Source organism: Lentzea pudingi, assembly GCF_014646255.1.
GTDB classification, from domain to species: Bacteria; Actinomycetota; Actinomycetes; order Mycobacteriales; family Pseudonocardiaceae; genus Lentzea; species Lentzea pudingi.
The window spans coordinates 57672-115047 of sequence record NZ_BMNC01000021.1; the positions used below are offsets into that span (position 1 = coordinate 57672).

General features: G+C 70.1%; 51 protein-coding genes, 1 tRNA gene and 1 other RNA gene (2 of these 53 only partly in view). 31 read left to right on the forward strand and 22 right to left on the reverse strand.

The genetic code is table 11. From position 1 onward, the window contains the following. Positions 1 to 160, forward strand: the 3' portion of a protein-coding gene (locus IEY88_RS39455; RefSeq protein WP_189160037.1) for a maleylpyruvate isomerase family mycothiol-dependent enzyme. It extends 581 nt beyond the left edge of the window; 160 of the gene's 741 nt are visible here — the last part of the coding sequence; the start codon falls outside the window, past its left edge; it ends in the stop codon at positions 158 to 160. Here IEY88_RS39455 and IEY88_RS39460 read toward each other — a convergent pair. From IEY88_RS39460 to IEY88_RS39470, 3 genes are read right to left on the reverse strand one after another with little or no spacing between them, the layout of a single operon-like run. Then, positions 157 to 4230 (reverse strand): TIGR02680 family protein, encoded by a 4074-nt coding sequence (locus IEY88_RS39460; protein ID WP_189160038.1) that lies wholly within the window; start codon positions 4228 to 4230, stop codon positions 157 to 159. The genes IEY88_RS39455 and IEY88_RS39460 overlap by 4 nt on opposite strands. Beyond that, a complete protein-coding gene (locus IEY88_RS39465; RefSeq protein ID WP_189160039.1) occupies positions 4227 to 5423 on the reverse strand; it encodes a TIGR02678 family protein in 1197 nt (398 codons plus the stop codon). The genes IEY88_RS39460 and IEY88_RS39465 overlap by 4 nt, the downstream gene beginning before the upstream one ends. Next, positions 5420 to 6892: a DUF2397 domain-containing protein gene (locus IEY88_RS39470; RefSeq protein WP_189160040.1), complete on the reverse strand. Its 1473-nt coding sequence runs from the start codon at positions 6890 to 6892 to the stop codon at positions 5420 to 5422. Before IEY88_RS39470 ends, IEY88_RS39465 begins: the two co-directional genes overlap by 4 nt. 71 nt (positions 6893 to 6963) lie before the next feature. Between IEY88_RS39470 and IEY88_RS39475 the strand changes: the two genes are divergently transcribed. Beyond that, positions 6964 to 7896, forward strand: coding sequence for a cobalamin biosynthesis protein (locus IEY88_RS39475; protein WP_189160041.1), 933 nt, complete (start codon positions 6964 to 6966; stop codon positions 7894 to 7896). Here the strand turns inward: IEY88_RS39475 and IEY88_RS39480 are convergent. Genes IEY88_RS39480 through IEY88_RS44675 form a run of 6 tightly spaced genes read right to left on the reverse strand, consistent with a single transcriptional unit; the run spans position 7804 to position 11421 of the window. Continuing rightward, the gene (locus IEY88_RS39480; protein WP_189160042.1) at positions 7804 to 8622 is read right to left on the reverse strand and encodes an SURF1 family cytochrome oxidase biogenesis protein; all 819 of its coding nucleotides are present in this window, start codon (positions 8620 to 8622) and stop codon (positions 7804 to 7806) included. The genes IEY88_RS39475 and IEY88_RS39480 overlap by 93 nt on opposite strands. 21 nt (positions 8623 to 8643) lie before the next feature. Further along, a complete protein-coding gene (locus IEY88_RS39485) occupies positions 8644 to 9198 on the reverse strand; it encodes a PIN domain-containing protein (RefSeq protein WP_189160043.1) in 555 nt (184 codons plus the stop codon). After that, positions 9199 to 9654, reverse strand: a complete 456-nt coding sequence (locus tag IEY88_RS39490; protein ID WP_189160044.1) for a helix-turn-helix domain-containing protein — start codon at positions 9652 to 9654, stop codon at positions 9199 to 9201. 56 nt (positions 9655 to 9710) lie between these two features. Further along, positions 9711 to 10253, reverse strand: coding sequence for a DUF1349 domain-containing protein (locus IEY88_RS39495; RefSeq protein ID WP_229694184.1), 543 nt, complete (start codon positions 10251 to 10253; stop codon positions 9711 to 9713). A gap of 5 nt (positions 10254 to 10258) precedes the next feature. Further along, entirely contained in the window at positions 10259 to 10990 is a 732-nt protein-coding gene (locus IEY88_RS39500; RefSeq protein WP_229694185.1) for a fructosamine kinase family protein, read from the reverse strand. Further along, the gene (locus IEY88_RS44675; protein ID WP_308426051.1) at positions 10969 to 11421 is read right to left on the reverse strand and encodes a low molecular weight protein-tyrosine-phosphatase; all 453 of its coding nucleotides are present in this window, start codon (positions 11419 to 11421) and stop codon (positions 10969 to 10971) included. Before IEY88_RS44675 ends, IEY88_RS39500 begins: the two co-directional genes overlap by 22 nt. Before the next feature lie 84 nt (positions 11422 to 11505). Here IEY88_RS44675 and IEY88_RS39505 point away from each other — a divergent pair, with 84 nt between their 5' ends. From IEY88_RS39505 to IEY88_RS39520, 4 genes are read left to right on the forward strand one after another with little or no spacing between them, the layout of a single operon-like run. Beyond that, positions 11506 to 11712, forward strand: a complete 207-nt coding sequence (locus IEY88_RS39505) for a hypothetical protein (protein ID WP_030472678.1) — start codon at positions 11506 to 11508, stop codon at positions 11710 to 11712. 36 nt (positions 11713 to 11748) lie between these two features. Next, a complete protein-coding gene (cobC, locus tag IEY88_RS39510) occupies positions 11749 to 12744 on the forward strand; it encodes an Rv2231c family histidinol phosphate aminotransferase CobC (RefSeq protein WP_189160047.1) in 996 nt (331 codons plus the stop codon). Then, on the forward strand, positions 12741 to 13772 hold the full coding sequence (locus IEY88_RS39515) for a Nif3-like dinuclear metal center hexameric protein (protein WP_189160048.1): 1032 nt from the start codon (positions 12741 to 12743) through the stop codon (positions 13770 to 13772). The genes cobC and IEY88_RS39515 overlap by 4 nt, the downstream gene beginning before the upstream one ends. Next, complete coding sequence (locus IEY88_RS39520; protein ID WP_189160049.1) at positions 13769 to 14506, forward strand: zinc ribbon domain-containing protein; 738 nt, start codon at positions 13769 to 13771, stop codon at positions 14504 to 14506. The genes IEY88_RS39515 and IEY88_RS39520 overlap by 4 nt, the downstream gene beginning before the upstream one ends. 60 nt (positions 14507 to 14566) lie before the next feature. Here the strand turns inward: IEY88_RS39520 and IEY88_RS39525 are convergent, their stop codons facing one another. After that, positions 14567 to 15115 carry a hypothetical protein gene (locus IEY88_RS39525; protein WP_229694186.1) on the reverse strand — a complete coding sequence of 183 codons (549 nt, stop codon included), beginning with the start codon at positions 15113 to 15115 and terminating at the stop codon, positions 14567 to 14569. A 103-nt stretch (positions 15116 to 15218) separates the two neighbouring features. Here IEY88_RS39525 and IEY88_RS39530 point away from each other — a divergent pair, with 103 nt between their 5' ends. From IEY88_RS39530 to IEY88_RS39540, 3 genes are all read left to right on the forward strand, one after another. Continuing rightward, positions 15219 to 15791 (forward strand): TetR/AcrR family transcriptional regulator, encoded by a 573-nt coding sequence (locus IEY88_RS39530; RefSeq protein ID WP_229694187.1) that lies wholly within the window; start codon positions 15219 to 15221, stop codon positions 15789 to 15791. 177 nt (positions 15792 to 15968) lie between these two features. Next, positions 15969 to 19025 (forward strand): AfsR/SARP family transcriptional regulator, encoded by a 3057-nt coding sequence (locus IEY88_RS39535; RefSeq protein WP_189160051.1) that lies wholly within the window; start codon positions 15969 to 15971, stop codon positions 19023 to 19025. 366 nt (positions 19026 to 19391) lie between these two features. After that, complete coding sequence (locus IEY88_RS39540; protein ID WP_189160052.1) at positions 19392 to 19805, forward strand: NlpC/P60 family protein; 414 nt, start codon at positions 19392 to 19394, stop codon at positions 19803 to 19805. On the opposite strand, the gene IEY88_RS39545 is transcribed toward IEY88_RS39540, so the two are convergent. Further along, positions 19787 to 20623 (reverse strand): aminoglycoside phosphotransferase family protein, encoded by an 837-nt coding sequence (locus IEY88_RS39545; RefSeq protein WP_189160053.1) that lies wholly within the window; start codon positions 20621 to 20623, stop codon positions 19787 to 19789. The genes IEY88_RS39540 and IEY88_RS39545 overlap by 19 nt on opposite strands. A 107-nt stretch (positions 20624 to 20730) precedes the next feature. Between IEY88_RS39545 and IEY88_RS39550 the strand changes: the two genes are divergently transcribed. Next, positions 20731 to 22995 (forward strand): RCC1 domain-containing protein, encoded by a 2265-nt coding sequence (locus IEY88_RS39550; protein ID WP_189160054.1) that lies wholly within the window; start codon positions 20731 to 20733, stop codon positions 22993 to 22995. Between the two features lie 138 nt (positions 22996 to 23133). Here IEY88_RS39550 and IEY88_RS39555 read toward each other — a convergent pair. Next, a tRNA-Leu gene (locus IEY88_RS39555) sits at positions 23134 to 23216 on the reverse strand. A gap of 65 nt (positions 23217 to 23281) precedes the next feature. Here IEY88_RS39555 and IEY88_RS39560 point away from each other — a divergent pair. Then, entirely contained in the window at positions 23282 to 24349 is a 1068-nt protein-coding gene (locus tag IEY88_RS39560) for a bifunctional RNase H/acid phosphatase (protein WP_189160089.1), read from the forward strand. A gap of 39 nt (positions 24350 to 24388) precedes the next feature. Here the strand turns inward: IEY88_RS39560 and IEY88_RS39565 are convergent, their stop codons facing one another. Beyond that, complete coding sequence (locus IEY88_RS39565; RefSeq protein ID WP_189160055.1) at positions 24389 to 24910, reverse strand: NAD(P)H-dependent oxidoreductase; 522 nt, start codon at positions 24908 to 24910, stop codon at positions 24389 to 24391. 174 nt (positions 24911 to 25084) lie between these two features. Here IEY88_RS39565 and rnpB point away from each other — a divergent pair. The 3 genes from rnpB to IEY88_RS39580 all read left to right on the forward strand — a co-directional run bounded on the left by rnpB (position 25085) and on the right by IEY88_RS39580 (position 28361). Next, positions 25085 to 25477, forward strand: an RNA gene (gene rnpB, locus IEY88_RS39570) — RNase P RNA component class A. Between the two features lie 17 nt (positions 25478 to 25494). Then, the gene (locus IEY88_RS39575; RefSeq protein WP_229694188.1) at positions 25495 to 26619 is read left to right on the forward strand and encodes a threonine synthase; all 1125 of its coding nucleotides are present in this window, start codon (positions 25495 to 25497) and stop codon (positions 26617 to 26619) included. A 155-nt stretch (positions 26620 to 26774) separates the two neighbouring features. Then, a complete protein-coding gene (locus tag IEY88_RS39580; RefSeq protein ID WP_189160057.1) occupies positions 26775 to 28361 on the forward strand; it encodes a DUF6345 domain-containing protein in 1587 nt (528 codons plus the stop codon). 42 nt (positions 28362 to 28403) lie between these two features. On the opposite strand, the gene IEY88_RS39585 is transcribed toward IEY88_RS39580, so the two are convergent. Next, complete coding sequence (locus IEY88_RS39585; protein WP_229694189.1) at positions 28404 to 28667, reverse strand: ParB family protein; 264 nt, start codon at positions 28665 to 28667, stop codon at positions 28404 to 28406. A gap of 425 nt (positions 28668 to 29092) precedes the next feature. Here IEY88_RS39585 and IEY88_RS39590 point away from each other — a divergent pair, with 425 nt between their 5' ends. The 12 genes from IEY88_RS39590 to IEY88_RS39645 are packed head-to-tail and all read left to right on the forward strand — an operon-like array spanning position 29093 to position 40211. Beyond that, on the forward strand, positions 29093 to 29371 hold the full coding sequence (locus tag IEY88_RS39590) for a hypothetical protein (protein WP_166055575.1): 279 nt from the start codon (positions 29093 to 29095) through the stop codon (positions 29369 to 29371). 3 nt (positions 29372 to 29374) lie between these two features. Beyond that, the gene (locus IEY88_RS39595; protein ID WP_189160059.1) at positions 29375 to 29845 is read left to right on the forward strand and encodes a hypothetical protein; all 471 of its coding nucleotides are present in this window, start codon (positions 29375 to 29377) and stop codon (positions 29843 to 29845) included. Then, entirely contained in the window at positions 29820 to 32678 is a 2859-nt protein-coding gene (locus IEY88_RS39600) for an ATP-binding protein (RefSeq protein WP_189160060.1), read from the forward strand. The genes IEY88_RS39595 and IEY88_RS39600 overlap by 26 nt, the downstream gene beginning before the upstream one ends. After that, entirely contained in the window at positions 32675 to 34537 is a 1863-nt protein-coding gene (locus IEY88_RS39605; protein WP_189160061.1) for a hypothetical protein, read from the forward strand. The genes IEY88_RS39600 and IEY88_RS39605 overlap by 4 nt, the downstream gene beginning before the upstream one ends. Before the next feature lie 12 nt (positions 34538 to 34549). Further along, positions 34550 to 35143, forward strand: a complete 594-nt coding sequence (locus IEY88_RS39610) for a hypothetical protein (protein WP_189160062.1) — start codon at positions 34550 to 34552, stop codon at positions 35141 to 35143. A 4-nt stretch (positions 35144 to 35147) separates the two neighbouring features. Continuing rightward, complete coding sequence (locus IEY88_RS39615) at positions 35148 to 36149, forward strand: C40 family peptidase (RefSeq protein ID WP_189160063.1); 1002 nt, start codon at positions 35148 to 35150, stop codon at positions 36147 to 36149. A gap of 18 nt (positions 36150 to 36167) precedes the next feature. After that, positions 36168 to 36641: a hypothetical protein gene (locus tag IEY88_RS39620; protein ID WP_189160064.1), complete on the forward strand. Its 474-nt coding sequence runs from the start codon at positions 36168 to 36170 to the stop codon at positions 36639 to 36641. Further along, on the forward strand, positions 36638 to 36832 hold the full coding sequence (locus tag IEY88_RS39625) for a hypothetical protein (protein WP_189160065.1): 195 nt from the start codon (positions 36638 to 36640) through the stop codon (positions 36830 to 36832). The genes IEY88_RS39620 and IEY88_RS39625 overlap by 4 nt, the downstream gene beginning before the upstream one ends. Before the next feature lie 18 nt (positions 36833 to 36850). Further along, on the forward strand, positions 36851 to 38257 hold the full coding sequence (locus IEY88_RS39630; protein WP_189160066.1) for an RNB domain-containing ribonuclease: 1407 nt from the start codon (positions 36851 to 36853) through the stop codon (positions 38255 to 38257). 48 nt (positions 38258 to 38305) lie between these two features. After that, positions 38306 to 38974: an NADPH-dependent F420 reductase gene (gene npdG / locus IEY88_RS39635; RefSeq protein WP_189160067.1), complete on the forward strand. Its 669-nt coding sequence runs from the start codon at positions 38306 to 38308 to the stop codon at positions 38972 to 38974. Then, entirely contained in the window at positions 38974 to 39735 is a 762-nt protein-coding gene (locus IEY88_RS39640) for a helical backbone metal receptor (RefSeq protein ID WP_189160068.1), read from the forward strand. The genes npdG and IEY88_RS39640 overlap by 1 nt, the downstream gene beginning before the upstream one ends. Positions 39736 to 39785: 50 nt before the next feature. After that, positions 39786 to 40211: an RICIN domain-containing protein gene (locus IEY88_RS39645; RefSeq protein ID WP_189160069.1), complete on the forward strand. Its 426-nt coding sequence runs from the start codon at positions 39786 to 39788 to the stop codon at positions 40209 to 40211. A 10-nt stretch (positions 40212 to 40221) separates the two neighbouring features. On the opposite strand, the gene pip is transcribed toward IEY88_RS39645, so the two are convergent. Next, positions 40222 to 41163 carry a prolyl aminopeptidase gene (pip, locus tag IEY88_RS39650; RefSeq protein ID WP_189160070.1) on the reverse strand — a complete coding sequence of 314 codons (942 nt, stop codon included), beginning with the start codon at positions 41161 to 41163 and terminating at the stop codon, positions 40222 to 40224. A gap of 18 nt (positions 41164 to 41181) precedes the next feature. Here pip and IEY88_RS39655 point away from each other — a divergent pair, with 18 nt between their 5' ends. Then, positions 41182 to 42039 (forward strand): glutathione S-transferase family protein, encoded by an 858-nt coding sequence (locus IEY88_RS39655; RefSeq protein ID WP_189160071.1) that lies wholly within the window; start codon positions 41182 to 41184, stop codon positions 42037 to 42039. Positions 42040 to 42048: 9 nt separating this feature from the next. Here the strand turns inward: IEY88_RS39655 and panB are convergent, their stop codons facing one another. Together panB and IEY88_RS39665 are read right to left on the reverse strand one after the other, a co-directional pair. Then, positions 42049 to 42903, reverse strand: coding sequence for a 3-methyl-2-oxobutanoate hydroxymethyltransferase (panB, locus tag IEY88_RS39660; RefSeq protein ID WP_189160072.1), 855 nt, complete (start codon positions 42901 to 42903; stop codon positions 42049 to 42051). Positions 42904 to 43020: 117 nt separating this feature from the next. Next, entirely contained in the window at positions 43021 to 43881 is an 861-nt protein-coding gene (locus IEY88_RS39665) for an alpha/beta hydrolase (protein ID WP_189160073.1), read from the reverse strand. Between IEY88_RS39665 and lysX the strand changes: the two genes are divergently transcribed. Next, a complete protein-coding gene (gene lysX / locus IEY88_RS39670; RefSeq protein ID WP_189160074.1) occupies positions 43843 to 47145 on the forward strand; it encodes a bifunctional lysylphosphatidylglycerol synthetase/lysine--tRNA ligase LysX in 3303 nt (1100 codons plus the stop codon). The two genes, IEY88_RS39665 and lysX, sit on opposite strands and share 39 nt — an antisense overlap. Positions 47146 to 47151: 6 nt before the next feature. Here the strand turns inward: lysX and IEY88_RS39675 are convergent, their stop codons facing one another. From IEY88_RS39675 to IEY88_RS39685, 3 genes are all read right to left on the reverse strand, one after another. Then, positions 47152 to 47799, reverse strand: coding sequence for a response regulator (locus IEY88_RS39675; protein WP_189160075.1), 648 nt, complete (start codon positions 47797 to 47799; stop codon positions 47152 to 47154). A gap of 2 nt (positions 47800 to 47801) precedes the next feature. After that, positions 47802 to 48992 carry a sensor histidine kinase gene (locus tag IEY88_RS39680; RefSeq protein WP_189160076.1) on the reverse strand — a complete coding sequence of 397 codons (1191 nt, stop codon included), beginning with the start codon at positions 48990 to 48992 and terminating at the stop codon, positions 47802 to 47804. Positions 48993 to 49609: 617 nt separating this feature from the next. Continuing rightward, positions 49610 to 51322 (reverse strand): NAD+ synthase, encoded by a 1713-nt coding sequence (locus IEY88_RS39685; protein ID WP_189160077.1) that lies wholly within the window; start codon positions 51320 to 51322, stop codon positions 49610 to 49612. A 29-nt stretch (positions 51323 to 51351) separates the two neighbouring features. Here IEY88_RS39685 and IEY88_RS39690 point away from each other — a divergent pair, with 29 nt between their 5' ends. After that, positions 51352 to 52914: an alpha/beta hydrolase gene (locus tag IEY88_RS39690; protein ID WP_189160078.1), complete on the forward strand. Its 1563-nt coding sequence runs from the start codon at positions 51352 to 51354 to the stop codon at positions 52912 to 52914. Continuing rightward, positions 52915 to 54438, forward strand: a complete 1524-nt coding sequence (locus tag IEY88_RS39695; protein ID WP_189160079.1) for an alpha/beta hydrolase — start codon at positions 52915 to 52917, stop codon at positions 54436 to 54438. On the opposite strand, the gene IEY88_RS39700 is transcribed toward IEY88_RS39695, so the two are convergent. Then, positions 54393 to 55907, reverse strand: a complete 1515-nt coding sequence (locus tag IEY88_RS39700; protein ID WP_189160080.1) for an MFS transporter — start codon at positions 55905 to 55907, stop codon at positions 54393 to 54395. The two genes, IEY88_RS39695 and IEY88_RS39700, sit on opposite strands and share 46 nt — an antisense overlap. After that, positions 55907 to 56542: an LppX_LprAFG lipoprotein gene (locus IEY88_RS39705; protein ID WP_189160081.1), complete on the reverse strand. Its 636-nt coding sequence runs from the start codon at positions 56540 to 56542 to the stop codon at positions 55907 to 55909. The genes IEY88_RS39700 and IEY88_RS39705 overlap by 1 nt, the downstream gene beginning before the upstream one ends. A 41-nt stretch (positions 56543 to 56583) precedes the next feature. On the opposite strand from IEY88_RS39705, the gene glnA reads away from it, so the two are divergent. Then, positions 56584 to 57376, forward strand: partial view of a type I glutamate--ammonia ligase gene (gene glnA, locus IEY88_RS39710; RefSeq protein WP_189160082.1) — the 5' portion only. Its footprint extends 551 nt past the window's final position; the window shows 793 of its 1344 coding nt (coding positions 1-793); its start codon is at positions 56584 to 56586; its stop codon lies beyond the right edge, outside the window.

Genomic DNA, 57376 nt, shown 5'->3' on the forward strand with positions numbered 1-57376 from the left:
GTTCGAACGGCTGGGCAGCCCGGTCCGGTTGCGGCTGACCGGGCCCGCGGGCGGCAGTTGGGGCGAGAGCGGTCCGGAACTGGAGTTCGACGCGGTCGAGTTCTGCCGCGCGCTCTCCGGGCGTGGGACCGCCCCGCTCGACACCGAAGTGCCTTTCTAGGGGTCGATCCGGTCCAGCGCCGCGCCGTCCCACGTGGTCTGCGTGCACGCGACGCCCCGGCCGTTCTTGGGGCGCAGCACGTCGAAGATGTGCATGCGCGGGATCTTGTCCGACACGCCCCAGCCGGACGGCCAGGTGATCACCCAGTCCATGTCGAGGTCGACCAGCAGCCCCAGCATGCGCGCGATGGTCGGGTCGTCGAGCCGTTCGAAGGCCTCGTCCAGCAGCACCAGGCGCAGCGGGTCGAACTCGTCGCTCACGGCGTCGTAGAAGCTCGCCGCCGCCGCGAACAGCGTCACGTACGAGATCAGCCGGGTCTCGCCGGACGACAGCTGCTTGAGCCGCCGTTCGCGCGGGTTGCCGTCCGGGCCCGTGTCCGCGACGGTCACCGTGAACTGGTGCCACGTCCGGTAGTCGAGCGCGCGCGACAGGATCTCGGCGTAGCCACCGGAGTGAGTGTCCCGCTCGTTCTCGATCCGTTCGGTGAAGACGCGCCGCAACGTCGCGTCCTGCTCCGGCGTGCGTTCGCCGAACGGCAGCCGCACCAGCGCAAGCGCTTGCCGCGTCGCGTCGTCCAGCGCGCTCGACGACTTCCACGACAGCTTGACGTGCACGCCCTGGCTCGACCGGGCCTGGCCGAGCACCTCGTTCATGCGCTTGGTCAGGTCCTCGGCGACGGTGATCTGACCGCGCAGCCACTCGGCCAGGTCGCGGATCAGGTAGTCGGCGAAGATGCCCTGGTACTGCTCGTCGAGGAACCCGCGCTGCTCGGCCAGCCTCGTCGTCACCTGGCGGGCGGCGACGGCGACGGGCTTCGCGCCCTCCTCGCCGGTCACGGTCACGGTGAGCAGGCCCGCGTGCTGTTCGGCGGCGATGTCGTGGCTGCCGGCCAGTGACGTCTGGAGGGCCTGGAGTCTCGCGATCACGGTCGCCTCGGTGCCGCCACGGCGGTCGGGGGTGTCGGCGACGGCCTGGCGGACCGTGGCTTCCAGGGTGGTACCGGTGGGCTGCGCACCCTCCTGGCTCGCGGTGCCGTCGGCCATCTCCGGGAACGCGGCCACCACCAGCCCCGGCGCCCGCACCGTCGCCCCGAAGTTCGCGGACGCCCGCGCGAGCCCTTCCTCGGACTCGGTGACCTGCGTGGAGTTGGTTTCCAGCAACGCTTCCAGCTTCGCCGCCTGCTCACGTGCGGTCGTGATGCTCTCGCGCACGCCCTTGAGGTCCACACGCATCTTCTTACGCGACTTCTCCAGCGACGTGAGCTGCTCGCTGATCTCCTTGGCCTCACCGCCGACGGCGTCCGTCAGCTCGGCCAGCGTCCCGGCCTGCGCCGCGTGGTCGACGCAGCGGGTGTCGGCGTCGGCCTCCGCGGTCTGCCGGTCGGCGACGGCCTCGTGGTAGCGGTGCGAGGCGTCGGTGAGGTCGGAGATCGTGCCCTGGCAACGCCTCCTCACCGCGTCACCGAGCAGGTCGGCGGTCCTGCGGGCCTCCGCCGCCGCGGACTGGGCCTGGCGCAGCGCCTCGGTGTCGGACGACAGGTCGGCGTCGCCCGCCTGCCTGGTCAGCTCGCTGCGAGCCGCCTCCAGCCGGGACTGGGCGTCCTCCAGGGCGTCCCGCAGCTCGAACGTGCGCTGCTGCGCCCGCGCGGCCGACTCCTCGGCGGCCTGGACGCGGCTGTGCTTCGCGATCAGCTCGCCGTCGCCGGGGAACGCCGCGAGGTGCGCCTCCCAGGTGGCAACGTGTTCGTGGGCGCGGGCCAGTTCGTCCTCGGCGGTGCCGAGCTGGGCGCGCAGATCGGCGAGTTCCTCTTCCAGGGCACCGATTCGACGGCTGCGGGCGGCCTCCCGCGCGCCCGCGCCGATGAACTCGGCCTCGGGCTTGGTCCAGCGGCCGGTCAGCACGCCCGTGCGCCAGTCGCCGGTGGTGGTCATGTCGTCCAGCGACACGGCCCGCAGCAGGTCGGCGACGAACGCCTCCGGCACCGGTGAGCCCTCGACGGCCGGCACCAGGTAGTCGGCCAGCGTCCTGCCCTCGGCCGCGGGCCTCGGCACGGCCAGGACGTCGCTCAGGTCGGCGTCGGCCGGGGTCACCCAGGCGTCCAGCAGACCGCTGGCCTGCAGCGCGGCTTCGAGCCCCGCGCGTTCGTCGTCGGTCAGCGCCGGCACGAAGTCGACCAGGCGGTAAAAGGGCGCGCCGACCGCGGTGTCGCGGTCCGCCGACGTGTACTGGCCCGGCACCGGCACGCGCTCGTTGCCCGAACGCAGGCCGACGAGCTCCTCGTCCAGCGTGTCGAGCCTCGTGCGCAGGTCGGTGCGCTGCTGGGTGAACGCGTGGGCGGCGTCGCGAGCCGTCTGCACGAGCGGGCCGGCCCATTCGCGGGCGCGGGCGCTCAACGCCTTCGCGGCGGCCGGATCCGCGGTCCGCGGCAGCGTCAACGCCGCGGCGGGACGTTCGTCGAGCAGCGGGCCGCTCGACGTCCACACCTCGACCTGCTCCAGCCAGGTCTGCACGACCTCGGCCAGCTCCTGCACCTCCTGGTTGCGCATCGACGTCGACTCGGTCGCGCCGAGCTGGGCGTCGCGGGCCTTCTGCCGCAACGACTCGACCTCGCGCTGCTGCGCGTCCAGGGCGAGCGCCTGCTCGTGCAGGGCCAGCGCGAGCGCACCCCGTTGGCGGGCAAGGGAAGCGATGCCGGACGCCTGGTCGACGACCGACGTCAGCGCGGTTAGCACGTCCTCGGTGGCGGCAGCGGGCGGCACGCGGCGTTCGATCGGCAGCGGCCCGGCCTCGGGATCCGGCTTGGCGCGCACGGCCGCCGTGGTCACCGTGGCCTCGGCGGCCGGGACCTGCGGGACGTCCGGTGCGAGGTCGGGGTCCATGCCCGCGAGGCGCAGGTTCTCGCGCAACGGTTCGCTCAGCGCGTCGGCGGCCTGGAGGTCCTCCGCGAGGCGCTGGAGCAGCCGCAGCACGGTGTCGACGGCCGCGTCCTCCTGCGCGCGCTGGCGGTGGGCGGTCTCGAGAGCGGCGACGGCGGAGGAACGCTTCTCCGCCACCAGGTTCTCGCGCGTCTTCAGGTCCTGCAGGTCGCGGAACGCCGGCAGTTCCTTCAGCGCCGCGATGGTCTCCTCGGCCTGCTGCTCGCCGGTCTCCATGTCGGTCAGCGCCTGCTCGGACGCCGCGCGCTCCATCCGCGTGAGGTCGAGCTCCTGCGTGAGCTTCGACTGCTCGCGCTGCAGCCTCGCCACGGACTTCTCGGCGGCCTCCAGCCGTTCGGAGGCGCTGCGGAGGCCGCCGAACGCGTAGTCGCGGTAGGTCTTGAGGAACGTGCTCAACGCACTGTCCGCAGAGGACAGTCGCACGATGTTCTCGCGGATCGACTCCAGGTCGTCGAACGACGTCGCGAGCTGCTCGACCATCGCCTGGTCCAGCGGCGGCAGCGCGTCGCTGAGGATCTGTTCGAGCTGCCCCTCCAGCACCTTCAGGCCGACGTCCGGGTTGCGCAGCGTCCGCTGGAGGTGCAGCAGGTCGCCGTACCGCGCCGCGGGCACGCCGTAGACGGTCTCGGCGATCTTCGCGCGGAACGCCGGCTCCTCGAACATGCAGTCCGCGCCGATGAGGTCCCGCAGCTGCGCCGGGCCGTGTGGAACGCGCTCGGCGCCCGCGAGCTGCAGTTCCGTGCCGACGCGCAGGGGCGTGACGAACCGCCACGAGTCCGTGATGGCCTGCGAGGTCTTCGACGCCTTCACGCCCAGCCCGCACGTCAGGTACTCGTTGCCGCTGTGGTCGGCGGCCTCCCGAACCAGCTCGACCCACGTGTAGCCGATGCGGTTCGGGCCGCCGTCGTAGTCGTCCAGCATGAGGCGCCGCAGGCTGACCGTGTCGAAACCCTTGGAGCCGACCTGGCGCAGGTCGCCGTCGAGGCACAGCGGGAGCAGCAGCTCCAGCGTGCGGGACTTGCCGGAACCGTTGGTGCCCTGGAAGATCGCGCGGCCACCGGAGAAGTCGAACGTCTGCTCGGTGTACTGCCAGATGTTGACCACGCCGCCGCGGTGCAGCCGCCACCTGCTCATGAAACGTTCTCCTCGTCGAACAGGGACCAGCTCGGTACCTCTTGCACCACAACGGGTTCCGGTTGTTGCTCTCGTTCCGGGTCGCCGTCGGGGGACGGCAGCCAGCGGTGCGCGGCCGCGCTGACCGACCACGAGCCGTCGTCCGTCCGCGCGGCCAGTCCCATGCGGCGCAACAGCTCTGTCACCTCGGCGACCAGCCGGTCGAGGTCGTCGGTGAACTGCTTCGACCACGCCGCGGGGTAGTCCTCGACCAGCCCGGCGCAGACCTCGCGCAGGCGTTCCGCGGTGACGACGTACCGTGCCGGCGCGTCCTCGTCCTCGCTGTCGAGCAGGTCCGGCAAGGCTAGCAGCGTGATGCGCGCGACCGTCGAGACGCCGGGGAACGACAGGTCGGTCAGGAAGTCCTCGGGGTCGGCGGCGAGCACGCCCTCGACCCGGCACTCGGTGTGCAGGCCGAAAGCCTGCTCCAGCAACGCCGTTTCCTTGCGCTGGTTGCGGCGCAGCCACTCCGCCTGCTCGTCCGGCAGGTCCGCGTAGAGCACCAGCGGCGTCTCGACGAGCCTGCGCCGCACCGCGTGCTCGATGCCGCGCGGACCGGGGCGCGCGGCCAGTTCGACGAGGTGCGCCGGGTCCTGGGCCTCGCCGACCGGGCCCGTGACGAGCTGGCCCAGCAGGTCGGTGTCGATCGTGATCAGCGCTTCCTGGGGCAGCACGTCCTGCGCGACCGAACCCTCGGTCTCGTGCAGCACGCCCAAGGAGACGAGGTGGCGCAGGGCCGCGGTGAGCGCACGCCGTTCGGAGATGTCGTCCGGTGCGTCGATGCCCGCTTCCACCGCGGCGGAACGGATGTCGGCCACGAGCCGGGAGAGCAGCGTCTGGCGGCCGATGCCCGTCAGCACCGCAAGGGTGAGAGCCAGGTACGCGTAGCCGCGCGGGGACATGCTGAGCAGGCCACGCGTGTCGTCGTTGCCGGGACCCGACTTGTAGAGGCGCGCGAACCGGCGTTCGACGACGAGCCGGTAACCGAGCAGGCCAGCGAACAGGTCCTGCAGCGTCGCGCGGTGCCGGTAGACGAGGCTGAGCAGCTCGCCGTCCGGGCCGTCGGAACGCAGCAACGGCCTGCGCAGCAACGTTCGCGCGCACCGCACCACGTTGGCGGCGTCGATGTCGGAGAGGTTGTCCAAGTGGTTCATCGCTTCAGGGCCACCGTCGCGTCGTGCAGGGTGAGCGTCCCGGCGGCCGACCTGATCTGGGTCGTCGTGCCGTGGGCGATCTCGAGTTTGAGGCCGCGCACGGGGTCGCTGGCCGATCCGCTGTCGTTCGGCGAGTCGCGCTGGGCCATCGCGAGCGTCAGCAGCTCGCAGAAGACCTCCAACGCGCCGTGCGTGAGCGTGGTGTTCTCCAGGTTCCCGGCGGCCTTCGTCAGTTCCGCGACGTGCCGCGCGCGGATCTCGTCCGCCTCCCGCGCCTCCGCGAGCAGCGACTGCTCGGTCATCGGGTCGTCGAGGATCCGGGACGGCCTGCCGCGGCCACCCCGGTCGCCTCGGGTTCGCACGCTCACGGTGACGTCGCAGACCGGGCCGTCGCGCCACGCCGTGCGCTCGTTGTCCGAGTCGTGTTCGGGCGCGGGGGAGAGGTGGCGGGCGCTGTAGAGGCCGAACGCGGAGGCGTAGATCTCGTGCGCCTCCTCCCTGGTCGAGTCGTCGAACCAGCGCGCGAGCTTCAGCAGTTCCGCACGTCGTCCGGGCAGCAGCCCACCACCGGACGTGGCCCTTTTGACGCTCGCCAGGAGACTGCCGATGGCGCGGGCCGTGGCTTCGCGCAGCGCCGTGACCTGCGACGGACGGCCGGGACGGTCGACGAACCAGTCCGTCAGCTCCTGCCAGTCCTCCGGCGTGCGGCCGCGGGCGCGTTCGACGTTCTGGCCGAGGTCGGTGCCGAGCAGGCGCAGGAGCTCGGTGCGGGCCTTCGTGAGCCCTGCCAGCGCCGTGGCGATCGGGGGCGTGAACTTCAGGACGTCCTCGACCACCCGCTGGATGTACTCGACCAGCAGGTTCCGGAAGCCCGCGATCTCCTCGGGTGCCAGGTGGTTCCGCGTGACGACCTGGCCGAGGTAGGCGTAGAAGTCGCGGACCGTCGCCGCGAGCTCGGCGTGCTGCAGGAACAGCGTGGTGACGCGTTCGGCCAGCAGCTCCTTGGTCTTGTCGCCCTCGTTGAGCAGCGCGACGCTGAGCGACCCGCCCAGCTCGTTGAGGCCGCGTTCGATGGCGGGGAGCAGCTCGCGGGAGACCTCGCGGGCGCCTTCCGGGACGCGCAGCAGCTCGTCGACGTCGCGCTGGACGCGGACGGCGAGCTTGGAGACCTGGTAGCGGACGCTGCCGTGCTGGAACTCGGCGATGCTGGCCGCGACGACCTCACGCCGGCCCTGGACGAGGTTGCCCCACTCGACCAGCTGCTTGAGGCGGTTGATGACGTTCTCGATGCGGCTCTCGCCCTGCTCGACGCGGCCCTCGCGCTCCTGCCCGGCCAGCGCTCCGGCGACCTCGCCCGCGCTCAGGTCCGCGAGCAGCGTGGAGGTGAACAGCCGCATGATCGCCAGGTACGTGCGCTGATGATCGCGCGCGTCCAGATAGGCGTACAACTTCAGCCGCTTGTGCTCCACGAGCGGCCACCCTAATGCGCGCGCGGGTGTGGTGCGGCGCTACCGTGCCTTCGACGAGCTGGGGAGATGACATGGGCGCGGGGCGCGCGTTGGGGTTGTTGCTGGGCGTGGCCGCGGACGCGGTGTTCGGTGATCCACGCCGATTTCACCCGGTAGCGGCATTCGGGTCGACCGCCGCGGCCCTCGAGAAGCGTCTGCACGCCAACTCCGAGGCCGCCGGTGTGGCGTACACGGCCGTGCTCGTCGGCGGGACCGTGGCGGCCGGCGTAGCCGTGGAGCGCCTGGCCCGCAAGCACTGGCTGACGCAGGCACTGGCGACGGGCGTGGCGACGTGGGTGGTGCTCGGCGGCAACTCGCTGGCGACCGAGGGCACGTCGATGGGCCGCGAACTGGCCGACGGCGACCTCGAAGCGGCCCGGTCGCGGCTGCCTCACCTGTGCGGGCGTGACGCGTCCCGGCTGGACACCACGGGCCTCGCGCGGGCGACCGTCGAATCCGTGGCCGAGAACACCTCGGACGCCGTCGTGGCCCCGCTGTTCTGGGGCGCCGTCGCCGGTGTGCCCGGTCTGCTGGGATACCGCGCCGCGAACACCCTGGACGCCATGGTCGGCCACAAGTCGCCGCGCTACCTGAAGTTCGGCTGGGCCTCGGCCCGCCTCGACGACCTGCTGAACCTGGCACCGTCCCGCCTGGCCGCGCTGCTCACCGTTGGCGGCGCCCCGGTGGTCGGAGGCTCCGCGTCGCAAGCGTTGGAGACCTGGCGCCGGGACGCGGCAGCACACCCGTCCCCCAACGCGGGCCAGGTGGAAGCGGCCTTCGCGGGCGCCCTGGAGATCCGCCTGGGCGGCCGCACCGTCTACTTGCACGGCGTGGAAGAGCGCCCGGTCCTCGGCCACGGCCGCAACCCGGACTCAGGTCACGTGACGCGTGCCGTGGAGCTGTCCCGAGTCGTCGGTTTCGGCGCGGGCTTCCTCAGCGCCGTCATCGCCCTCTTCCGCAAGTAGCTCGGCGATCGACTTCTTCTTGGTGCGGCCCTCGTAGAGCACACCACCCGGCCGCGCCTCACGGATCGTGAAGTACAGCCAGCCGCCGACCGCCATGACCCCGAACGCGATCCACTGCAGCGCGTAGGAGAAGAACGGCCCGGACTCGAGCCGCGGCAACGGCAACGTCTGGAGCGCACCGGGCTGCTCCTCGATCAGCTGGTAGTAGCCGGGCTCGATGCCCGGCCCGACCGCGTTGTTGTTGATCGAGTAGATCTGCCTGCGGCCGTCCTGGTCGAACGCGGGCTGGTCGTTCGACTCGTTGGGCCGCGCGAGCCCGATGAGCGTGACCTCGTCCGTCGGCGGTGCCTCGAAGTCCGGCGGCTTGATGCCGTTGATCGGCCGCACGTACCCGCGGTCGATCAGGACCTTGTGGCCGGTGGTCGTCTCGAACGGCGTGATGACCTCGAACGCCGCCTCACCCTGCACCGTGCGGAGCCGTGCCAGCGCTTCCAGTTCCGGCAGGTAACGGCCCTTGATCTCGACCTTCTGCCACTCGTCGTGCTTAGCCCCGAACTGCGCGGGGTCGCTCTTCAGCGACTTGGTGATGGCGGAGTTCTGCTGCTGCCGCTCGTCGTTGCGGCCGAACTGCCACGGCGAGAGGAAGTAGACGCAGGAGCCCGCGAACACCCAGACGGCCAGGGTCAGCGCCAGCCAGCCCGGCTTGAGGAGGAACTTGAACCGCACGACCTCACGGTAGATGACCGGTCAGAGCGCCCTGAGTGCGGCCACTGACTGCACAAGCCCGCAACGTTCGAGCGAGGCGAGGACGTCCCCGATCGTGCCCGGAGGATTGCGCCACGAGTTCGCGATCTGCTGTACGCAGCTCCACACGACCTTGGCGTCGAGCCCGATCTGGTCGCTGACGAAGTCGTCCGCGTCTTTGGGATCGACGTCGCACGGGCACAAAGCTCGCGCGGGGAAGTCCTTGAGGTTGTTGGTGACGATCACCTGCGCACGAGCCCTGATGGCGGCGGCGAGCACGTGGCGGTCATCCGGATCGGGCAGGTCCAGCGATGGGATCAGCGGCTCGTAGCCGGTGACCAGACAGTCCCGGACCGCCGTGAGCATCAGCGATCGGGTCCGCGTGAGCTGCTCCTCGGAGAGGTCCGGCCGGTTCTTGCGGATGTTGCGGAACACCTCGTCGAGGATCTGGTCAGTCCACTTCGCCTGCACGAGACCCGCTGCCGCGATCCGGATCAGCAGGTCTCGCAAAGTGCTCGGGTAGAGGACGTTGGCGTCGTAGAGGACTACGAAACTCACTCAGGCCATGCCCATCTCTTGCGTGAGCGCCGACAACTCGTCGGCCGCTCGGCGCCGCCGCTGGTCGTCGTTGCGCATGTACTCCACCAGCGACAGCGCCTTGATGCGGCGATGCTTGCCGACCTTGCGGTATTCGATCTCGCCGGCTTCGAGCAGGCCGATCAGGTACGGACGTGACACGTTCAACATGTCGGCGGCCTGCTGCGTGGTCAGTTCGGCGTCCGCGGGCACGACGGACACGCCGTGGCCCGCTGCCATGTAGGCGAGGATCTGGGCGAAGAGCTCGACCGCGGCGCGCGGCAGGACCAGCACGTCGCCGTTCTCCTCGACCCTCACGCGAACGTCGTGCTCGTCCTCGTGCCGATCGTGCAGGTACGCCTTGACCCTGGTCAGCGCGGCATGGGCGGTGACGACGTCCTCGTCGTCAGGCTGGACGGCTCGCAATGCGGAACTCATCGATTCCTCCTCCCTCTATCCGAATTATCCGCAATATTCGAAGCGAACGCAACGCGCTATCGGGTGAGTCCGACCTCGTGGAACTGGGTCACGAACCCCTCACCCTCAGGACTCGCGGCCATGATCCCTGCCGTCACCTCCGCGTCGGGCGGGAAGTACGCCTTGCGCAGCAGGTTCGTCGGCTCGGCGCCGTCGAGCCCGTACCGCACCCACACCGCGTCACCCTTGCGCTCGGCACTGACGGTGAACCGCTCGAACGACCCGACGAGAGCCAGGTTCCAGTCCGAGAACCCACGGGTCACCACCGTGCTGGCCTGCAGCTTCCCGTCGAACACCTCGACCCCGGCCTTGACCCAGTTCTCGCCGTCGACCAGCAGCCCGACGCCGGCGTGGTCGTACTGCGCCGCGTACTCGCCGGAGAAGGTGGCGGTGACGGTGAAGTCGCCGGTGACGCGCATGCCGTAGAGGTGGCCGTTGTCGCGGACGACGCCGTTGCCGGTGAGGCGCCAGAAGTCGCTGCCCGGGTCGGCGTGCACGGTCAGCGGGGTGGGCGACCACTCGCGCGGTTCGTTGAGCCAGGTCCAGCCGGTGACGTCCATGATCCTCATCCTCGCAAAGCGGCCCGTGCCGCGCTCAACGCTTGTGCGCGGTAGCCGCCGCCGAACAGCGCGGCGTGCACGAGCAGTGGGAACAGTTGGTGCAACGGCACCCGCGCCTGCCAGCCGTCGGCCAGCGGCGCGACCTCCTGGTAGGCGCCGAGGACGTGGTCGAGGAACGGGCAGCCGAAGAGCTGGAGCATCGCGAGATCGCTCTCCCGATGGCCGCCGTGAGCTGCGGGGTCGATCAGCCACACCTGGCCGTCGGCGCCCCACACCACGTTGCCGCTCCACAGGTCGCCGTGCAGCCGTGCGGGAGGTTCCGGCGGACCGGCCAATGACGCTATGTGCGCGCACACGTCGCTGACGTCGATGCCTGCTTGCCGTGCGTACGGCTCGATTCGTTGTGATGCGAACCACGCGGGCCACTCCGGAGCGGGCTCGTTGAGCATCTCGGTCATGCCGATCGTGGCTTCGCGCGGACCGCCCTCGGGTGGCGCGCCGAACGCCTCGGCGCCCGCGAGGTGCATCCGCGCGAGCCGGCGTCCGAAGGTCACGGCCGCCTGAAGATTCGGCTCCCCAAGCGGGATCTCGTCGATGACCAGCGTGCCTCCCGACGCGCTGCGCACGAACGGGATCGGCGGGCCGCCGTCGACGCGCAGCCACCGCAGGCCCGCCGCCTCGGCAGCAGTGGCCCGCAGTGACTGGTGCTTCGTCCTCAGAGCCGCTCGCGCACCCACGCGACCAGCCCCGGCATCGCCGCCTCCGTCATCACCAGCACCTCGGTGAACCCGGCGTCGTCGCCGTAGTAGGGATCCGGCACGTCCACCCCGTCGGCGTCCGGATCGAACGAACGGAGCAGTCGCACGCGATCGGGATCCACCATCCGGCGCAACGCGCGGGCGTGGCCGGAGTCGAGAGCGACCAGCAGGTCGGCGCCGAGGTGGTCGGAACCGACCTGTGCGGCCACGTGGTCGACGGGATATCCGTTGTCCGCCAACGTCTTCAACGCGCGCGGGTCCGCGGGGTCGCCGACGTGCCACCCGCCGGTTCCGGCACTGGACACCTGGACGTGGTGCGACAATCCTTCCCGGGACAGCCATTCTCGGAACACGAGCGCTGCCACGGGGGACCGGCAGATGTTGCCGGTGCAGACGAACGAGACGTGCATGTCGCGCAGCCTATGTGGTGCCGCCGCACGGTAACGCTCAACCGCTGTCGCAAGATGTACGGACAAACGACATGGAGGCCGCCCATGCAGACAGGTACCGACGTGCCCCCGCAACGGGAGATCATCGGGTGCACCGATGCCCTCGGGCGCCGTCGTGCGTTCGAGGTGTACCTCAACGAGAAGGGTCGCGTCTGCTTCCGCACCCCGCCCGGTGAGTCGGCTCAGCTCGACGCCTTCCAGCTGGACGAGCTGATCAGCCACCTCACCGAGCTCCGCCGCTACATGCAGTGACGCGCACGTCTGAGCCCGTCGCCTAGAATTCCGGCGATGACCAGCCCAGACCTGCGCCACCACGGCGACGTCGACGCCGCACCCGGCCTCGCCGACTTCGCCGTCAACGTGCGGGTGCCGCACCCGCCCGATTGGCTGCGCGAACGGTTGGCCGCGGCGCTCGGCGAGCTCGGGCGTTACCCCTCGAAACTGGCTGAAGAGCGCGCCCGTGAGGCAGTCGCACGCCGTCACGGGCGCTCGCCGGACGAGGTCCTGCTGCTCAACGGTGCCGCCGAGGGCTTCGCGCTGCTGCCGAAGCTCTCGCCGCGCCGTGCCGCGATCGTCCACCCTGGGTTCACCGAGCCCGAGGTGGCTTTTCGCGATGCCGGGATCCCGGTCGACCACGTGCTGCTCGACGGCGACTTCGGCCTCCGCGACGTGCGCACGGACGCCGACCTGATCGTCATCGGCAACCCCACGAACCCGACGTCGGTGCTGCACGAGGCCGCCGCGGTGAAGGCGTTGCCCGGCAAGCTGGTCGTCGACGAGGCGTTCATGGACGCCGTCCCCGGTGAGCCCGAGTCGCTCGCGCACGACCCCGACGTGCTGGTGCTGCGCAGCCTGACCAAGACCTGGGGGCTCGCGGGCCTGCGCGCCGGCTACCTGCTCGGCGACCCGGAGACGCTCGGAAGGCTGGCGCACGGCCGTCCGCACTGGCCAGTGGGCAGTCTCACGCTGGAAGCGATCACGGCGTGCTGCGAGCCGGAGGCGCTGGAGCAGTCCGCGCGGTTCGCCCGCGAGGCCTCCGAGTACGCGGCGCACGCGTTGGAGCAGCTCCAAGACCTCGTCGTCGTTGCGCCGAAAGGGCCGTTCCTGCTGATCAGGGCGCCCCGGGGAACGCGGCAGGCGTTGCGGGACAAGGGGATCGCGGTCCGCCGCTGCGACACGTTCCCCGGACTGGATGACACCTACCTGCGCGTGGCGATCCGGCCGCCGGAGGAGTTCGCGGTGTTCGTGGACGCGTTGCGCGTCGTGATGGAGGAACTGGCTTGAAGCTCGCCGACGTGATCGCGGTCCTGGAGTCCGCGTATCCGCCGAGGACCGCCGAGAAGTGGGACGCGGTCGGCTTGGTCTGCGGTGATCCGGCCGAGGAGGTCAGCAGGGTCCTGGTCTGCGTCGACCCGACGTCGTCCACTGTGGACGAGGCGGTCGAGGTGGGCGCGCAGCTCGTGGTCGCGCACCACCCGCTGTTCCTCAAGGGCGTCAACGGGGTCGCGGCCGACGGCCCCAAGGGTGCGTTGGCGCACAGACTGATCCGCAACGGCGCCGCCCTGTACTGCGCGCACACCAACGCCGACAACGCGTCGCCCGGCGTCTCGGACGCCCTCGCGAAGGCCATCGGGCTCACCGTCACCGGCCCGCTCGACGCCACCCCGCGCACCCCGGCGGACGTGCTCATCACCTACGCGCAGGACGCGGGCCAGGTGGTGAGGACGCTGACCGGCGCGGGCGCCGAACTCGTGAAGCACGAGGACACGCGGCTGGAGTTCACCCTGCCGCGTTCGCGCCGCAACGCCGTCGTCCGAGCTCTGGAGTCCGCTCACCCGCGCGAACGCTTCACCGTGCACGAACTCGCCGACCTGCCCGGCGACACCGGTTCGGGCCGCATCGGCGAACTCGCCGAGCCCGAGCCGTTGAAGGTCTTCGCCCAGCGCGTGGCCGACGCGCTGCCCGCGACCGTCCAGGGCGTCCGGGCGGCGGGAGACCCGGAACGCCTGATCACACGGGTCGCGGTCTGCGGCGGTGCGGGCGACGGCTTCCTGGGCCTGGTGCAGCGCGCCGGCGTCGACGCCTACGTCACGGCCGACCTGCGGCACCACCCGGCGAGCGAGCACGTCGAGTCCGGCGGGCCCGCGTTGGTCGACGTCGCGCACTGGGCCAGCGAGTGGCCGTGGTGCGAGCAGGCGGCGGAGATCCTGCGGTCCGCCTTCGGCGGTAGGGTCGACGTACTCGTCTCCACCCGCCGGACCGACCCGTGGACCGTCGGTGCGACGAGCACAGCAGTAGGAGGACATGCGTGAAAGCCGACCCCGCAGTGCAGCGCAGGCTGCTCGACCTGGCCGAGGTCGACGCCGAACTGGCGCGTGTCACCCACCGTCGCCGCACGCTGCCGGAGATCGCGGAGATCACCGCGGTCGAGCAGCAGGTGCGCGCGAAGCAGGACGCGCTGGTCGCCGTCCAGACGACGCTCACCGACCTCGACCGCGACGTGAAGCGCCAGGAGACCGAGATCGACCAGGTCCGGGCCCGCGGCGAACGCGACCGCAAGCTGCTGCAGTCGGGCTCGGTCGGCGCCAAGCAGCTCACCGACCTCGAACACGAGCTCGCCACCATCCAGCGCCGCCAGGGCATCCTCGAGGACGACCTGCTGGAGCTGATGGAACGCCGCGAGGCCGTCGACGCCGACGTCTCCTTCGCGAGCGTGGAACTGGACAAGGCCCGTCAGGCGCTGGAAGACGCCTCGCGCCGCCGTGACGAGGCCCTCGCCAACCTGGAGACGACCGAGACCCGCCGTTCCGCCGACCGTTCGGTGATGGCCAAGGGCTTCCCGGACGACCTGCTGAAGCTCTACGACCGCCAGCGCGAGCAGCGCGGCATCGGCGCCGCGCCGTTCCAGTCGCGCCGCTGCGGTGCGTGCCGGATCGAGCTCGACCGCGGCGCCGTGTCGAAGCTGAAGGAGGCAGCGGCCGACGAGGTCGTGCGCTGCGAGGAGTGCGGCGCGATCCTGGTCCGCATCGCGGAGCCCAAGGCCTGAGCGGCTACCGGAACAGGCACAAGGGGACTGCCCTGCCGGGCAGTCCCCTTTCTGCTGTCGTCACTCACCACTGCGCTTGAGGCGCAGCGCGGACACGAGGAAGAACACCCCGCCGATCGCCGCGTATCCCGCCAGGTTGCGCAGGTTCGCGTCCGGCGCCCCCGCCTGCAAGAAGAACGACGTGCCCGCGAGCGTCGAGATCCCACCGCTGAGGATCATCGGCCACTGCCCGCCGAGGCTCCGCCGCACGAGCGCGACCGCGAGCTGCGCCACACCGGACACCACGGCCCACACACCCCACACCTGCAGCACCGCCGGGATTCCGGACGTCACCGCGAACGCCAGCCCTGCCGCGGCGAGCGCGCTGACCGCGATGTTGGCGTAGAGCGCCACCGACGCCCGGCCCTTCTGGGACGCGCGGCTGTCGACGACGACCGCCGCCACGTCGAAGAGCGGGTAGAGCACCAGCAGCGTGGCGCTGACCGGGCCGATCTCCGTCGCGGTGAGGAACAGCAGCACCGCCCACACGACCGCGAACCCGAAGCGGCCGAGGTAGAGCGTGCGGAGGGCGGGGGTGAGGGTCGCGGGTGACGCTGCGTCGATGCTCACGGGTCAGTCCTTCGAGAGAGGGAGAACGTTCTTTCTACTTCGAGGCTGGCAGCACACGGCAGAACTGTCAAGACCGAACGTTCTCTCTGCTACCGTCGAAAGCGTGACCCGCACCGTCTCCGACGCCAGGAACCGCCTGCTGGGAACGGCCAGCCGGCTGTTCTACGCGGAGGGGCTGCACTCCGTCGGCGTGGACCGCATCCTCGCCGAGGCGAAGGTGACCCGCGCCACGATGTACCGCCACTTCGCCGGCAAGGAGGACCTGGTCCTCGCCTACCTCGCCGAGGCCGACCGGGCGACCCGCGACAACGTCGAGGCAGGCGTGGCCGCGGCGGCGACCGATGAGGACGCGGTGCGTGCCGTCGCGAAGGGCATCGCCGGGCACATCCGGAGCGAGGGTTTCCGCGGGTGCGCGTTCCTCAACGCCGTGGCGGAGTACGCCGACCCCACGCACCCCGTGCACGTGGCAGTGCTCGCACACCGCCAGTGGTTCCTCGACACCGTGACGGAGCTTCTTGCGCGCGTCGGTGACGCTCCTGCCGAACTCGACGGCCGGCACTTCGTGATGCTGCGCGACGGGGCGATGGCGGCGGGATGTCTGTCGGATCCGGGTCCGATCGGCGACACCCTGCTCGAAGCGGTCGAACGCATCATCAAGGCGCGAACGAGCGTGTGAACCAGGCCCTCGCCCGGATTGCTTGACAGCCTCGAGACCGGTTCATACTGTCGATCGACGCTGGGTGAACCACCCGAACGTGTGAGCTCATCCGGTTTCTGACGGGGGAATCTGGGGGGTCCGCCGGGAGTCCGCGCTCGCGGGCGTCCGGTGGCATGCCCCTGTCTTGGGGGGTCGATGGAGTTCCGCGTGCTGGGCCCGGTCGAAGCAGCGGTGGCCGGGGAACCGGTACCTCTCGGCGGACCGAAACCGCGCACGTTGCTGGCACTGCTCGCCGTACACGCCAGCAGGGTCGTGCCGCTGGAACGTCTGGTCGACGCGGTCTGGGGCGAGGATCCACCGGAGCAGGCCAGAGCCGCCATCTACACCTACATCTCGACGTTGCGCCGCAAGCTCGCCGCGGCCGACGGTGCCGACGTCATCGTGCGCACCGGTGGCGGCTACCGGCTCGAAGCCGCGCTGGACCAGATCGACCTGCACGTCTTCCTCCGCGAGATCACGGCGGCGCGGCGGGCACGGGCCGAGGGCAGGCTGGCCCAGGCGGTCACCCACTTCGAGAACGCGCTCGGGCTGTGGCGCGGAGCCGCACTCGGTGGCGCGCAGGGGACGTGGGCGGACAACGAACGCGCGCGCCTGGAGGGGCTGAAGCTGGCCGCGCTCGAAGACCGCTTCGACGCCGAACTCGCACTCGGCGGGAGCGAGGCGCTCGTGGCCGACCTCACCACGGCGGTCGCCGAGGAACCGTTGCGGGAACGCTTGCGCGCCCAGCTGATGCTGGCGTTGCACCGGACGGGACGGCAGGCCGACGCGCTGGAGTGCTACCGGGAGGGCAGACGGGCGCTGCTCGACGAGCTGGGTCTCGAACCCAGTGCCGTGCTGCGGGACGCGCACGAGCAGGTGCTGCGAGCCGAGGCGGAACCGGTGGCCGCGGCGGCGGACGAAGAGGACGTCGAACCGGTGCGGTCCAGCCGCACGCCGAGCCAGCTGCCGTTCGACATCGCCGACTTCACCGGACGCACCGTCGAGGTCGCGACGCTGAACCGGCGCCTGGCGGAGGAGGCGACCGGCTCGCGGCTGTGCGCGATCTTCGGCAAGCCCGGCGCGGGCAAGAGCACACTCGCGATGCACGTGGCCCACCGCGTTCGCGAGCACTTCCCCGACGGCCAGCTGTACGTGTCGTTGCGCGGCACCAGGACCGTTCGGCAGGAACCGGCCGAGGTGCTGGCCGGGTTCCTGCGGGCGCTCGGCGTCGCGGACCCGGCGATCCCGGACGAGGCGGACGAGCGGGCGCGCCACTACCGCACGATGCTCGCCGACCGTCGGATCCTCGTCGTGCTCGACGACGTGGCCGACGAGAAGCAGGTCAGACCGCTGCTGCCGGGCGGGCACACCTCGGCCGTGCTGGTGACGAGCCGGGAACGGCTCAGCGCGCTCGACGGTGCGACGCACCTCGACCTGCGCGTGCTCGCCGAGGACGAGGCGGTGCACCTGCTCGACCGGGTGGTCGGCGGTGGCCGGGTGGCGGCGGAACCCTCGGCGGCACAGGAGATCGTGCGGTTGTGCGGCCGGTTGCCGCTCGCCGTGCGCATCGCGGGGGCGCGGCTCGCGGCACGGCATCGGTGGCAGCTCGGCCGCCTGGCCGACCGGCTGCGCGTGCAGCAGCGCGTGCTGCAGGAGCTCTCCATCGGGGACCTGGAGGTGCGCGGCAGCCTGGCGCTGAGCTACGACGGACTGCCCGAACGCGAGCGGATGGCGTTGCGGCGCCTGGGTTTGCTCGACCTGTCGTCGTTCGGCGGCTGGGTCGTCGCGCCGCTGCTCGGTTGTTCCGCGACGGACGCGGAGGACGTCGTCGAACGGCTCGTCGACGCCCAGCTGCTCGACGTGTCCACATCGGACGCCAGTGACGCGTTGCGCTACCAGATCCACGACCTCACCCGTGCGTTCGCGCGGGAACGCGGCGAGGCCGAGGAGACGGCCGAGACGATCCGCACGGCCACGGCCCGCGCCGCGGAGTGCTGGCTCGGACTGGTCGAGGTCGCGGGCCGCCGCATGCCGCACGCCACCCTCGACTTCGAGAGGCCGGGACTGCTCGACCGGTACCTCGACGAGGCCCAGGTCGACGAGATCGTCGCCGACCCCGAGGCGTGGTTCGACGCCGAGCAGAGCGGCTTGGTCGGCGTCGTCGAACGGGTCAGCGAGCTCGACCTGACCGACGTGGCGACGCGGCTCGCGGCCGCGCTGTGCTCGTCCCGCTTCTCCGTGCGCAACCTCTTCGGCCAGTGGTACCGGACGCACACCGCCGCGCTGGGAGCCGCCCGCCGCGCGGGTGACCGCCTCGGCGAGGCCCGGTTGCTGGCGGGACTGGGCTGGCTGCGCTACGAGCAGGACCGGTTCGACGAGTCCGCCGGCTACTACGAGCAGGCGCTGACGGTCTACGAGCAGGCCGGTGATCGGCGCGGTCTGGCGACCACGAGGCTCGCGCTCAGCACCGTGCAGCGCGAGCACGGCCAGCTCACCGCCGCGCGCACGTCGCTGGAGCAGGTCCTGGCCGAGCTCGAGCTGCCGCAGGACCGGCTCGCGCTCGTCCAGGCGCGGCACGGCCTGGGCCGCGTGCTGACCGAACAGGGCGAGCTCGACGCCGGGCTCGCAGCATGCGAGCAGGCCTGCGCGGAGTACGAGGAGATCGGTGACCAGCGCGGCTGGGCCATCGCGCTGCGGTCGGTCGGCATCGTGCACCGGGCCGCGGACCGCCTGGAGCAGGCCGAGCACTGGTCGGCGCGAGCGGTCGAGGTGCTGTCGGGCCTCGGCAACGTGCTCGCGTCGGCGTACGCGGTGCAGGCGCTCGCGAAGGTCCGGGTCCGCCAGGGCATGGGCGACGAGCTGCGCGACGAGCTGCTGGCCTGCCTCGACACCTGCAACGAGATGCAGGACGGCTTCGGCCAGGCGCTGATGCTGCGCACGCTCGGCGAGCTCGACCTGGCCGCGAGCCGGTTCGCCGACGCGCGAAGGCACCTCGAGCGCGCGCTGCAGTGGTGGGACGCGCTCGGCCTGCCGGTGTGGCGGGCCCGCACCCTGCGCGACCTGGCGGCGGCACTGGACGGTCTCGGCGAGTCCGTCGCGGCGGACCGGGCGTGGGCCGAGGCACTGGGCGTCTTCCAGCTGCACGGCTGCCGCGAGGCGCAGGAGCCCAGGCGCGTTCCGGCGTCCGGACCTCGGATTTTGGAAATCTTTTAGACCGGTCCCGGGATCGGCACGCCGATCCGGATCCCGCTTCAGGTTTCTTTGAGACCTCGCCGCGAAGCTTCTCTCATCCCGGCAACGGGAAACGACGAGGGGCAAGGGTGAGGGTCATGGAGAAGACAGCCGGTCGAATCGCCACCGCCACGCTGGTCGCCGGGACCGCACCCGCGGGAACCCGGCTCGCCGCCTCGGCGTGCTCCGGGACGGGCAACTGTCCGTCGAGCAGGGCAGCGTGTTCGCCTCCTGGACCGGCCAGGCCTCCGGAGCTTCCGCCTCCTCGCTGACCGACTGCTGATCCGTTTCCACTGAGGGGCCACTCCTGGGGGTGTGGCCCCTCAGGCCGTTTCCGGGGTAGGAGCCATGAACGACATCCTCCGCCGCGCAGCCAGCTGGACCGGCGTCCCGTACTCGCAGCACGACTTCCACACCAACGAGCACGGGACCTACCGCACCGACTGCTCCGGCTTCGCCTCGATGGCGTGGGGCCTGCCTGGCAGGCCGCAAGACCCCCGCGGTGGCCTCAACACCGTCGGCCTGGCAGGTATCAGCGCCCTGATCGACAAGGACGACCTCCGCCCCGGCGACCTGCTGATCACCTTGACCGGTGACCGCACCACGCGGCACGTGACCGTGTTCTGCCGCTGGGCCGACGTCGCCCGCTCGCACTACTGGGCCTACGAGCAGTGCAGCGGCCACGGCACGGTCCACCGCATCGTCAGCTATCCCTACCTGCACAGCACTTCCGGCTACCACCCCTACCGCCGCCGCGACTGATCCTCCAGCCAGGGCACGATCGCGGACACGAAGCCGTCCGGACTGGTCATGGGCCGCCCGTTCATCGTCGCCACGACGTGCCCGACGCCGAACAGGTCGTCCCAGGTGCGGGCGCGACGGTAGGTCCCGGCTGACACGGCCCGGCGGACGTTCTCCCAGCCGTGCCAGGCCATCTGCGCCGCGTCGATGGCGGGGTCGCCGGGCATGGCCATGTCCCAGTCGAGGACGCCGAGCAGCTTCCCGTCCGAGGACCAGTGCACGTTCGACCCGCTGAGATCACCGTGCACCAACGCGTCCGGCACGGGTTCCAGCGCGAGCGCGGCGTCCAGGCGCCGCCGCCCCTCGGCCTGCCAGCGGGCGGGCAGGCGGGGCAGGATCTCGTCGGCGATGATCTTCGACCACGACGGCCCTTGCGCCCGGTCGTCCAGGACCTCCAGCATCGCGTCGGTCAACGGCACCGACCGCACGGCCTCCAGCACCTCGGCGATCTGCCCGGGATCGCCGACGCCCTCGGGCAGTGCGGCGCCGTCGACCCACGACACGGCGACCGCCGTCTGGCCGCCGAACGCGGTCACGGGGGTGAGCGGCTCCGGTACCTGGAAGGGAAGGCCGGCGGCGGCCAGTCGTCGCAGCACCTCCACCCGGCGGGGCATCGACGCGGCGGCCAGCGGCCTCGTGCTGACCCGGACCGCGGCGACGCCCGGGATCAGGAGCACTCGGTGGACGTTGCCGTCGGGCGCGACGAAGGCGTCGTCCAGCCGTGTGCCGGGCAGCAGGGCGGACGCGATCTCCACCAGGTCCGGGGCAGCCTCGATCATGTCCGGAACCTACAACGCCCCTGCTCGAACCGGTCCTCATCGGCGCAGCCGGGAGGTACGCTCCGCGCCAGAATCGGCATGACCCTGGGGGAACCGGAATGACCGGAATGAAGAGACGTCTCGTGCTGCCGGTGGCAGTGCTCCTGCTCACCTCGCTGGCCGTGCCCTTGCCCGCCACCGCCGCGGCCGAGCCGGTCGCGTCCGCCTACACGCCGGTGACGCCGGTGCGGCTGCTGGACACGCGGTCGGGGCTCGGTGCGGCAGGGCCGGTGGGAGCCGGGCAGAGCGTCGTGCTGGACCTGTCCGCCCGCACGCCGGTCGGCACGACGGCTGTGGTGCTCAACGTGACCGCGACCGAGCCGACGTCGGGCACGCACGTGGTCGTGTGGCCCTCGGGCAGCCCGCGCCCGACCGCGTCCAACGTCAACGTCGTCGCCGGGGAGACCCGGCCGAACCTGGTCACCGTGCGGCTGGACCAGAGCCGGAAGGTGAGCCTGTTCAACTCGGCGGGTTCGGTGCACCTGCTCGCGGACCTGGCCGGCCACTACACGTCCGGTGCCGGCGCGCTGTACCAGCCGCTGCCGCCCACGCGGGCCCTGGACACCCGCACCGGGGCCGGTGTGCAGCCGCGGAACCCGGACGGTTCGTTGCCGTTGAGCATGGCCGGTCTCGTCCCCGCCGACGCGACCGCCGTGACGTTCAACCTGACCGCGACCAACGTCACCGCCGACACGTACGTCACCGCGTGGCCACACGGCAAGGCCAGGCCGGACGCGTCCAACCTGAACCTGGCGCCGGGGGAGACCCGCGCCAACCTGGTGACCGTCACGCTGGGCACCGACCGCACCGTCGACCTGTACAACAACGCCGGCGGCATCGACCTGATCGCCGACCTCGCCGGCTTCTACGTGCCGGGCGAGGGGCTCGCCTACTACCCGCTGGACCCCAAGCGGGTCGCGGACACGCGCTCGTCGGCGACGATCCGGCCGGACAACCCGCTGAACCTGTCGCTCGACACGAGGTACTCCGTCCCGGCCAACGCGTCCGCGGTCGTGATGAACGTGACGGCGACCGAGTCGACCGCGAACACCCACGTCAGCGTGTCGCCCGCCTGGGACTTCAGGTCGTCGACGCTCAACGTCACCCAGGGCGGCACGGCGCCGAACCTCGCGGCGGTGGTGCTCGGGATGTACGGCACGCTCAACATCAAGCCCGACGCCGGCGCCATGCACCTGATCGTCGACCTGGCCGGGTACTTCGCCCCCGCGCCGTCCACCTGCACGACCGGGTGCGTACTGGCGTGGGGCGAGAGCAACAACGGGTCGCTGGGCTCGGGCGGTGGCCTGGGCGAGAACCAGTACTTCGGCGAGCCGACGGCACGGCCGGTGTCCGGTCTGAGCGGCGTGACAGCCCTCGCCGGGCGCTACGCCCTGCTGGCGGACGGCACGGTGCGGGCGTGGGGCCCGAACAGCTGGGGCGAGCTCGGCGCAGGATGGCACACGTACAACGGGTTCGCGTCGGTCCCGGTCCGGGTCAAGGGGCTGTCCGGCGTCACGGCGCTCGCGGCTTCGCAGTGGAACGGCTACGCGCTGCGCTCCGACGGCACCGTGTGGGGCTGGGGCTACAACTACGACAACCAGCTCGGACCCCGGTCGACGACCCCGGACGGCATCATCGACCTGCCCGTCCGCATCGCCGGTCTCGACAACGTGGTCGCCATCGCCGCCACCACGGGCACCGGCTACGCGTTGCGCACGGACGGCACGGTGTGGTCCTGGGGGAGCAATTTCGCCGGTGAGCTCGGCAACGGCACGACAGGCGGTTCCTCGCCGACCGCGGTCCAGGTGGCCGGTCTGACGGACGTCACGACGATCGTCGCGAACAGCAACGCCCGGTACGCGTTGCGCTCGGACGGCACCGTGTGGTCGTGGGGCAGCAACTCGGAAGGGCAGCTTGGCAACGGCGCCGGCACCGGCCAGTCGGGCACCGCGGCCCCGGTGAAGGACCTGACCGGTGTCGTGTCGGTGGCGGCGGCCTACGCGACCGGGTTCGCCGTCCGGGCGGACAAGACCGTCGTCGCATGGGGTTCGCACTACCACGGTGCGGCCGGCATCGGCTTCGCCGACCGGTTGGTGACCGTGCCGACGCGGATCAGGAACCTGTCCGACGGCAGGGCGGCCGACGTCACGAAGCTCATCGGCACGTACGCGCTGCGGGCCGACGGCAGCCTGTGGGGCTGGGGGATCAACGTCTGGTCCCAGTTGGGGTACCGGGGCGCCTCCGACGTCACCGAGCCGAAGCTGATCCCCAACCTGCCGCCGGTCAAGGCGTTCGGCACGACGGGATCCGCGATCTTCGCGATCACCGGCTGATCACTCCGCCACACGGTCCGTCCACCAGTTCCCAGGAACATCCGGGCGGGCCGTGTGGGGGACGACCGAGGACCCTCGGACAAAGCAAAAGAGGCCGTCTATGAGAAGACGACCTCGTTTGCGTGTGGTTAACGCTCGTGTCCGAGGGGGGACTTGAACCCCCACGCCCTTACGGGCACTAGCACCTCAAGCTAGCGCGTCTGCCATTCCGCCACCCAGACTGATGTGAACAGAATACAGGGCGTCCGGAGGCGCCTGAACGCGGGGTTACGATCGGCCCGTGAAGGTGATCGTCGAGGCTGACGGCGGCTCGCGGGGCAACCCCGGCCCGGCCGGGTACGGCGCGGTCGTGCGCGACAAGCTCAGCGGCGAGACGCTGGCCGAGCGCAAGGGTTTCATCGGCGTCGCGACCAACAACGTGGCCGAGTACCAGGGGCTCATCGCCGGGCTCAGAGCGGCCAGGGAACTGGGTGCCGAGACCGTCGACGTGCGGATGGACTCCAAGCTCGTCGTCGAGCAGATGTCCGGGCGCTGGAAGATCAAGCACCCCTCGATGCAGCCGCTCGCCAGGGAGGCGCAGGAGGTCGCGCGCGACCTCGGGAGGGTCACGTACGAGTGGATCCCGCGCGAGCGCAACAAGCAGGCCGACCGGCTCGCGAACGAGGCCATGGACGACGAGGCCGCACCCAAGACCGAGAAGGCAGAGGGGGCCAGGCAGCCGCACTGGAGTGGCGCGATGGGGGAGCCCACGCGGGTGATCCTGCTGCGGCACGGGCAGACGAGGCTGTCGGTCGACCGGCGCTACTCCGGGCGGGGTGATCACCCGCTGACGGAGCTCGGGCTGGAGCAGGCCGAGAAGGCCGCGGCGCGACTGTCCAAGGTGGACGGCATCGCGGGCGTCATCTCGTCGCCGCTGCAACGGGCCCAGCAGACGGCGCGGAAGCTCGCGGACAAGCTGGGCCTCGAGGTCGTCACGCACCAGGGGCTGATCGAGACCGACTTCGGCACGTGGGAAGGGCTGACGTTCGCCGAGGCGAGCGAGCAGGACCCCGAGGTGCACCGCCGGTGGCTGGGCGACACGAGCGTGAAGCCGCCGAACGGCGAGAGCTTCGACGAGGTGCACGCGCGGGTCCGCAAAGCGCGCACCGACATCATCGCCAAGTACGGCGGCAAGACGTTGGTGCTGGTCAGCCACGTCACGCCGATCAAGACGATGCTCCGGCAGGCGCTCGACGTCGGGCCGCAGTTCCTGTTCCGGATGCACCTCGACCTCACGGGCGTCTCGATCGCCGAGTTCTACCCGGACGGGCACGCGTCGGTGAAGCTCGTGAACGACACCTCCCACCTCGGCTGAGGTCAGCGCGAGGGAGTGGCGACAGGATCGCCGCCGGTGTCAGCTCGCCTTGCGCAGCCGCGGGGTCAGCGCCGTGGTGAACCGGTCTGCGGCCGCCTCGAGTGCCAACGCCGCTGCGGGCGTTCCGACGTTCTGGTCCAGCACGAACTCGCCGCGCACCACCTGGTCGGCGCCCTTGGCCGCGAGCAACGGGTGCAGCGCGTAGTCCATCGCCACGAGGAAACCCTGGCTGCCACCCGTCGCGAGGGGCAGCACCGCCCGTCCGCGCAGCGCCTTCTTCGGCAGCAGGTCGAGCAACGCCTTCACCAGCCCGCTGTAGGCGGCGCGGTAGACGGGCGAAGCGACCACCACGCCGTCCGCCCCCAGCACGCCGCTCACGGCCTCGGAGATCTCCGGATCCCGGAGGTCCTCGGTGAGCAGCGACAACGTCGGCAGCGCCCGCACGTCGAGCAACGTCACGCGGTGTCCCGCGGCTCGCAGCCGCTCCTGCACGAACGACACGACGACACCGATCGGCGCGGAGTGGGACGGCGCGCCGGAGATGATCAGCAGATCGGACATGACGGGGCACTCCCTGAGGTCGCGGAAAGGACGAACGCACTCAGAGGAGGCAACACAGGCTTGCTGCCACGCGGCCGTAGTCGACGTGGCGACGTCGTGTCATGGCTGAAGTCAACCAACGTCCGGACCGGTGGACAACCGGTTCCAGACGCTGGGATATCCTCGGATCGCGGATGAGTCGGCAGGGCGGCCGCGGCACGCGAGTGTCGAGGAAAGTCCGGACTCCACAGGGCAGGGTGGTTGTTAACGGCAACCAGGGGCGACCCTCGGGACAGTGCCACAGAGAACAGACCGCCGTGGCGCAAGCCGCGGTAAGGGTGAAACGGTGGTGTAAGAGACCACCAGCGCCCCAGGTGACTGGGGCGGCTAGGTAAACCCCACCCGGAGCAAGGCCAAGAGGGTGCCTAATCGCAAGAGAAGGTGCCTGCGCGAGCGTTCGAGGGCTGCCCGCCCGATGCTCGCGGGTAGGCCGCTAGAGCCTGCCGGCGACGGCAGGCCCAGATGGATGGCCGCCGACTGGGACCTCGGTCCCACGAACAGGATCCGGCTTACATGCCGGCTCATCCGCCTGTATGCATGAGTTCATGCTCTCGCACCTCGAATGCGCCCGTTGTGGCCGCGAACACGACGCCGACGCCGTGCAGAACCTCTGCCACGGGTGCGCGTCGCCGTTGCTGGCCCGCTACGACCTGACGAAGGTCCGGAGGCCGACGAGCGAGAACTCGTTGTGGCGCTACCGCGACGTCCTCCCGGTCCGCGACCCCGACCCGGCGTTCAGCCTCGGCGAGGGCATGACGCCGCTGGTGCCGTTGCCCGCGTTGAGCCGGGCGTTGGACGCGACCGTGCTGATGAAGGACGAGTCGCTCGTCCCGACGGGCTCGTTCAAGGCCCGTGGCGCCGCCGTCGGCGTGGCGAGGGCCAAGGAGCTCGGCATCGAGGGCATCAAAATGCCGACCAACGGCAACGCGGGCGCGGCCTGGGCCCTGTACGCGGCGCGCGCCGGCATCCGCAGCGTCATCGCGATGCCCGAGGACGCCCCGCTGATCACCCGCGAGGAGGTCGAGGCGAGCGGCGCCGAACTGCGGATCGTGCCGGGCACCATCGCCGACGCCGGCAGGGCCATCGCGGACGTCGGTCTGTTCGACGCCTCCACGCTCAGGGAGCCCTACCGCATCGAGGGCAAGAAGACGATGGGCTACGAGATCGTCGAGCAGCTCGGCTGGCGGGTCCCGGACGTGATCGTCTACCCGACCGGCGGCGGGGTCGGGCTGATCGGGATCCACAAGGCGCTCCAGGAGATGCGCGAGCTCGGCTGGATCGACGGCAAGCTGCCGCGCTTGGTCGCCGTCCAGTCCACCGGGTGCGCGCCGATCGTCCAGGCGTTCGAGGAGGGCGAGGACGAGTCGCGGTTCTGGGACGGCGCGTACACCAGCGCGTTCGGCATCAACGTGCCCAAACCGTTGGGGGATTTCATCATCCTGCGAGCCATCAGGGAGACCGGGGGCACGGCGGTGGCGGTGACCGACGAGCAGATCGCGGCCGACCGAGCCGAGACCGCTCGTCTCGAAGGTGTGTACCTGTGCCCGGAGGGTGCCGCGACGATCAGCGCGGTCCGGGCGTTGCGCGAGAACGGTTGGCTCGCGGCCGGCGACGAAGTGGTCGTGCTGAACACTGGAGCGGGCATCAAGTACCCAGCTGTGCGCCTCTAGATCCCTCACTGCCCCAAGGGTGTTACAGAATTTCGGCCGTTCGAGTGGTGCGCCACGCACAAGTGGCCACTGTCGGTATCACGGCGAATTCGACCAGATCCTCCTGGCAGACGGTCGGCCCCTGCAGCCGGCCGTCCCCAAGGGAGGGAAGAGACATGCAACGCAAGCTGACGGTGGTGCTGGCCCTGTCCAGCCTCGTCACCGCTGGAGTCGTCGGGGTCGCGACGGCCGACGTCGCGGAGTTACCCGTCTACGGGGTGAAGAGCTCCGGTCTCGACCAGGAGCAGGCGCGGAAGCTGCAACGGGCCTTCGGCCTCGAGGACGTCCAGAGATCCGAGTCCGGCGCGGTGTCCTTCGCCGACGAGAAGCGGTACCAGTACCTGCCGACCGTCGACAAAGGACAGGGCAAGCCGGACGAGGACGGCAACGCCACCACGCAGACCGCGCTCGACACCGAGGCGATCAAGCGCATCAAGACCGTCCCCACCGAGGAGGCCGCGAAGCGCGCGCAGGAAGGACTCCGTGCCGCCGGGGTGCTGCCGGGCAACGCCTCGCCCACCGCGCAGCACACGACGTTCGAACTCGCGGACCCCAACGGCCGCAACGCACTCACGGCCAACCTCGACACGAGCGTGTCGTACACGTTCCAGCTCGACGGCATCCCGCTGGAGGGCGAGGGCGCGAACATCCGCGTCTCGTTCGACGCGCAGGGCGTGACGGCGGTCAGCCACGCCGCCCGCACCTACGACAAGGCCGGCACGGTCAAGGTCAACGACCTCGCGTACGGCACCAAGCTGTGCCAGAAGTACCTGGGCACCGGCGTCAAGGCGGAGGCGAGCTACGTCTACGCGGCCCCGTCGCTGGACGAGAAGGTCGAGAAGATCGAGCCGTCGTTCCGCTGCGCCGGCCGCGACGACGACGGTGGCGCACCCCAGGCCATCACCCTGCCCGCCGCGGTCGGCGCCGAGCTGCCGCAGCCGGGACCGGGCCAGGAACCACGCCCCGACGCGCAGTTCAAGACGCAGGCGGCAGGCACGCAGGTCGGCAGCGAGGGCACCGGCGTCTGCTCCGGCCTGCCCAACACCGTCGCGAACATCGGCACGTTCAACACCGAGGCGGGCAACCACGGCATCTCGCGCTCGTTCAGCTGGCTCGACCAGAACGCGTGGGAGAGCGACTTCAAGGACCCGGCCTCCGCGGGCGGCGAGGACACCCAGTGGGCCGACGACGTCGACCTCACCTACTGGCAGGGCCACGGCAGCGGCACCGGCTTCTACTTCAGCGGCTGCTCCAACCACAACGACACCAAGCTCGCCAACACCGAGGCGCGCTGGGGCAACAACGACGTCGAGTGGATGAGCCTCTTCACCTGCCTGGTCCTCGAGGACTCGACCGGCGGCCAGACCTGGGCGCAGCGCTGGGGCCAGGCGTTCCGCGGCCTGCACCAGATCAACAGCTTCACGACCGTCAGCTACAACTCGTCCAACCACGGCGGCAAGTTCGGGCACTACATGTGGCGCTCGCCGTTCCTGTGGTGGAACAACCCGATGAAGGTCCGCGACGCGTGGGCGCAGGCCAGCATCGACACCCAGCCGGCGTCCGTGCGCTGGGCCACGATGGGCGTCTACCTGCCCGCCACCGGTGGGCTGGGCAACTACAACGACTACTTCTGGGGCAAGGGCTCCGTCGGCCCTGACTACGCCTCTACCGGGTGGTTCTGGCGGATCACCGGCGCCAGCTAGCCGCACCACCGAAGAAGCCCGGCGGCCCCAGGTCGCCGGGCTTCACCTGTTCGCGGGTCTCCCCGACGGCATCCGCAGCACCGGCCGGAACGGCTCCCCGCCGTTGTACAGCTCCTCCAGTTCGGTCACGTACGCCAGCACCGCCGGGTTCACGATGTCCGCCAGCGACCGCACTCCGGCCTGGGGTTCGTAGGACGCGAGGTAGGTGGCCGCCGCACGCGCCCTCTCCAGCACGGACCGGTCGAAGTTGATCGTCCGTTGGACCCGGCGCCGGGAATGCGTCCCTTGCCCGGTAGGCTCGTCCACGCCTGGAGCACTAGGGGAGGCTGTGATTCCGTCCACACTTCCATCCGGCACGAGGTCAGGTTCGAGCATCGGCGAATCTCCTCGCAGTCGTGGCTCCGGAGCGCGCCCGCGGTGTCCGTCACAGGGGTCGCGAACCGGCCGATCAGAGCGTTCACTTGGGTGTGCACGTGTGCGTGTTTGAGACGCACGCACTGTGGGTGACCAGGGCGTTCGCAGTCGGGTGAACCTTGCCAGCGACGGAGAGAATCTCGATCCGGGTGTTCCCCGCTGACCTCTCCTCAGTGATGATGTGTCGGCCAGATTAGACGTAATTCCTCCCAGGGGGAACGGCCAGATGATCTACACCCAGCAGCAACAGCCCCACACGACGTGACGAACTCGTGTTCTACTCGTAGCGCAAGCCCCAGCGCACTCTGGAGTAAGAAATGACCGCCATGGACCTGGTGACACTCGCTCAGCAGCAGCCGACGGTGCCGGGCACAAGCAACGTCCGTGACTGGATCCTGGGCAACATCGTTCCACTGCTGCTGCTGACCGTCGCGCTTCTGCTGCTCTGGCTGGGCGGCGGCAAGGGTGACAACGCCGGTGTCATGCGTCGCCTCGGTGGCGTGATCGTCGCATTGGCCATCATCGGCCTCGCGGTCACGACCGACGCGGGGTCGAACATCGGCAAGTGGCTCGCCGGCTTGTTCGTCGGAGGCTGATCCGTGCGGGTCCGCACCGACGACGAGGTCTACCGGGTCGACGCCGTCTGGCTCGGTCCGCCCAAAGCGACATTTCCCTGGCGCGCGCGATACGTCGCGTGGGGCGTCGGGATCGTCGTTTTCCTAGTCGTACTCACCATCGAGCGGCAGATGGGCATCGGGTTCGGGTTCTTCTCGACCGCGTGGGCCCTCGTCGCGACGATCATCCTCACGCGCTTCATCACCCAGCGGATCAGCCATGAGCGGCCACTGACGGCCGTCGGCACGATGTGGGTCCGCGAGCTCACCGCACCTCGAGAGCGCACGGCAAGCACCGGCGGAGCGGCCAGCGCCGCCCGGATCCGGGTCAGCTCGCAGCGGCCTCGTCCCAAGTTGAGCAAGAAACAACGGGCGAGACAGCAGGCCCAGCCCCGCCGGACGCCAGACAGCCGTAAGAAGGAGGTTCGCGGTGTTCGGAAGCCGGCGAGACCGTGACCGTCGCTCCGCCCAGCACATCGCCCAGCACGCCGCTGCAGACCCGCGCGACCGCGACAGGGCCGCGTACTCGAAACGGGGCCGCCGCCTGCCCGGTGAGCAGGCCGTGCCGAGCTACACGCCGTCCATCGCGGCCCGCAGCATCGACGGTCACCTGCTGCGCACCGGCCAGGAGGTCTACGCCTGGTACCGGCTCGCGCCGCAGCGCTGGTCGTTCCGCAGCGACTCGCAGCGCCAGGACCTGATCGCCGCAATCGCCGGTCAGTACGCCGAGCTGCAGGGCCGCTGGATGCACCTGAGGGTGACCACGCGCCCGTACCCGATCCGCATGTGGGCCGAGGCGCACGTGCACAACGCCGTCAAGCGCCTGCCGGACACCCCCGGCACGCTGTCGTTCGACGACTACATGGTCGGCGAGCAGCAGCAGCTCATGGGCCGCTCGATGGCGGAGAAAGAGGTCTACCTGGGCGTCCAGGTGCAGACCCGCAACATGATGGACCGCGCCGTCGAACGCGCGGCTCCCGTGCTGCGCAAGGTCTTCCCGGACGCCGTCGACGCCGAGCTCGTCGCGCTGGACTCCGAGGTGGAGCACCTCGACCAGGTCATCGGGTCCGCCGGTCTCGAAGGCCGTCCCGCGACGGCCGAGGAGATGTCCTGGCTGATGCACCGGTCGTGCTCGCTGGGTCTGCCCGCGCCGCGCAACCTGCCCGCCGTGCCCGGTGCCGCGTGGGAACCGGAGGACCTGGCGAGCTTCACCGACGCCGCGGACTTCCACCAGGAGCCCTACTCGCCGACGGTGACGGTGCGCGGCCGCACCGGCTCGAACGCGGGCATCAAGCGGCACGTCGCGGTGCTCACGGTCGGGCTCATGCACGGCCTGCAGATCCCCGAGGTCGACGACCCGTGGGTGCAGCGCGCGGACAGGCTCCCGGCGAGCGTCGAGTGGTCCGCCCGCATCTACGTGCGCAAGCCCGAAGAGGTGTCGGGTGAGCTGTCGCGGCAGATGAGCAAGGTCCGCTCACAGGTCCGCCACTACACCGACGAGCACGAGCTCGAGCCCCCGCAGTCGCTGGCCCGCCAGGCCGGTCGAGTGCTGGAGATCGACGACGAGATGACGTCGGGCTTCACCGCGCTGGGCACCCGGGTGCGCAGCTGGTGGCGGCTCGCGGTCTCCGGCCCGACCGAGCGCGAGGCCCTCAGGCTCGCCCAGTCGTTGCTGGAGCTGTACAAGCCGAAGGTCGCGATCGAGCACCCCGAGGCCCAGTACGCGATCGCCCGCGAGTTCATCCCCGGTGAGCCGCTGTCCAACGGCGCGTACCTGCGTCGCGGCAGCGTGTTGTGGGCAGCGAGCGCCGTTCCCACGGCCACGGCCGAGGTCGGCGACCGCCGGGGGATCCTCCTCGGCGAGACCGTCACGGCCACCCGCCGCCCGGTCGCGTGGGACCCGTGGATGGCGCAGGAACTCCGCGACGCCTCCGGTCTGACGGCCATGGTCGCGGGCCTCGGCGCCGGCAAGTCGTTCCTCGGCGGCGGCATGGTCTACAAGACCCTGCGCGCGGGCGCCCACTGGACGCTGCTCGACCCGTCCGGCCCGCTCTCCGCGCTGTGCGAACTGCCGGAGCTGCGGCCCTACGCCCGTCCGATCAACCTGCTCAACGCCCAGCCCGGGATCCTGAACCCGTACCGGGTGGTCGCCGAGCCGCTGCTGGACCACTTCCTCGACGAGGACGACCCGGAACGGGCCTGGCGCCGGGAGAAGGCCCTCGCGGCCGCCACCCGCCGCCGTCTCGTGCTGGACGTGCTCACCGGCCTGCTGCCGTACGAGGTCGCGCGCCTGCCCCAGACGCGCATCGTGCTGCTGCGCGCCGTCCGCACGGTCGGTGGCCGCTTCGACGCCCACCCCGGTCTCGTCTTCGAGGCGCTGCGCCGGGACGCGTCCGAGCACCACGAGCACGCCGTCGTCGTCGCGGACTTCCTCGACGAGATGCGCGAGCGCATGTCGTTGCTGATCCCCGAGGAGAACCTCGACCCGTACAACGAGGTGCGCGACGACCGCCTCACCGTCCTGACGATGGCGGGCCTGAACCTGCCGAAGGACGGCGTCGGCCGCGAGCACTGGACGGACGCGGAGTCGCTCGGCGTCGAGATGCTGAACCTCGCCGCCTGGCTCACCCAGCGCTCGATCTACGAGAAGCCGAAGGACCAGCGCAAGGGCGTCTGGATCGACGAGGCGTTCTTCCTCTCGGAGGTCCCGACCGGCCGCGTGCTGATGAACCGCTTCGCGCGTGACTCGCGCAAGTGGAACGTCCGCGTGCTGCTCTCGAGCCAGATCCCCGCCGACTTCCTGAAGATCCAGGGCTTCGTCACGCTGCTCGACTCGGTCTTCGTCGGCCGCCTCGACGACGACTCGGCCCAGGCGGACGCGCTGCGGCTGCTCAAGGTGCCGATCGGCGCCGGGTACGAGCAGGTCATCGCGTCGCTCGGCCGCCGTCCCGGTGGTGAGCGCAACGCGACCGAACGCGACCGCGCGCCGCGCCAGTTCATCTTCGGCGACGGTGCCGGCGGTGTGGAGCGGATCCGCATCGACTTCAGCGGCCCGCACCTGGAGCACCTGCGCAACGCCCTCGACACGACCCCCGACGCCAAGCGCGACACCGGCAAGGGCGAGCTCGTGCCGGCGGACGACAACGGGGCTCCCCAGCCGCCCGCCTACGTGCCCGACGAGATCGACGACGAACTGGCGGCGGACATGGAGCTCGGCCTGACAGAGGAAGAGGCCCATCTGGTGGGCCACGGTGACGGGTCCAGCCGCCGCCGGGACGGCGGCGCATGACGGCGTTGACGATCGTGCTCGCGATCGCCGCCTTGCTCTGGGCAAGGCGGCGGTTCGCGCTGCGCGCGTCAAAACGCACGAAGTCGGTCATCATGGTGGCCGCCATCCTGGCGTTGCAGGTCGTCATCGGAGCGACTCCGGCGAACGCCCAGGCCTGCAGCGACCCGCCGAACCCCGAGCGGCCCGGCGCGGGCATGGTCGGCGCGCTCGACCCGCCGGTCGGCAACGGCCTGCCGGGCTCGCCGTACCTCGAGTACGGCTACGCGGGCATGGAATGGCACTACTACCAGGCCAGTTGCGCCATCCCGAACGCCAGCGCCACGCTCGACACGTGGGCGGGCAACCAGCTCTTCAACATCGGCAAGAACATCGTCGGCGCCACGAACGCGTTGCACTACACGGTGATGGGCCGCGGTCTGCTGGTCCCGCTGGACGACGCCGTGAAGAACGGCGTGCAGAAGGTCTACGACAACGTCTACCTGCGCTGGTTCGGCCTGGTGGCGTTGCTCCTCGCGATCCTGATGTTCCGGCAGATCTGGACCGGCGACTTCGCCACGATCTCCAAACGCGGGCTGTGGGCGCTGGCGGCCATGTGGCTGGCAACGTCCACATTGGCCTTGCCGCAGTTCTACAACCTCCTCGACAACACGCTGGTCTCCAAGACCTCGGAGATCCAGGCCGGGTTCATCGAGGCGCCAGAGGAACAAGGCACACTTCACGTACTACCGACGAAACTGCACGACGCCGTCGTCTACCAGAGCTGGCTGAGAGGCGCGTTCGGCACGCCGGAGGCACCGCAGGCCGCCGAGTACGGCCCGCGCATCCTCAAGGCACAGGCGTGGACCACGGCCGAGATCGCCGAGGGCAAGGACGGCAACCAGGCCGCCCTCGACGCCAAGAAGAACGAGTGGAAGGCCCTGGAGGCCCAGCTCGGCACGGCCAAGGGCTACTTCGACGGCGTCGACGGCAGCCGCACCGGCGCCGGTTTCCTCGCGCTGCTGCAGTCGATCGCGTTCTCGCTGTTCCAGTTGTTCGCGAAGGCCGCGGTGCTGCTGGCCCAGCTGCTGCTGCGCATCCTGACGCTCGCCGGACCGCTCATCGGTCTCGTCGCGCTGTTGCACCACGACCTGCTGCGCAAGGTCGCCCGCGCGGTCGCCGTGACGATCTTCAACGTGCTGGTGCTCGCGGTCCTCGCGGGTGTGCACGCGTTGCTGCTGCAGGCGATCTTCAACGCGACCGGGCTCTCGTTGCTGACGCGCACGTTGCTCGGCCTGATGCTGACACTCGTGTGCTTCGTGATCGGCAAACCGTTGCGCCGCATGTGGCAGATGGTCGAGATGTCCGTCGGGTCGGCGAGCAACGTCCTGCCGATGAGCGGTGGCGTCTGGTCGAAGATGGTGAACCGCAAGAAGCAGGCCGGTCCGACGCCGCAGGACGAGTTCTGGGAGTCCGTGCGGGAGAACGAGACCGACGGCGACGAGGTGCCGCAGCGCGGTCGCGGCCGGGTGCGCCCGGAGGCGTCCAACCCGGTCATGGCGACGGCGCAGCGGCTCGACCGCGACTCGCAGCCGAGCCAGATCGTCGGCGGTGGCGACTCCTCGTCCGTGCGGGCGGGCGCGCTGCCCTCGGGCTCGGGTCCGGCGGCACTGCCCGTCGCCCGGTCGCGCGTGGTGGACAGCCCGACGGTCACCGACCGGCAGTGGGACCGGGTCGACGACGCGGTGCTCGTGCCGTCGCGGTCGGCCGCCTACTCCGCTCCGGTGCAGGAACCCCGCAGGGCCGAGACGGAAGTGGTGGCAGGACGTCCGGTGCACGTGATCTACCGGCCTTCGCGCGGGTTCGAAGTCAGGGACAACTGAAGGGAGGCGTAGGTGCCGATCCGTACCAACCGCGGCCGTGCCGCGGTCTACCGCAGGCTCTGGGGCTGGCCGCTGCGTTCCCCGCGTCACCTGGCCGCCTCGATCATCATCTTCGTGGTGCTCGTGGTCGCGCTCGGCGTGATCATCCCCAGGATGCTCGACCGCAAGGCCGCCGACCCGTCCGCGGCCGGCCCGCCCTCGTCGTCGTCGCAGGGCACCCAGGTCGGCCAGCTGCCGTCGAGCGGTTCGTCACTGCCGACCAAGGCGCCGTCGCCGTCCAACTCGGCGAAGGCGGCACCGCCCCAGGCCGACGCGCAGCTCGTCGCCGAGCTGTGGGCGGAGAACTGGGTCAAGCCACCGCCCGGCAACGACGTCAGCAAGTGGCTCAAGCAGCTCGAGGAGTACACGACTCCCGAGTTCCTCGCGCAGATGGCCACGATCGACCCGAGGAACGTCCCGACCTCGTTCGACAAGGTCAAGGCCGTGAAGTCGACGACGTCCTCGATCGACTTCGAGACCACCACCAGCATCGGCAAGGTGCGCATCACGGCGGTCAAGGCGCCGAACGGCGAGTGGCTCGTCAACAGCTACACGAAGGTGGAGTGAGCCCATGCGCGTGATGTTGCTGATCGGGGCGCTGGCGATGATCGTCGTGATCGCGGTGACGACGTCGGGCGTGTCGCAGGTGGTCAGCAATTCCACGAACCCCGCCGCGGGCGCGGGCGTCAGGCGGATGAGCTGCAACGCGGCCATCGGCCCGTGGGACGCGGGCGGCGGCGACAAGGGCCGCCACGACGCGTCGCGCCTCAACGAGGAGCAGCGCAACATCGTCGCGCGCATCATCTCGATCGGCCAGGAGCGCAAGCTGCCGCCGCTCGCGTGGCAGGTCGCGATCCAGGCGGGCATGACCGAGTCGGGCCTGCGCCCGTTGAACTACGGCGACCGCGACTCGCTGGGCATCTTCCAGATGCGTCCGTCGATGGGCTGGGGAACACCGGCCGAGGTGACCGACCCGACGTACGCGATCAACAAGTTCTACGACGTGCTGCTCAAGGTGCCGGACTGGGAGAACAGGCGGCCGGGCGACTCGGCGCAGGCCGTGGAGCGGTCGGCGTTCCCCGACCGGTACCACAACTGGGAGTCCATGGCGGCGTTCCTGCTGGGTGAGCTGGGCGCGATCACGGACCCGGCGGGCTGCGGCTCGGGCGCGGGCCAGTTCCTGCTGGCGTCGAACGCGGCCGGCATCGCCATCGGGTTCACCAAGGAACAGCTGGGCGAGCCGTACCTGTGGGGCGGCAACGGCCCGGACGCGTGGGACTGCTCCGGCATCCTGGTCAAGGCGTTCGGCGCGGCCGGCGTGAGCATCCCGCGCGTCGCGAACGACCAGTACGAGAAGGGCGGCGCCCACCTCCCGGTGCGCGACGCCCAAGCAGGCGATCTGATCTTCTGGGCAACCGACACGGCCAACCCCCGAACGGTGCACCACGTGGCCATGTACCTGGGCGGCGACGAGTACATCCATGCCCCCCAGACGGGTGATGTCGTGAAGATCAGCAAGATCAACTGGGACTATTACGAGTTGATGCCGCTGGCCGTCCGGCCGGGCGTGTAGATCGCGGGGAGGCGCTCCATGTTCAACCACGACCCCATCCCGAGGCCTTCCGGACCGCCCGCGTCGAGCACACCAGTGCGTGACTACATGGCGGCCGGAGCACCGGGGGTCTCGGGCGACTACGTGGTGATCCCACGTGCGCTGGCCGAGGCGATGCCGTTGCCGTTCCAGCAGCACCTGGTGCACCTGCTGGCGGACTTCCACCGCACGTACGGCCACCTGAAGTGGCCGGTGTACCGCGTGGTGCCGTCCCGCTACGAGAAGCTGGGCGACCTCGACGAGGAACAGCTCGCCGAGGTCGGCGCCATCATGGAGATCGACTCCGACGGATCCCTGGTCTACCGGGACCGCGCCGGACGTAAGATCGAGAACGCCGAAGACCGCACGGTGCTGGTGTCATGTTTGGACCCGATCCCGTCGGAGTACGCCAACGCCAACCAGTCCACGCCGCCGCGGGGATTCCCGGCGCCTTTGGGAGGCGAACGCGTATGAGTGACAGCAGTGGTTGGTACTTCTGCCTGACCCACCAGACGGTGGAGCAGGGCAAGGGCTGCAAGGGCGGGGACCGCATGGGCCCGTACCCGGACGAGGCCACGGCGGCCCGCGCCCTGGAGATCGCCAGGGAGAAGACGAAGGCGGCCGACCAGTCCGACAAGAAGTGGCGCGGCGACGACGAGGACTGATCGGCTTAAGGTGTGCGGGTGGCTTCCCTGGTGATCCGCACGGGCCGTGCGGACCTGTCCTTCGACGGCATTCGCACCGAGTTCGGTCTGTCGGCGAGTTATCCGCCGGCCGCGCTCGCCGAGGCTGAGGAGGCGGTCTCCCGATCTCCGGGTGACCGCCCCGACCTCACCTCGATCCCGCTGGTCACGATCGACCCGCCCGGTGCGAAGGACCTGGACCAGGCGCTGTGCGTGACGAAGTCCGGTGACGGCTTCACCGTGCACTACGCGATCGCCGACCTGGGGTTGTTCGTGACGCCCGGCGGCGCGCTGGACGTCGAGGTCCGGCGCCGTGGGCAGACCAACTACCTGCCTGACGGCAACGTGCCGTTGCATCCGACCGTGCTGTCCGAGGGCGCGGCCTCTCTCTTGCCGGGTGTCACGCGTCCCGCCGTGCTGTGGACCTTCGAGTGCGGTGCCGACGGCATCCCGGTGGAGGTCGAGGTGCGCCGGGCGCTGGTGAGGTCCACCGCCCAGTTCGACTACGCCTCCGTCCAGGCCACGTTCGACGCCGGGAACCCGCACCCGTCGGTCGCGGCGCTGGCCGAGTTCGGTCCGCTGCGCCGTGCGTACGCCCGTGAACGTGGTGCCATCGAACTGCAACTGCCCGAGCAGGAGATCGAACCGGACGGCGACGGCTGGAAGCTCGTCACCCGGCCGCGCGCCGCCGTGGACTCCTGGAACGCCGAGATCTCGCTGATGACCGGCATGGCCGCGGCCGCGATCATGCTGGAGGCGAAGGTCGGCATCCTCCGCACGCTGCCCGACCCGGACCCGGCGGCCGTCACCTCGCTGCGCAGGTCCGCGGCTGCGCTGAAGGTGAAGTGGCCGGCCGACCTGTCGCCGGGCGCGTTCCTGGCCGGGCTCGACCCCGCGACGCCCGAGGCGCTGGCACTGTTCACCGACGCCACCCGGCTGCTGCGGGGTGCGGGCTACTCGGCGTTCTCCGGTTCGGTGCCCGAGGTCACGACGCACGCGGGCGTGGCCGCGCCGTACGCACACGTCACCGCGCCGCTGCGCCGCCTGGTCGACCGCTTCGCCACCGAGGTCTGCCTGGCCGTGACGGCCGGGGAGGAGCTGCCCGCGTGGCTGGCCGAGGCGTTGCCGGAGCTGCCGTCGGAGATGGGCTCGTCGGACTCCCTCGCCTCCAAGGTGGACCGCGCGGCGACGGACCAGGTCGAGGCCTGGGTGCTGGCCGGACGCGTCGGCCAGGAGTTCGACGCGGTGGTCCTGCGCGCCGGGGACGACGAGGCCGAGGTCTTCGTCGCCGACCCGCCGGTGCTGGCGAAGTGCTCGGGCCGGAACCTCCCGGAGGGCGAACGGCTCCGGGTCCGCCTGACCGAGGCCGACCCGGTGGAGCGCAAGGCCCGCTTCGAACGCGCCTGAGTCGCACGCCACCACCAGCCCGGTGCCGCCCCGTGTGAAGATGCAGGGGTGACTGAAATCCGTGACCTCACAGTCGGAGTCCTCGGCGGCACCGGAGCCCAGGGCAAGGGCCTGGCCGTCCGCTGGGCCCACGCAGGCGTCAAGGTGATCATCGGTTCCCGCAGCGCCGAGCGGGCCGAGCTCGCCGCCAAGGAGATCGTCGAGGTCGCCGGCGGCACCGTGAGCGGCGCGGACAACGCCGACACCGCGGCGAACTCCGACATCGTCCTGGTGGCGGTCCCGTGGGAGGGCCACGGCGACCTGCTGGCCTCGCTGCGCGACCAGCTGGCCGGGAAGATCGTCATCGACTGCGTCAACCCGCTCGGCTTCGACAAGCAGGGCCCGTTCGCGCTGCCGGTCACCGAGGGCAGCGCGGCCCAGCAGGCCGAGCTCCTCCTGCCGGAGTCCAAGGTCACCGCCGCGTTCCACCACGTGTCCGCCGTGCTGCTGGCCGACCTGGCGAACGTGTCCGAAGTGGACATGGACGTGCTGGTGCTGGGCGACGACCGCGAGGCCACCGACACCGTCCGGGAACTGGCCGAGCTCGTGCCCGGCTTCCGCGGCGTCTACGGCGGCCGGCTGCGCAACGCGCACCAGGTCGAGGCGTTCACCGCCAACCTGATCGCGGTCAACCGCCGGTACAAGACCCACGCCGGCCTGAAGATCACGGGCGTCTGATGCTCCCCGCCGACGACCTCGGTGAGCCGGTCGCGCTGGACCAGCCACGACGAGTGGTGAGCCTGGTGCCGTCGATCACCGAGGCCGTCGCGCAGAGCGTGCCCGGCTCCCTGGCGGGCGCGACGGACTACTGCACCCACCCGGCCGATCTCGACGTGCCGCGCGTCGGCGGGTCGAAGTACCCGGACGTCGACCGGATCCTCGCGCTGACCCCGGACCTCGTGATCGCGAACTCCGAGGAGAACCGCGCCGAGGACGTGGACCGGTTGCGCGCCAACGGCATCAACGTCTGGGTGACCGAGGCGCCGAAGACGGTCCCGATGGCGCTGGAGTCGTTGCGCAGGCTCTTCGCCCTGGGCTGGGACCTCGAACCGGACTGGCTCACGCAGGCCGAGGCTCTCTGGCGCGACACGGCACCGGCGAAGCTGACGGCGTTGGTCCCGGTCTGGCGCCGCCCGTGGGTGGTCGTCGGCAGGGACACCTTCGCCACCGATGTGTTGCGGCGCCTGGGAATCGAGAACGTCTACGCCGGGCACGAGGAGCGCTACCCGCGCCCGACGCTGGAAGAGCTGAACGACCAGCGCCCGGACCTCGTGATCCTGCCCGACGAGCCGTACGTGTTCACGCACGAGGACGGCCCCGAGAGCTTCCCGGGCCTGCCCTACGCGCTGGTCAACGGCAGGCACCTCACCTGGTACGGGCCTTCGCTCGTGGAAGCAAAGCCTGGTCTGCTGAGGGCACTGGACTACGGCCAGGGTTGACAACCCCAGGTGGATTCGCGGAACCCGAAGCGCTGCCAGGATTCTCGGCCATGGGGAAACTAGCCGCGATCATCGCGACCGCCGCCGCCACCGTCACGCTCACGGCCGTCCCGGCCAGCGCCGAACCCGTCGTCGTCTACCAGCTCGCCGGCACCACCCGCTGCCTCGCCGACGTGAGCGGCAACGTCGTTCTGCGGCCGTGCAACGAACTCGCGGACGAGCAGCGCTGGATCGTCCCGATCAGCGGTGGTGTCGACTGGCCGCACAACATGGCCACCGACAAGTGTCTCGGCGCGACCACCTCCGGTGACGTGCTCGGGCAGGCCTGCACGTCGAGCTCCGGCCAGCGCTGGCGCCGGGTGCCGACGGGGACCTCGTTCCAGTTCCGCAACGTCGGCACCGGCAAGTGCCTCACCGCGCAGGTGACGCTCGCGGCCTGCACCACGTCCAGCGCGAAGTGGAACGGCCTGCGCTAGACACCGGCCGCTAGTCGCGGAACCGGTCGGTCGCCGCCAGCAGGGCCGCGAGGATGCCGGGCTCGTCGTAGGCGTGCCCGGCGTCCGGCACCAGCACCAGTTCGGATTCCGGCCATGCCTTGTGCAGGTCCCACGCGGACACCGCCGGGGTCGCGATGTCGTACCGGCCCTGCACGATCACGCCGGGAATGTCCTTCAACCGCACCGCGTCCCGGATCAGCTGCCCCTCCTCCAGCCAGCCGTGGTGCACGAAGTAGTGGTTCTCGATCCGCGCGAACGCCAGCGCGTACTCCGGCACGGCGAACTCCTGCACCAGCTCGGGCCGCGGCAGCAACGTCACCGTCGCGCCCTCCCACGTGCTCCACGCGACCGCGGCAGGCCCGTGCACCTCGGGATCCTCCGAGGCCAGCAGGTCCGCGTACAGCTCGACGGGGTCACCCGACAGGCCGGCCAGCGGCGCCGTGAACTTCTCCCACAGGTCGGGGAAGAGGTTGGCCGCCCCGCCGCGGTAGTACCAGTCCACTTCGGACGAACGGAGCGTGAAGATGCCGCGCAGCACCAGTTCCGACACGCGCGAGGGGTGCGTCTCGGCGTACGCCAGCGCCAGCGTCGATCCCCAGGAGCCGCCGAACACCTGCCAGCGGTCGATCCCCAGCGAGGTCCGCAGCAGCTCCATGTCGGCGACGAGGTGCCAGGTCGTGTTCAGCGACAGGTCGCCGGACGTCGACGCGTGCGGCCGCGACCGCCCGCACCCGCGCTGGTCGAAGAGGATGATCCGGTAGGCGGACGGGTCGAAGAGGCGCCGGTGCGAGGGCGAGCAGCCGCCGCCGGGGCCGCCGTGCAGGAAGACGACGGGCTTGCCGGACGGGTTGCCGCACTCCTCCCAGTACACGAGGTTGCCGTCGCCGGTGTCCAGGCTGCCTGACGCGTGGGGCTCGATCTCCGGGTACATGGGCCTATCGTCGGACACATGGCGCAGTTCTCGCAGGAGACCTCCACCACGGGGGCGTTCGTCCGGCAGCCGAACCGCTTCACCGCACGGCCGGAGCCCGAACCGGGCCGCTACCGGCTCGCGGTCAGCCTCGCCTGTCCGTGGGCACATCGCGCGGTCATCGTGCGCAAGCTGCTCAACCTCGAAAACGACATCTCACTGGCGGTCGTCGATCCGATCCGCGACGAGAAGGGCTGGCGTTTCGAGGGCACCGACCCCGTCCTCGGCATCGACTACCTCAAACAGGCCTACGACAAGGCCGACCCGAGCTACGAAGGCCGGGTCACCGTCCCAGCGCTGATCGACACCACGACCGGTGAGGTCGTCACCAACGACTACCCGCAGATCACCCTGGACCTCAGCCTGAAGTGGCGCCCGGAGAGCACCCTCTACCCGGAACACCTGCGCGAGCAGATCGACGCCTGGATCGAGCCGATCTTCCACAACGTCAACAACGGCGTCTACAAGGCCGGTTTCGCCACGTCGCAGGAGGCCTACGAGCAGGCCTACACGAACCTGTTCGCCGAACTGGACCGCATCGAGGCGCACCTCGGCACCCACACCCACCTGGTCGGGGAGCAGCTCACCGAGGCCGACATCCGGCTCTGGACCACGCTGGTCAGGTTCGACGCGGTCTACCACGGCCACTTCAAGTGCAACCGGAACAAGCTGACCGAGATGCCGAACCTGTGGGAGTACGCGAAGCGTCTCTACGCGCAGTTCGGGGACACGGTGAACTGGGACCACATCAAGCGCCACTACTACGTGACGCACCACGACATCAATCCGAGCGGGATCGTGCCGGCGGGCCCAGACCCGGAGGTCTGGACCCGCTAGCGGTGAGACTCAGTGGAAGGTGTGCTCGGGGCCGGGGAACTGGTGCCCGCGCACCTCGTTGGCGAACTCGGCCGCCGCGCCCAGCATGACGTTGCCGATGTCCGCGTAGCGCTTGACGAACCGGGGTGCCTTGCCGCGGTTCAGGCCCATCATGTCCTGCCACACCAGCACCTGGGCGTCGGTGTCCGGACCGGCGCCGATGCCCACGGTCGGGATGACGAGGTCGTGCGTGATCTGCTTCGCGACCTCGGCGGTCACCATCTCCAGCACGACCGCGAACGCACCCGCCTCCTGCACGGCCGCCGCGTCCTGCAGCACCACGTCGTGGTTCTCGTGACGGCCCTGCACGCGGTAGCCGCCCAGCTGGTGCTCGGACTGCGGGGTGAAGCCGATGTGCGCCATGACCGGGATGCCGGCGGCCGTGATCGCGCGGATGTGCGGTGCGAAGTAGGCGCCGCCCTCCAGCTTGACCGCGTGGGCCTGGCCTTCCTTCATGAACCGGACCGCCGTCGCCACGGCCTGCTCGACCGACACCTGGTAGGAGCCGAACGGCAGGTCAGCGACCACGAGAGAGCGCTTGACCGAACGCGTCACCGCGCGTACGAGCGGGATGAGCTCGTCCACGGTGACCGGCAGGGAGGTGTCGTTGCCGTAGACGGTGTTCGACGCCGAGTCGCCGACCAGCAGGACGGGGATGCCGGCCTCGTCGAAGATCGAGGCGGTGAAGGTGTCGTACGAGGTGAGCATGGGCCACGGCTCGCCGCGTTCCTTCATCTCACGCAGGTGGTGCACGCGGACGCGCTTGGCCGGGGGCTTCTGGCCCGCTCCGGAGCCGTACGGCGCGGAAACTTCGGCAGTGGTCATCGTCGACCGGTCCTTTCCTCGAGGCCCGCGTACGCAGGTCCCCGGGTGCTTGGTGCACGGTTGCCGAACACCAGAGTGGCACCGTTGGCGAAGAACGGAACAGCGATGCGGCCACCGTCACACGCCTGGCCCCTCGAATCGCTCGTCGGGCACGCCCTTGAGCGATTCACGAACCGCCATGACCACGGCGTCCGGCCGATCCATCTGAATCATGTGGCGGCTGCCGGGCACGGGCACGTTGCGCCCCCACGGCACGAGAGCGGCCAACGAGCGGTGCTCCGGCCACACCTTCCGTCCGGCCGTGAGCACCAACCAGGGCACCCGAGGCAACGGCCGGCGCTTCCGCAGCCGTTCGAGCGTCGCCACCTGGCCGGGGTACGACGCGAGCTCCCACAGCACCGCCCGCCCGACGCCGGGCCGCCGGTAGACGAGTTCGACCAGGTCAGAGGGCGCGGGATCGGTCATGCCGAGCGTCGAGACGGCCGTCAGCAGGTTGCGGAACGCGTGCCCGTACCGCTGCGTGATCCGGGCGCCGAGCCAGCGGCTGCCGATCGCCCGCACGCCCTGCGCGATCACCGCCGACACGTCGAACGGGGCTCCCGCGCCCGGCGCCTCGGCGTCGGGGTCCAGCAGGATCACCCCGTCGACCCGGTGCGGCCGCAGCCGCGCGTAGGCCTCGACGTGCATCGACGCCATCGAGTGCCCGACCAGGATCGCCCGCGGCACCCCGCGCAGCACCGCGTCCAGCACGGCCACCTCGCGCGCCAGTGACGGCCCGCGCCGGGCGGGTCCGCTCATACCGAGGCCGGGCCGGTCGAACACGATCACCCGAGCGTGTGGTTCGAGCAGCCGCACCGTGCGGTCCCAGTCGAACCACGCCCCGCCCAGGCCCGAGCTGAGCACGACGACGGGCCGGTCGACACGCCCGGACGTGGCGACATGCACCCGCCCGGCCGAAGACGGAATCATGGCGGTCATCAGCTGACCTCGGGAGTGGTAGTGGCACCGGCGTGGAAGTGGAAGACCGCGGGCGCGATCGCGACGATCGTGCAGCTCGCCGGGGTGTTGTCGCTGCTCAGGGTGATTCTGCCGGAGGACAGCTGGTTCACCGACGTCGCGGACGGCATCGGGTACTTCTTCGGCCTGCCGATCGACGGCAACCTGTTCATCGCCATGGTGTTCTTCGTCCTCGGCGCCGCCCTGCGCAGGCACAAGCGAGCGGCGCTGTGGACGCTGCTGCTGTTCCAGGTCATGGGCCTGGTGCTGGTCGGCTTCATCATGGTCATCTTGGCCCTGGCGCCTGAAGAAGTCCTGGATCCCGGCGAGGAACCGCACTGGGTGTTCCTCGGCATCGGGGTGACGACGTCGGTGCTGTTCGTGGTGCTGCTGTTCGTGGTGCGCGAGGCGTTCCCGGCCCGCGTGGCGCGTGGGGCGTGGCGGCGGGCGCTCGTGTCGTTCGTGCTGGGCATGATCGTGCTGATCGGCGTCGGCTGGGGTCTCACCGAGATCTTCCCCGGCAGGCTGGTCGCGCAGCTCGACAAGCTCGCGTGGGCGGCGAACCAGGCGACGGGTGAGGTCGTCCGGCTGGGCCGCCTCGACATCCCCGAGGGCCCGCAGTGGCTGAGCGTGGTGCTGGGCCTGTTCGGCGTGCTGGTCGCGATCCGGGCGATGTACCTGTTCTTCCGCGGTGTCCGCAGCCAAGCGATGATCACCGGTGACCAGGAGCTCGACGTGCGCCGCCTGCTCGCGGCCGACGGCGAGCCCGACTCGCTGGGGTACTTCGCCACCAGGCGCGACAAGAGCGTGGTGTTCGCGGCGTCCGGCCGGGCGGCGCTGACCTACCGGGTGATCGGCGGCGTGACGCTGGCCTCCGCCGACCCGATCGGCGACGAGGAGCACTGGCCGGAGGCCGTGCTGGCATGGCTCGCCGAGGCACGCACCTACGGCTGGACGCCGGGCGTGCTCGGCGCGTCCGAACGAGGCGCGCAGGTCTACTCCGAAGCCGGGCTGAAGGCCCTGGAGATCGGTGACGAGGCGATCCTGGACGTCCGCCGGTTCGTCCTGGCCGGTCCGGAACGGAAGGGGCTGCGCCAGGCGGTGTCGCGCGTCGAACGGGCCGGGTACACCACGCGCGTCCGCCGGCACAGCGAGATCGCGCCGGACGAGATGGCGTCCATCCTGGACCTGGCCGAGGCGTGGCGCGGTGCCGAGACCGAACGCGGGTTCTCGATGGCGTTGGGGCGCCTGGGAGATCCGAGCGACGGCCGGTGCGTGATGGTCGAGGCCTACGACGCCTCAGGTGCGTTGCGCGGCCTGCTGTCGTTCGTGCCGTGGGGCCGCCGAGGGGTTTCTCTTGATCTGATGCGCCGTGACAGGGCGGCGGAGAACGGCCTCAACGAGTACATGGTCGCCCAGCTCGCGGCCGCCGCCGGACACCTCGGCGTGCAACGGATCTCGCTGAACTTCGCGATGTTCCGCGCGGTGTTCGAGGAGGGCGAGAAGATCGGCGCCGGTCCGGTGCTGCGGGCGTGGCGGCGGGTCTTGTCCCTGGCCTCGCGGTTCTTCCAGCTGGAGTCGCTGTACCGGTCGAACGCCAAGTACCTGCCGGAGTGGGAGCCGCGTTTCCTCTGCTACCAACGCTCCCGCTCGTTGCCGAGGGTCAGCATCGCCGCCGGTGTCGCCGAGGGTTTCGTGCCGTCGCTGAGGTCGTTGCGCAAGCGGGCGTTGCAGAAGACGGACGTCAGCGACGAGTTCGCTTTGAAGGTCGCGGAGATCGACGCGATCCGGGTCGAACCGAAGTCCGTGCGCAGGCCGGAGCAGGTCCGCGTGCGGATCGCGAAGGTCGAACGGCTGGTGGCGGCCGGAGTCGACCCGTACCCGGTCGGGTTCGCGCGCACGGATCTCCTTGCGGGAGCCAGGGAACGCTTCGGCGAGGAGGTCTCGGTCACCGGCCGCGTGGTGGCGTTGCGGGAGATGGGCAGGCTCTGCTTCGCGCGGCTGCGGGACTTCAGCGGCGAGATCCAGTTGATGTTGGCGGTCGATTCACTGGGTTCTGCTCTGTCGTCCTGGAAGTCGGACGTCGACCTCGGTGATCACGTCGGCGTGACCGGCCGGGTGGTCAAGTCCGACCACGGCGAGATCTCCGTGCTGGCCACGTCCTGGACGATGACCGCGAAGTGCCTGCACCCGTTGCCGGACAAACGGAAGGGCTTCACCGACCCGGAGGCCCGCGTCCGCCAGCGCTACCTCGACCTGGTGGTGAACCAGGACTCCGCGCACCTGTTGAAGCTGCGCAGCGACGTCATCCGCAGCGTGCGCGAGTTCCTGCACTCGCACGAGTACCTCGAAGTCGAGACGCCGATGCTGCAAGCGGTGCACGGCGGCGCGAACGCACGGCCGTTCGTCACCCACATCAACGCCTACGACATGCGCATGTACCTGCGCATCGCGCCGGAGCTGTACCTGAAACGGCTCTGCGTCGCGGGCGTGGACCGGGTGTTCGAGCTGAACCGCAACTTCCGCAACGAGGGCGCGGACGCCACCCACAACCCCGAGTTCACGATGCTGGAGGCCTACCAGTCCTATGCGGACTACCGCGTCATGCTCGACCTGGTGCGCACGTTGATCCAGCACGCGGCCCGCGAGGCGTTCGGCACCGAGGTCGCCATGCGACCCGAGGGCCAGTTCGACATCTCGGGGGAGTGGCCGGTGGTTCCGGTCTACACGGCGGTGTCCTCGGCGTTGGGCGTGGAGGTCACCGCGGACACCTCGGTCGCGGACCTGCGTTCGTTGCTGTCCGCCCGAGGCGTGGAGATCAACGAGGACTGGGACCACGGCCAGCTCGTGCAGGAGGCGTACGACTCGTTCGTCGAGGCTTCCACGGTCGGCCCGACCTTCTACGTCGACTTCCCGACCTCCGTGTCACCGCTGACCCGCCAACACCGCGTCGACCCGCGCCTGGCCGAGCGGTGGGACCTGGTGGCGTTCGGCGCGGAGATCGGCACGGCCTACTCGGAGCTGACCGACCCGCTGGAGCAGCGGCGAAGGCTGGAGGCCCAGTCGCTCAAGGCCGCGTCCGGTGACGTCGAGGCGATGGAGCTGGACGAGGACTTCCTGCGGGCGCTGGAGCACGGCATGCCGCCGACCGGTGGGCTCGGCATGGGCGTCGACCGGTTGCTGATGATGCTGACCGGTACGTCGATCCGGCAGACCGTGCTCTTCCCGTTCGTCCGGCCGCAGTGATCGGGCTCAGTGGTTCAGGTAGGCCAGGACTGCTTGCACCCGGCGGTCCCCGGCGCCGTCCTCGGAGTTCAGCCCGAGCTTGAGGAACACGTTGCCGACGTGCTTGTGCACGGCGCCGGCGCTGACCACGAGCCGTTCCCCGATGGCGGCGTTCGACAACCCCTGCGCCATCAGGCCGAGGACCTCGCGCTCACGAGGTGACAGCACGCTGAGCGCGTCGTCCGACCGACGCCGCACGAGGAGTTGTGACACCACCTCGGGGTCGAGCGCCGTGCCGCCGTTCGCGACGCGGTGCAGCGAGTCGAGGAAGTCCGCGACCTTGCCGACGCGTTCCTTGAGCAGGTAGCCGACGCCGCCGCTGGTGCCGGCGAGCAGTTCGTGCGCGTAGCTCTGCTCGACCCAGGCGCTGAGGACGAGCACGGCCAGTTTCGGGTGCCTGCGCCGTGCCTCCACGGCGGCCTTGAGGCCTTCGTCCGTGAACGTCGGTGGCATCCGCACGTCGACCACGGCGATGTCCGGCTCGTGCTCGGCCACGGCGTCGAGGAAGTCCACGGGGTTGTCCGCAGCTGCCGCCACTTCGAGGCCTTCGTTGCGCAACAACAACGTCAGCCCCTCGCGGAGCAGCGCGTCGTCTTCCGCGATCACGATGCGCATGGTCACCTCCCCACCGGCAGCACGACGGTGAGCACGGTAGGCCCGCCCTCGGGACTGCTCATCTCCGCGTTGCCGTCCAACGCCGCCACCCTGCCGCGAATGCCGTCCAACCCCGTCCCCCGCTTCTCGTCCGCGCCACCCTTGCCGTCGTCGTGCACGATGACGGTGAGCTGGTCGCCGTTGATGCCCAGACTGACCCACGCATGCCGCGCGCCGCTGTGCTTGGCCACGTTGGTGAGCGCCTCGGCCACCGCGAAGTACGCCGCCGCCTCCACCGCCGCGGGCAACCGGCCGAGATGATCGGCCTGCAGCACGCACGGCACCGGACACCGCGCCGCCAGCGCCTGGATCGCCCCGTCCAGTCCCAGATCCTCCAGCACCGGCGGGTGGATGCTGCGCACGACGTTCCGAAGTTCTTCGAGAGCGTCACCCGCCGCGTCCTGGGCCCTCAGCAATGCTGCCAGCGCGTTGTCGGGGTTCTGCTTGAGGGTGCGTTCCGCGATGCCGAGCATCATGACCACGCCGACCAGCTTGTTCTGGGTGCCGTCGTGCAGGTTCCGCTCGATGCGGCGCAGTTCGGCTCCGTGCGCCTGGAGTGCGGCTGCTCTGGTCGCGACGACCTCGGCCAGGCGCTTCTCCAGTGACGCTTTTGGTGGAGCCAGCATTTTCTTCGCCCACTTCGCGTCCAGGTCCGCCAGTTTCGGGAGCTGGAGGAGGATCAGGGTGAGCACGATCGCGATCGGCACGCTCAGCAACGCCTTCGGCCACGAGTCGACGCGCAGGCCGAACGAGTTCTCGATCCCGGCCGGACTCGCCCACCAGGTCAGCAGGACGATCGGCTGCTGGACCAGCGCACCGGGGATGCCGATCGCTATCGACCCGAAGAGGGTGCCGAACAGGGCGTGGGTGATCAGCCAGAGGCCGTCTCTGCGGCTGTCCGGGTCGGCCAGGACTCGTTGTGCTCGGTGCAGCCATGGGCCGTCGAGCGGTGGCGGTGAGGGGGTTCGGTCGCCGGTGTAGCGGGTTAGGCGTTGTCGGTCGAAGTCGACGATTCGGCGGATGTGGGGGGCGGTGATCGGGAGTAGCGGGAGGATCACCACGGACAGCAGGAGGATGCCGATGGCCAGCCAGGAGGCGATGGCCGTCAGCAGGCCGGTCGCCAGGTAGATCAGCGCTGCCCAGATCCGTTTCATGTGGAGAAACGTAGCTGGGCGGTCTGGGCTCGCGCGGTGGAGCAGGCTCTACTCCTGACGCGGGTCGGCTTTTGGTCGCTGGTGCCGGTTCCAGCGGGGTTGGTTGCGTCCCTGGGGCCACGGTTGCCTTGCGAGGGTGCTTGCGCGGGTCATGACGGATCAAGGGCTAGCGATTGGGGCTTGACCTTGAGCCTCTGGCGGGATGCGTAGACGGCCGGAAAAGGCCGGGCTGAGAAGCGCCCGGCCGTGCCCGTGAGGGTGGCATCCCGCCCCCTCAAGGTAAAGCCCCAATCGCCCTTCACTGGGCCCACCGCAACCAGGGTGCACGAGGTTCACACGGCTCGCTGCGCATCGCCACGCCAGGACTCGTAGATGGGCGGCTTGCATTGCTGGCTTACCGGTTGGCACCGCGCGCCGGGCCTGGTCCGAGATTGGTCTGCGTTGGCGAGTGCGGTTGACACCATGCAAGTGCCCGCCGCACCCGGCACCGCGCCGCACCCGGCACCGCGCCGCACCCGGCACCGCGCCGCACCCGGCACCCGCACCACACGCCGCACTCGTCGCCGCGCCCGGCACAGCCAGCACCAGCCCCTCTCGCCCGGCTGGTGCCGAGCCGATCAGCCCTCGCGCCACCCGCTCGTGATCGGCAGCCTCCGGTCCCGCCCGAACGCCTTGTTCGAGATCTTCGTGCCCGGCGGGTACTGGCGGCGCTTGTACTCGGCCTTGTCGACCATCCGCAGCACCCGGTCGACCAGTTCGGGCGAGTGTCCGGCTGCCAGCAGGGCGTCGTAGCCGCGGTCGCAGTGGACGTAGTCGTCCAGCAGTGCGTCGAGGATCTCGTAGTCCGGGAGCGAGTCGGTGTCGACCTGGCCTGGGCGCAGTTCGGCCGAGGGGGGCTTGGAGATCGAGTTCTCCGGGATGGGCGGGTTCTCGCCGCGCTTCTCGGCCTCGGCGTTGCGCCACTTCGCCAGGTCCCAGACCAGGGTCTTCAGCACGTCCTTGATCGGGGCGTAGCCGCCTACCGCGTCGCCGTAGATGGTCGAGTAGCCGACCGCGAGCTCGGACTTGTTGCCCGTCGCCAAAACCAAATGCCCATGCTGGTTCGACAGCGCCATCAGCAGCATGCCGCGGCACCTGGCCTGGATGTTCTCCTCGGCGAGGCCTGTCAGCTTCAGCTGCGAGACGTACACGTCGACCATCTCGCCGATCGGTTCGGTGGTGAAGTGCAGGCCGGTGCGTTCTGCCATGTCGGACGCGTCCGAGCGCGAGTGTTCCGACGAGTACGAGGACGGCATCGAGACGCCGTAGACCGCGTCGGCGCCTAGGGCGTCCACGGCCAGAGAGGCGACCACGGCCGAGTCGATGCCGCCGGACAGGCCGAGCACCACGGACCGGAAGCCGTTCTTGTGCACGTAGTCGCGCAGGCCCGTCACGAGTGCGTGCCACACCTCTGCCTCGTCGGACAGCGGTTCGAACACGCGAGGTGCGGGCAACGGTTCGTATGCAGGGACCGCATCCGAGAGGAACACGCGGCGCACGTAGAAGTCGCCGATCTGGCCCTGTTCGTACTCGCGGCCGCCCGGCAGGTCGAAGTCCACGAACATCAGGTGCTCGACGAACTGCGGCGCGCGCCCGACCAGGCGGCCCTCTGCGGACACGACCAGCGAGTCGCCGTCGAACACGAGCTCGTCCTGGCCGCCGACCAGGTTGCAGTAGGCGAGCGGGGCGTGGGCCTCGGCGGCGCGGCGTGCGACCAGCGGTAGGCGCTGGTCGTCCTTGTTGCGCTCGTAGGGCGAGGCGTTGGGCGAGACCACGACGTCGACGCCGGCGTCACCGAGAGCGGTGATCGGGCCGCCGTCCTGCCACAGGTCCTCGCAGATCACCATGCCGACCTCGACACCGTTGATCCGCACGATGTCCAGCGACGAACCCGGCTTGAAGTACCGGCGCTCGTCGAACACGCCGTAGTTCGGCAGGTGGTGCTTGCTCTGCCGCGCGACGACGCGTCCGCCGTGCAGCACGGCGACGGCGTTGCGCGGGCCGACGGAGTCGTGCTCCAGGTAGCCGACGACGGCGGCGACGTCACCCAGGCCCGCGGCCTCGAGGGAACCCGCCAGCGTCTCCAGGGCCTCCGCCGAGGCGCGCGCGAACGAGGTCCGGATCGCCAGGTCCTCGACCGGGTACCCGGTCAGCACCATCTCGGGGAACACGGCGACGTGAGCACCGCCCTCGCGGGCCTTGCGCGTCCAGTCCACGACCAGCGACGCGTTGCCCTGAAGATCACCAACAGTGGCGTTGACCTGGGCCAGCGCGATCCGAAGCTGCGGCATGCCCTCATCATCTCCCATACCATCGGGCTGTGGCCCGTCTCTTGAGCGTGTTGCTCGTCATTCCGCTGCTCGCGTCCTGCACGTCGATCGTCGAAGGGGCCGCCAAACCGGGCGTGACCTTCGAAAAGGTCGGTCCGGCGGGTGTCGTTCCCGCCGGTTTGGAGGAGTTCTACGGCCAGCAGCTCGCCTGGGAGAACTGCGAGCCGTACGCCACGACGGGGTCGAGCCGGGACGCGTACGGCAAGAGGCGTGACGTCGAGTGCACCCGCCTGAGGGTTCCCCTCGACTACAGCAAGCCAACCGGCGACACGATCACCATCGGCGTCCTCCGGTACAAGGCCACGGGGCAGAAGATCGGCTCGTTGCTCACGAACCCCGGCGGCCCCGGCGCGTCCGGCATGGCGTCGGCCGCCGGCATGGTCGCGGCCTACCGCAAGACCGAGCTCGCGGCGAAGTTCGACCTCATCGGATTCGACCCGCGGGGCATCGGCGCGAGCGAGCCGGCGGTCAGCTGCCTCACCGGACCGGAGCGCGACGCGGAGCGTTTGGACCTCGACACGGACACTTCTCCGGCCGGAATCGCCCAAACGGAGCAAGAGAACAAGGCGTATGCCGAGAAGTGTGCCGCCGGTACAAAATTCGGTGCGTCAATGCTCGCCAATTTGGGCACGCGGGACGTAGTTAAGGACATGGATGTCCTCCGCTCTGCGCTCGGCGACGCGAAGCTGAGCTACGTCGGGTACTCGTACGGCACCCGCATAGGCACTGAATACGCCGAGACCTTCCCCCAGAACGTGCGCGCGCTCATCCTCGACGGTGCCGTCGACCCGACCCAGGACCAGCTCGCGTCGCTGGTCGCACAGGCGGCCGGCTTCCAGAAGGCGTTCGACGAGTTCGTGAAGTGGTGCCGAGGCAAGAAGGACTGCCCCCTCGGCGCCGACGCCAACGCGAGCTTCCGGCAGCTCACCACACCGTTGATCCAGAAACCGGTGGACGTGGGCGACCGCAGGCTGTCCTACAACGACGCCATCACCGCCGCGATCCAGGCGATGTACTCGGAACAGCTCTGGCCGATCCTGCTCACGGGCCTCCAGGAGCTGACGAACGGCAAGGGCTCCACGATGCTGCGGCTCGCCGACGCCTACTTCGACCGCGACGAGCAGGGCCAGTACTCGACCATCACCGACGCATTCAACGCAGTGCACTGCGTGGACGACGCACGGCTGACGGACAAGAACGCGCTGCTCGAGACCCAGAAGCAGTACAAGGCGGCAGCGCCGTTCCTCGACGACGGCAACCCTCCGGGTGCGGCCCTCGACTCGTGCGCGTTCTGGCCGGCTCCGGTGACCGCGCGCACGGGCCCACCCAAGGCTGACGGCATCCCGCCGCTGCTGGTCATCTCCACGACCGGTGACCCGGCCACGCCCTACGAGGCGGGCGTGAACCTGGCCAAAGCGCTCAACTCGCGGCTGCTCACGTTCGAAGGCGTCCAGCACACGGTCTTCCTGCAGGGTGACCAGTGCGTGGACTCCGCCGGTGTGAAGTACCTGATCGACCAGACGTTGCCCGCCGACGGAACCCGGTGCGCCTAAATGACGAAGAGGCGATCCCGAGTCACCGCGGCCTTGTTCGCCTTGATCGTTCTGCTCGGTACGTCCACGTCCTACGCGCGCATCGACGGCAAGCCCGTCGCCGGACGCAAGGGCATCGAACGCTTCTACGCGCAGGTGTTGTCATGGGGTGCGTGTCAGCCCTACGCGACCGATGCGAAGAGCAAGGGGCTGTACGAGCGCGAGGGCATCCAGTGCGCGCGCTTGGCGGTTCCGCTCGACTACGAGAAGCCGGACGCGGGAACGATCACGGTGGGACTGCTGCGCCGGCCCGCCACCGAGAAGGACCGGAGGGTCGGCTCGCTCGTGCTGAACCCCGGCGGTCCCGGCGGGTCGGGCATGTCGCACGTCGCGAACATGCAGGCCGGCAACCCGGTCGGCAAGCGGTTCGACGTGGTGGGTTTCGACCCGCGCGGCGTGGGGGCGAGCCAGCCCCGCGTCCAGTGCCTGACCGACGCGGAACGGGACGCGCAACGGCTGCGGCCCAAGGGCGAGAGCGCGAACCAGACCGAGCAGGAGAACAAGTTCTTCGTCGAACGGTGTGCCGAACGCAGCGGCATCGACCTGCTGCGCAACGTCGGCACCCGTGACGTCGTGCGGGACGTCGACGTCCTACGCGCCGCGCTGGGGGAGAAGAAGCTGAGCTACCTCGGCTACTCCTACGGCACGCGCATCGGCACGTTGTACGCCGAGATGTTCCCTCGCAACGTGCGCGCGATGGTGCTCGACGGAGCTGTGGAGACCAGTGCCGACAAGGTGGCCGCGTCCGCCCGTCAGGCGCAGGGATTCGAGGAGTCGTTCCAGCGCTTCGCGGGCTGGTGCGCCCAGCGCGACTGCCCCATCGGGAAGGACACGACCACGGCGGAGTCCAAGTTCCGCCAGATGATCGAGCCGCTCAAGAAGACCCCGATGCAGGTCGGCGACCGCAGGCTGTCCCACTCGGACGCGAACACCGCGATCATCCAGGCGATGTACACGGACCGGTTGTGGGAGACCGCGCTCAAGGGTCTGCAGGAGCTGAGGCAGAACAAGGGCACCACCCTGCTGCAGCTCGCCGACCAGTACCTCGGCCGCGCCCAGGACGGCACCTACAGCCGCATCCAGGACGCGTTCGTGGCCATCCGCTGCGTCGACGAACCGCCGATCAAGGACCGCGCGACCCTGGAGTCCAACCGTCGGAGGCTGTTGGAACTGCTGGGCAACGACACCGTGCCCACCGACGAGACCGCGCTCGGCCCGTGCGCGTTCTGGCCGGCCCCGCACACGTCCGAACCGCACCCGCCGAACGTGACGGGGCTGCCGCAGGTGCTGGTCGTCTCGACGACCGGCGACCCGGCGACGCCCTACCAGTCCGGTGTGGACCTCGCTCAGGCCCTCGGTGCGCGATTGCTGACGTACAACGGGAACCAGCACACGGCGTTCCTCGCGGGCATCGGCTGCGTGGACGGCGTGGGCACGAACTACCTGGTGGACCTGAGGCTGCCGGAAACGGACTCCGTCTGCTGACGCTTCCCCGGCAGGAAGACCGAACCCAGCGCTCCGAGCGCGCAAATCACCGCCGTGATCAGGAAGATCTCGTGGTACTCGGTGAGCAGCGCCTCGGTGAGCCCGCGCTGGTACTCGGCCATCCGCCGCTGGAACTCAGCAGGTTCCACGCCGAACGGCAGCGGTGTGTCCAGGTCTGCCGTGAGCTCGCGGAAGCGGTGGAGTCCCCACGCGGACAACGCCGCCACACCGACGAGCATGCCCGTCATGCGCGCGACGACGACGAACGCCGACGCCACGCCGTGACGCACGGCGGGCACCACACGCAGCACAGCACCGGACAACGGCGCGATGACCAGGCCCAGCCCGAAACCGGCGATGGCCAGGTCACGCGTGAGCACGAACCCGCTGACGTCAGCGGGCCACTGCGCGATGAACACGTACGACACCGACGCCATCGCGAGCCCGCCGAACGACACCCAGCGGTCGCCGAGCCGTGACGCGAGGAACCCACCCAGCACGGCACCGACCGGCAACGCGATCAGGAACCGCGTGAGCAGCGTCGCCGCGGACGCCGAGTCGCGCCGCAACACGGTCTGCGCGAACAACTCCACGTCGACCAGCGTCACCATCAACGCGGCACCGGCGGCCAGCGACACCCCGAGCACGGCCCAGAACGGCCGCCACTGCACGCCCTCGGGATCGATGAGCCGCACGGCACTACGGCGTTCCCACAAGAAGAAGCCGCCCAGCACGACAAAAGCGGCGATCAGCGTCGGCCAGCCCCACGACGGCAGCACGGACTCGGCAGGCGTCGGGTTGTAGAGCGCCACCACCAGCAACGACAGAGCAAGAGCCAGCAACACCCCGCCCACGACGTCGATGCGCACCTCACGCCGTGTGTTCGGCACGGTCCGTTGCACGACCACCATCGCGATGACCGCCAACGGGATGTTGACCCAGAAGATCCACCGCCAGCTCTGCGGCTCCCAGCCCTCGAACAACGGCCACGCGTTGAACAGCGACGCCACCGCGATGCCGTACAACGTGCCGAGGACCGATCCCAGCTCCTGTGCGGCACCCACGGTTCCGAGCGCGGCCGACCGCCGTTGCTCCTCCCACAGGTCCGCGACCAGCGCCATCGTCACCGGCAGCAACGCGCCACCGGCGAGGCCCTGCACGACCCGGCCGACGACCAGAAGCGGCACGTCAGCGGCAAGAGCCGTGATCACCGAGCCCACCAGGAACCCGAGCAGCGACACCTGCAGCACGAACCGCCGCCCGAACCGGTCCGACAGCTGCCCGAGCAACGGCATGCCCGCCACGTACCCGAGCAGGTACCCGGTGACGATCGGCGTCGCCTGCTCCAGCTCGTTCACCGCGATGCCGAGATCGCGCACCATGTCCGTGAGGACCCCGACGACGACGTACGCGTCGAGGGCCCCCAGCAGTACCGCCGCGCCGGACGCGGCGAGAGCGACTCTTCGCATTAGGCAGGCGCTGTCACGGTGACGGGCTTGTCGAAGTCCGTCAGGCCGATGTCGACCTTCTGACCACCGGGAAGCTCGAACAGCGCGTTCTTGAGCTTGTTGTCCTTGTCGACCGAGAACGTCGCCTTCACGTCCGCGGAGATGCCCGGCACCAGCCCGGCCGCCACGTCCTTCGGCACCGTCGCCTCGACCACCGACACGTCACCGGACGACTTCGTCCTCGCGTCCTTCGAGCTGGACAGGACCTTCGCGACGCCCTTGTCCGGGTTCAGGATGGCCGAGGGGTCGTAGACCTGGCCCGCGAACGCCGCCGGCAGCTTGGTGAACCCGCCGGTCGGGCCCTTGAAGTGCAGGTTTCCGCCGATCAGCACGTACTCGATGGACAGCAGCTGCCCGCCGAACGTCACCTTGGCGTTGCCCTTGGACTCACCGGCGGACGTGAGGTCGCCGTCGGCGTCCTTCACCGGCACGTCCGGCAGCTCACCGTCGACCTTGATGGTGAAGTGCACCGTCTTGACCGACTTCATCGACTCGGCCGATTTCGAGAGCAAGGTCGCACCATCGGGGAGATCTCCCCCGGACGTGCAGCTCGTGAGCAGGGCGAGTGCGCAAACCAACAACCAACGTGCCGACATGCGTTGATCGTAGAGAGTCCCGAGCCCTTAAGCTGCCGCATATGGACCGCCAGCAGGAGTTCGTGCTCCGCACGCTAGAGGAACGCGACATCCGGTTCGTCCGGCTCTGGTTCACGGACGTCCTGGGCTTCTTGAAGTCAGTGGCGGTCGCACCGGCCGAGCTCGAGGGCGCCTTCAGCGAGGGCATCGGGTTCGACGGCTCCGCGATCGAGGGCTTCGCCCGCGTCTACGAGTCGGACATGGTCGCGAAACCGGACCCCGGCACGTTCCAGGTGCTGCCGTGGCAGACGCCGGAGGGCACCAACTACTCCGCGCGCATGTTCTGCGACATCACCATGCCGGACGGCTCCCCGTCGTGGGCCGACCCGCGCCACGTGCTGCGCCGCACGCTGTCGAAGGCCAGCGAGGCGGGCTTCACCTGCTACGTCCACCCCGAGATCGAGTTCTTCCTGCTCAAGGGCCTGCCGGGAGACGGCAGCGAGCCCGAGCCCGCGGACAACGGCGGGTTCTTCGACCAGACCTCGCACGAGACGGCCACGCACTTCCGCCGCCACGCCATCGAGGCGCTGGAGGCCATGGGCATCTCCGTCGAGTTCAGCCACCACGAGGGCGCGCCCGGCCAGCAGGAGATCGACCTGCGCTACGCCGACGCGCTGACCATGGCGGACAACGTCATGACGTTCCGCTACCTGGTGAAAGAGGTCGCGATCACGCAGGGCGTGCGCGCCTCGTTCATGCCCAAGCCCTTCTCGGACCAGCCGGGCTCGGGCATGCACACGCACTTCTCGCTCTTCGAGGGCGACCGCAACGCGTTCTACGACGAAGAGGACCCGT

Coding starts and splice junctions, on each gene's coding strand:
- IEY88_RS39695 (WP_189160079.1), top strand. CDS start 52,915: ATGACGAAGAGGCGATCCCGAGTCACCGCGGCCTTGTTCGCCTTGATC.
- IEY88_RS39615 (WP_189160063.1), top strand. CDS start 35,148: ATGCGCGTGATGTTGCTGATCGGGGCGCTGGCGATGATCGTCGTGATC.
- IEY88_RS39605 (WP_189160061.1), top strand. CDS start 32,675: ATGACGGCGTTGACGATCGTGCTCGCGATCGCCGCCTTGCTCTGGGCA.
- IEY88_RS39675 (WP_189160075.1), bottom strand. CDS start 47,799: ATGCGCATCGTGATCGCGGAAGACGACGCGCTGCTCCGCGAGGGGCTG.
- IEY88_RS39505 (WP_030472678.1), top strand. CDS start 11,506: ATGCAGACAGGTACCGACGTGCCCCCGCAACGGGAGATCATCGGGTGC.
- IEY88_RS39545 (WP_189160053.1), bottom strand. CDS start 20,623: ATGATCGAGGCTGCCCCGGACCTGGTGGAGATCGCGTCCGCCCTGCTG.
- IEY88_RS39550 (WP_189160054.1), top strand. CDS start 20,731: ATGAAGAGACGTCTCGTGCTGCCGGTGGCAGTGCTCCTGCTCACCTCG.
- IEY88_RS39645 (WP_189160069.1), top strand. CDS start 39,786: ATGGGGAAACTAGCCGCGATCATCGCGACCGCCGCCGCCACCGTCACG.
- IEY88_RS39460 (WP_189160038.1), bottom strand. CDS start 4,230: ATGAGCAGGTGGCGGCTGCACCGCGGCGGCGTGGTCAACATCTGGCAG.
- IEY88_RS39665 (WP_189160073.1), bottom strand. CDS start 43,881: ATGACCGCCATGATTCCGTCTTCGGCCGGGCGGGTGCATGTCGCCACG.
- IEY88_RS39700 (WP_189160080.1), bottom strand. CDS start 55,907: ATGCGAAGAGTCGCTCTCGCCGCGTCCGGCGCGGCGGTACTGCTGGGG.
- IEY88_RS39495 (WP_229694184.1), bottom strand. CDS start 10,253: ATGGACGTCACCGGCTGGACCTGGCTCAACGAACCGCGCGAGTGGTCG.
- IEY88_RS39655 (WP_189160071.1), top strand. CDS start 41,182: ATGGCGCAGTTCTCGCAGGAGACCTCCACCACGGGGGCGTTCGTCCGG.
- IEY88_RS39540 (WP_189160052.1), top strand. CDS start 19,392: ATGAACGACATCCTCCGCCGCGCAGCCAGCTGGACCGGCGTCCCGTAC.
- IEY88_RS39575 (WP_229694188.1), top strand. CDS start 25,495: ATGCTCTCGCACCTCGAATGCGCCCGTTGTGGCCGCGAACACGACGCC.
- IEY88_RS39705 (WP_189160081.1), bottom strand. CDS start 56,542: ATGTCGGCACGTTGGTTGTTGGTTTGCGCACTCGCCCTGCTCACGAGC.
- IEY88_RS39625 (WP_189160065.1), top strand. CDS start 36,638: ATGAGTGACAGCAGTGGTTGGTACTTCTGCCTGACCCACCAGACGGTG.
- cobC (WP_189160047.1), top strand. CDS start 11,749: ATGACCAGCCCAGACCTGCGCCACCACGGCGACGTCGACGCCGCACCC.
- IEY88_RS39680 (WP_189160076.1), bottom strand. CDS start 48,992: ATGAAACGGATCTGGGCAGCGCTGATCTACCTGGCGACCGGCCTGCTG.
- IEY88_RS39490 (WP_189160044.1), bottom strand. CDS start 9,654: ATGAGTTCCGCATTGCGAGCCGTCCAGCCTGACGACGAGGACGTCGTC.
- IEY88_RS39640 (WP_189160068.1), top strand. CDS start 38,974: ATGCTCCCCGCCGACGACCTCGGTGAGCCGGTCGCGCTGGACCAGCCA.
- panB (WP_189160072.1), bottom strand. CDS start 42,903: ATGACCACTGCCGAAGTTTCCGCGCCGTACGGCTCCGGAGCGGGCCAG.
- pip (WP_189160070.1), bottom strand. CDS start 41,163: ATGTACCCGGAGATCGAGCCCCACGCGTCAGGCAGCCTGGACACCGGC.
- lysX (WP_189160074.1), top strand. CDS start 43,843: ATGCACCCGCCCGGCCGAAGACGGAATCATGGCGGTCATCAGCTGACC.
- IEY88_RS39565 (WP_189160055.1), bottom strand. CDS start 24,910: ATGTCCGATCTGCTGATCATCTCCGGCGCGCCGTCCCACTCCGCGCCG.
- IEY88_RS39685 (WP_189160077.1), bottom strand. CDS start 51,322: ATGCCGCAGCTTCGGATCGCGCTGGCCCAGGTCAACGCCACTGTTGGT.
- IEY88_RS39590 (WP_166055575.1), top strand. CDS start 29,093: ATGACCGCCATGGACCTGGTGACACTCGCTCAGCAGCAGCCGACGGTG.
- IEY88_RS39580 (WP_189160057.1), top strand. CDS start 26,775: ATGCAACGCAAGCTGACGGTGGTGCTGGCCCTGTCCAGCCTCGTCACC.
- IEY88_RS39465 (WP_189160039.1), bottom strand. CDS start 5,423: ATGAACCACTTGGACAACCTCTCCGACATCGACGCCGCCAACGTGGTG.
- IEY88_RS39475 (WP_189160041.1), top strand. CDS start 6,964: ATGGGCGCGGGGCGCGCGTTGGGGTTGTTGCTGGGCGTGGCCGCGGAC.
- IEY88_RS39535 (WP_189160051.1), top strand. CDS start 15,969: ATGGAGTTCCGCGTGCTGGGCCCGGTCGAAGCAGCGGTGGCCGGGGAA.
- IEY88_RS44675 (WP_308426051.1), bottom strand. CDS start 11,421: ATGCACGTCTCGTTCGTCTGCACCGGCAACATCTGCCGGTCCCCCGTG.
- IEY88_RS39620 (WP_189160064.1), top strand. CDS start 36,168: ATGTTCAACCACGACCCCATCCCGAGGCCTTCCGGACCGCCCGCGTCG.